The 53986-nt window shown below is 67.0% G+C and carries 57 protein-coding genes (2 of these 57 cut by a window edge); 29 read left to right on the top strand and 28 right to left on the bottom strand.

What is annotated here, in order from left to right; all coding sequences use genetic code 11:
• Nucleotides 1-939 carry the 5' portion of a UbiD family decarboxylase gene (locus KVT32_RS12970; RefSeq protein ID WP_217618326.1) on the bottom strand. The gene continues 606 nt to the left of window position 1, outside the view, so only the first 939 of its 1545 coding nucleotides appear in the window; it begins with the start codon at nucleotides 937-939; the stop codon falls past the left edge of the window.
• 81 nt (nucleotides 940-1020) lie between these two features.
• Here KVT32_RS12970 and KVT32_RS12965 point away from each other — a divergent pair, with 81 nt between their 5' ends.
• Nucleotides 1021-1839, top strand: coding sequence for a lytic transglycosylase domain-containing protein (locus KVT32_RS12965; protein WP_056326644.1), 819 nt, complete (start codon nucleotides 1021-1023; stop codon nucleotides 1837-1839).
• 58 nt (nucleotides 1840-1897) lie between these two features.
• Here KVT32_RS12965 and KVT32_RS12960 read toward each other — a convergent pair whose 3' ends face one another.
• Nucleotides 1898-3058 (bottom strand): pyridoxal phosphate-dependent aminotransferase, encoded by a 1161-nt coding sequence (locus KVT32_RS12960; RefSeq protein ID WP_217618325.1) that lies wholly within the window; start codon nucleotides 3056-3058, stop codon nucleotides 1898-1900.
• A gap of 43 nt (nucleotides 3059-3101) precedes the next feature.
• Here KVT32_RS12960 and KVT32_RS12955 point away from each other — a divergent pair, with 43 nt between their 5' ends.
• The 4 genes from KVT32_RS12955 (at nucleotide 3102) to KVT32_RS12940 (ending at nucleotide 8108) form a co-directional block, all read left to right on the top strand.
• A complete protein-coding gene (locus KVT32_RS12955; protein WP_217618324.1) occupies nucleotides 3102-4013 on the top strand; it encodes an FAD-binding protein in 912 nt (303 codons plus the stop codon).
• 132 nt (nucleotides 4014-4145) lie between these two features.
• Nucleotides 4146-6434, top strand: coding sequence for an NADP-dependent malic enzyme (locus KVT32_RS12950; protein WP_217618323.1), 2289 nt, complete (start codon nucleotides 4146-4148; stop codon nucleotides 6432-6434).
• On the top strand, nucleotides 6415-7644 hold the full coding sequence (locus KVT32_RS12945; protein WP_254636868.1) for a patatin-like phospholipase family protein: 1230 nt from the start codon (nucleotides 6415-6417) through the stop codon (nucleotides 7642-7644). The genes KVT32_RS12950 and KVT32_RS12945 overlap by 20 nt, the downstream gene beginning before the upstream one ends.
• Nucleotides 7641-8108, top strand: a complete 468-nt coding sequence (locus tag KVT32_RS12940; protein ID WP_056326651.1) for a barstar family protein — start codon at nucleotides 7641-7643, stop codon at nucleotides 8106-8108. The genes KVT32_RS12945 and KVT32_RS12940 overlap by 4 nt, the downstream gene beginning before the upstream one ends.
• A gap of 1 nt (nucleotide 8109) precedes the next feature.
• Here KVT32_RS12940 and KVT32_RS12935 read toward each other — a convergent pair whose 3' ends face one another.
• On the bottom strand, nucleotides 8110-8841 hold the full coding sequence (locus KVT32_RS12935) for a 16S rRNA (uracil(1498)-N(3))-methyltransferase (RefSeq protein ID WP_180098085.1): 732 nt from the start codon (nucleotides 8839-8841) through the stop codon (nucleotides 8110-8112).
• A 206-nt stretch (nucleotides 8842-9047) separates the two neighbouring features.
• On the opposite strand from KVT32_RS12935, the gene tkt reads away from it, so the two are divergent.
• From tkt to KVT32_RS12915, 4 genes are all read left to right on the top strand, one after another.
• Nucleotides 9048-11084 (top strand): transketolase, encoded by a 2037-nt coding sequence (gene tkt / locus KVT32_RS12930; protein WP_179689901.1) that lies wholly within the window; start codon nucleotides 9048-9050, stop codon nucleotides 11082-11084.
• A gap of 15 nt (nucleotides 11085-11099) precedes the next feature.
• Entirely contained in the window at nucleotides 11100-12110 is a 1011-nt protein-coding gene (gap, locus tag KVT32_RS12925; protein WP_056326654.1) for a type I glyceraldehyde-3-phosphate dehydrogenase, read from the top strand.
• A 93-nt stretch (nucleotides 12111-12203) separates the two neighbouring features.
• Nucleotides 12204-13400, top strand: a complete 1197-nt coding sequence (locus tag KVT32_RS12920; RefSeq protein WP_063953232.1) for a phosphoglycerate kinase — start codon at nucleotides 12204-12206, stop codon at nucleotides 13398-13400.
• Between the two features lie 147 nt (nucleotides 13401-13547).
• Nucleotides 13548-15236, top strand: coding sequence for a SulP family inorganic anion transporter (locus KVT32_RS12915; RefSeq protein ID WP_217618322.1), 1689 nt, complete (start codon nucleotides 13548-13550; stop codon nucleotides 15234-15236).
• A gap of 99 nt (nucleotides 15237-15335) precedes the next feature.
• Here KVT32_RS12915 and fabI read toward each other — a convergent pair whose 3' ends face one another.
• The 7 genes from fabI to KVT32_RS12880 all read right to left on the bottom strand — a co-directional run bounded on the left by fabI (nucleotide 15336) and on the right by KVT32_RS12880 (nucleotide 22658).
• Nucleotides 15336-16109 carry an enoyl-ACP reductase FabI gene (fabI, locus tag KVT32_RS12910; protein ID WP_056326656.1) on the bottom strand — a complete coding sequence of 258 codons (774 nt, stop codon included), beginning with the start codon at nucleotides 16107-16109 and terminating at the stop codon, nucleotides 15336-15338.
• Nucleotides 16106-17290, bottom strand: a complete 1185-nt coding sequence (locus tag KVT32_RS12905; protein ID WP_217618321.1) for an acetate/propionate family kinase — start codon at nucleotides 17288-17290, stop codon at nucleotides 16106-16108. The genes fabI and KVT32_RS12905 overlap by 4 nt, the downstream gene beginning before the upstream one ends.
• A 72-nt stretch (nucleotides 17291-17362) precedes the next feature.
• Nucleotides 17363-18307: a phosphate acetyltransferase gene (locus KVT32_RS12900; protein ID WP_142053806.1), complete on the bottom strand. Its 945-nt coding sequence runs from the start codon at nucleotides 18305-18307 to the stop codon at nucleotides 17363-17365.
• 5 nt (nucleotides 18308-18312) lie between these two features.
• Entirely contained in the window at nucleotides 18313-20868 is a 2556-nt protein-coding gene (locus KVT32_RS12895; protein WP_217618320.1) for a DUF3141 domain-containing protein, read from the bottom strand.
• A gap of 177 nt (nucleotides 20869-21045) precedes the next feature.
• Nucleotides 21046-21678 (bottom strand): glutathione transferase, encoded by a 633-nt coding sequence (yfcF, locus tag KVT32_RS12890; RefSeq protein WP_062838772.1) that lies wholly within the window; start codon nucleotides 21676-21678, stop codon nucleotides 21046-21048.
• 103 nt (nucleotides 21679-21781) lie between these two features.
• Entirely contained in the window at nucleotides 21782-22111 is a 330-nt protein-coding gene (locus KVT32_RS12885; protein ID WP_056326667.1) for a DHCW motif cupin fold protein, read from the bottom strand.
• Between the two features lie 61 nt (nucleotides 22112-22172).
• Nucleotides 22173-22658: a GNAT family N-acetyltransferase gene (locus KVT32_RS12880; protein ID WP_062838773.1), complete on the bottom strand. Its 486-nt coding sequence runs from the start codon at nucleotides 22656-22658 to the stop codon at nucleotides 22173-22175.
• A 162-nt stretch (nucleotides 22659-22820) separates the two neighbouring features.
• Between KVT32_RS12880 and KVT32_RS12875 the strand changes: the two genes are divergently transcribed.
• The 4 genes from KVT32_RS12875 to KVT32_RS12860 all read left to right on the top strand — a co-directional run bounded on the left by KVT32_RS12875 (nucleotide 22821) and on the right by KVT32_RS12860 (nucleotide 25226).
• Entirely contained in the window at nucleotides 22821-23762 is a 942-nt protein-coding gene (locus tag KVT32_RS12875) for a DnaJ C-terminal domain-containing protein (protein ID WP_152385315.1), read from the top strand.
• 2 nt (nucleotides 23763-23764) lie between these two features.
• Complete coding sequence (locus KVT32_RS12870) at nucleotides 23765-24079, top strand: chaperone modulator CbpM (RefSeq protein WP_056326673.1); 315 nt, start codon at nucleotides 23765-23767, stop codon at nucleotides 24077-24079.
• 80 nt (nucleotides 24080-24159) lie between these two features.
• Nucleotides 24160-24882, top strand: coding sequence for an AzlC family ABC transporter permease (locus KVT32_RS12865; protein ID WP_227741284.1), 723 nt, complete (start codon nucleotides 24160-24162; stop codon nucleotides 24880-24882).
• Nucleotides 24879-25226, top strand: a complete 348-nt coding sequence (locus KVT32_RS12860; protein ID WP_152382287.1) for an AzlD domain-containing protein — start codon at nucleotides 24879-24881, stop codon at nucleotides 25224-25226. Before KVT32_RS12865 ends, KVT32_RS12860 begins: the two co-directional genes overlap by 4 nt.
• 15 nt (nucleotides 25227-25241) lie before the next feature.
• On the opposite strand, the gene KVT32_RS12855 is transcribed toward KVT32_RS12860, so the two are convergent.
• The 4 genes from KVT32_RS12855 to KVT32_RS12845 all read right to left on the bottom strand — a co-directional run bounded on the left by KVT32_RS12855 (nucleotide 25242) and on the right by KVT32_RS12845 (nucleotide 28802).
• Nucleotides 25242-25898 (bottom strand): DsbA family protein, encoded by a 657-nt coding sequence (locus KVT32_RS12855; RefSeq protein ID WP_180098090.1) that lies wholly within the window; start codon nucleotides 25896-25898, stop codon nucleotides 25242-25244.
• A 98-nt stretch (nucleotides 25899-25996) separates the two neighbouring features.
• Nucleotides 25997-27472: an inorganic phosphate transporter gene (locus KVT32_RS12850; protein ID WP_152382285.1), complete on the bottom strand. Its 1476-nt coding sequence runs from the start codon at nucleotides 27470-27472 to the stop codon at nucleotides 25997-25999.
• A gap of 83 nt (nucleotides 27473-27555) precedes the next feature.
• Nucleotides 27556-27681, bottom strand: a complete 126-nt coding sequence (locus tag KVT32_RS32485) for a hypothetical protein (RefSeq protein ID WP_255357224.1) — start codon at nucleotides 27679-27681, stop codon at nucleotides 27556-27558.
• Complete coding sequence (locus KVT32_RS12845; RefSeq protein ID WP_056326679.1) at nucleotides 27678-28802, bottom strand: D-alanyl-lipoteichoic acid biosynthesis protein DltD; 1125 nt, start codon at nucleotides 28800-28802, stop codon at nucleotides 27678-27680. The genes KVT32_RS32485 and KVT32_RS12845 overlap by 4 nt, the downstream gene beginning before the upstream one ends.
• Before the next feature lie 263 nt (nucleotides 28803-29065).
• Between KVT32_RS12845 and mog the strand changes: the two genes are divergently transcribed.
• The 3 genes from mog to KVT32_RS12830 all read left to right on the top strand — a co-directional run bounded on the left by mog (nucleotide 29066) and on the right by KVT32_RS12830 (nucleotide 31009).
• Nucleotides 29066-29698 (top strand): molybdopterin adenylyltransferase, encoded by a 633-nt coding sequence (mog, locus tag KVT32_RS12840; protein ID WP_217618319.1) that lies wholly within the window; start codon nucleotides 29066-29068, stop codon nucleotides 29696-29698.
• 100 nt (nucleotides 29699-29798) lie between these two features.
• Nucleotides 29799-30137 (top strand): hypothetical protein, encoded by a 339-nt coding sequence (locus KVT32_RS12835; protein WP_056326686.1) that lies wholly within the window; start codon nucleotides 29799-29801, stop codon nucleotides 30135-30137.
• Nucleotides 30138-30142: 5 nt separating this feature from the next.
• Nucleotides 30143-31009: a peptidoglycan DD-metalloendopeptidase family protein gene (locus tag KVT32_RS12830; protein ID WP_217618318.1), complete on the top strand. Its 867-nt coding sequence runs from the start codon at nucleotides 30143-30145 to the stop codon at nucleotides 31007-31009.
• A 30-nt stretch (nucleotides 31010-31039) separates the two neighbouring features.
• On the opposite strand, the gene KVT32_RS12825 is transcribed toward KVT32_RS12830, so the two are convergent.
• The 7 genes from KVT32_RS12825 to KVT32_RS12795 form a co-directional block, all read right to left on the bottom strand.
• Complete coding sequence (locus KVT32_RS12825; RefSeq protein ID WP_056326690.1) at nucleotides 31040-31327, bottom strand: hypothetical protein; 288 nt, start codon at nucleotides 31325-31327, stop codon at nucleotides 31040-31042.
• Between the two features lie 160 nt (nucleotides 31328-31487).
• Nucleotides 31488-31751 carry a translation initiation factor IF-1 gene (gene infA, locus KVT32_RS12820; RefSeq protein ID WP_006221179.1) on the bottom strand — a complete coding sequence of 88 codons (264 nt, stop codon included), beginning with the start codon at nucleotides 31749-31751 and terminating at the stop codon, nucleotides 31488-31490.
• A 519-nt stretch (nucleotides 31752-32270) separates the two neighbouring features.
• Nucleotides 32271-32810 carry an SRPBCC family protein gene (locus KVT32_RS12815; RefSeq protein ID WP_217618317.1) on the bottom strand — a complete coding sequence of 180 codons (540 nt, stop codon included), beginning with the start codon at nucleotides 32808-32810 and terminating at the stop codon, nucleotides 32271-32273.
• 36 nt (nucleotides 32811-32846) lie between these two features.
• Nucleotides 32847-33299: a GFA family protein gene (locus KVT32_RS12810; RefSeq protein WP_056326694.1), complete on the bottom strand. Its 453-nt coding sequence runs from the start codon at nucleotides 33297-33299 to the stop codon at nucleotides 32847-32849.
• A 152-nt stretch (nucleotides 33300-33451) separates the two neighbouring features.
• Nucleotides 33452-33967: a GAF domain-containing protein gene (locus tag KVT32_RS12805; RefSeq protein ID WP_217618316.1), complete on the bottom strand. Its 516-nt coding sequence runs from the start codon at nucleotides 33965-33967 to the stop codon at nucleotides 33452-33454.
• The gene (locus KVT32_RS12800) at nucleotides 33964-34938 is read right to left on the bottom strand and encodes a tripartite tricarboxylate transporter substrate binding protein (protein WP_217618315.1); all 975 of its coding nucleotides are present in this window, start codon (nucleotides 34936-34938) and stop codon (nucleotides 33964-33966) included. The genes KVT32_RS12805 and KVT32_RS12800 overlap by 4 nt, the downstream gene beginning before the upstream one ends.
• A 58-nt stretch (nucleotides 34939-34996) precedes the next feature.
• On the bottom strand, nucleotides 34997-36832 hold the full coding sequence (locus KVT32_RS12795; RefSeq protein ID WP_217618314.1) for a gamma-glutamyltransferase family protein: 1836 nt from the start codon (nucleotides 36830-36832) through the stop codon (nucleotides 34997-34999).
• 111 nt (nucleotides 36833-36943) lie between these two features.
• Here KVT32_RS12795 and KVT32_RS12790 point away from each other — a divergent pair, with 111 nt between their 5' ends.
• Both KVT32_RS12790 and KVT32_RS12785 read left to right on the top strand, forming a co-directional pair.
• Nucleotides 36944-37903, top strand: coding sequence for a LysR family transcriptional regulator (locus KVT32_RS12790; protein WP_175155103.1), 960 nt, complete (start codon nucleotides 36944-36946; stop codon nucleotides 37901-37903).
• A 175-nt stretch (nucleotides 37904-38078) separates the two neighbouring features.
• A complete protein-coding gene (locus KVT32_RS12785) occupies nucleotides 38079-38513 on the top strand; it encodes a hypothetical protein (protein ID WP_056326704.1) in 435 nt (144 codons plus the stop codon).
• A gap of 37 nt (nucleotides 38514-38550) precedes the next feature.
• Here KVT32_RS12785 and KVT32_RS12780 read toward each other — a convergent pair whose 3' ends face one another.
• Both KVT32_RS12780 and KVT32_RS12775 read right to left on the bottom strand, forming a co-directional pair.
• On the bottom strand, nucleotides 38551-38934 hold the full coding sequence (locus KVT32_RS12780) for a hypothetical protein (RefSeq protein WP_056326706.1): 384 nt from the start codon (nucleotides 38932-38934) through the stop codon (nucleotides 38551-38553).
• A gap of 135 nt (nucleotides 38935-39069) precedes the next feature.
• On the bottom strand, nucleotides 39070-40398 hold the full coding sequence (locus KVT32_RS12775) for a dicarboxylate/amino acid:cation symporter (protein WP_180098098.1): 1329 nt from the start codon (nucleotides 40396-40398) through the stop codon (nucleotides 39070-39072).
• A 274-nt stretch (nucleotides 40399-40672) separates the two neighbouring features.
• Between KVT32_RS12775 and KVT32_RS12770 the strand changes: the two genes are divergently transcribed.
• Together KVT32_RS12770 and fba are read left to right on the top strand one after the other, a co-directional pair.
• Complete coding sequence (locus KVT32_RS12770) at nucleotides 40673-41572, top strand: SMP-30/gluconolactonase/LRE family protein (protein ID WP_217618313.1); 900 nt, start codon at nucleotides 40673-40675, stop codon at nucleotides 41570-41572.
• 230 nt (nucleotides 41573-41802) lie between these two features.
• Nucleotides 41803-42867, top strand: coding sequence for a class II fructose-bisphosphate aldolase (gene fba, locus KVT32_RS12765; RefSeq protein WP_056326713.1), 1065 nt, complete (start codon nucleotides 41803-41805; stop codon nucleotides 42865-42867).
• A gap of 101 nt (nucleotides 42868-42968) precedes the next feature.
• Here fba and KVT32_RS12760 read toward each other — a convergent pair whose 3' ends face one another.
• Nucleotides 42969-43421, bottom strand: coding sequence for a GFA family protein (locus tag KVT32_RS12760; protein ID WP_062841696.1), 453 nt, complete (start codon nucleotides 43419-43421; stop codon nucleotides 42969-42971).
• Between the two features lie 243 nt (nucleotides 43422-43664).
• On the opposite strand from KVT32_RS12760, the gene KVT32_RS12755 reads away from it, so the two are divergent.
• The 6 genes from KVT32_RS12755 to KVT32_RS12730 all read left to right on the top strand — a co-directional run bounded on the left by KVT32_RS12755 (nucleotide 43665) and on the right by KVT32_RS12730 (nucleotide 48361).
• Nucleotides 43665-44546, top strand: coding sequence for a phosphoribosylaminoimidazolesuccinocarboxamide synthase (locus tag KVT32_RS12755; RefSeq protein ID WP_056326717.1), 882 nt, complete (start codon nucleotides 43665-43667; stop codon nucleotides 44544-44546).
• Between the two features lie 189 nt (nucleotides 44547-44735).
• Nucleotides 44736-44894 carry a DUF5993 family protein gene (locus tag KVT32_RS12750; RefSeq protein ID WP_167427990.1) on the top strand — a complete coding sequence of 53 codons (159 nt, stop codon included), beginning with the start codon at nucleotides 44736-44738 and terminating at the stop codon, nucleotides 44892-44894.
• Between the two features lie 10 nt (nucleotides 44895-44904).
• Nucleotides 44905-45477 (top strand): disulfide bond formation protein B, encoded by a 573-nt coding sequence (locus KVT32_RS12745; RefSeq protein ID WP_217618312.1) that lies wholly within the window; start codon nucleotides 44905-44907, stop codon nucleotides 45475-45477.
• A 104-nt stretch (nucleotides 45478-45581) separates the two neighbouring features.
• Nucleotides 45582-46103, top strand: a complete 522-nt coding sequence (gene purE, locus KVT32_RS12740; RefSeq protein ID WP_217618311.1) for a 5-(carboxyamino)imidazole ribonucleotide mutase — start codon at nucleotides 45582-45584, stop codon at nucleotides 46101-46103.
• Between the two features lie 5 nt (nucleotides 46104-46108).
• Nucleotides 46109-47299, top strand: a complete 1191-nt coding sequence (locus KVT32_RS12735) for a 5-(carboxyamino)imidazole ribonucleotide synthase (protein ID WP_179689886.1) — start codon at nucleotides 46109-46111, stop codon at nucleotides 47297-47299.
• A 12-nt stretch (nucleotides 47300-47311) separates the two neighbouring features.
• A complete protein-coding gene (locus tag KVT32_RS12730; RefSeq protein WP_152385314.1) occupies nucleotides 47312-48361 on the top strand; it encodes an L-threonylcarbamoyladenylate synthase in 1050 nt (349 codons plus the stop codon).
• A 9-nt stretch (nucleotides 48362-48370) separates the two neighbouring features.
• Here the strand turns inward: KVT32_RS12730 and KVT32_RS12725 are convergent, their stop codons facing one another.
• Genes KVT32_RS12725 through KVT32_RS12710 form a run of 4 tightly spaced genes read right to left on the bottom strand, consistent with a single transcriptional unit; the run spans nucleotide 48371 to nucleotide 51606 of the window.
• A complete protein-coding gene (locus tag KVT32_RS12725) occupies nucleotides 48371-49198 on the bottom strand; it encodes an IclR family transcriptional regulator C-terminal domain-containing protein (RefSeq protein WP_056326726.1) in 828 nt (275 codons plus the stop codon).
• Entirely contained in the window at nucleotides 49198-49839 is a 642-nt protein-coding gene (locus KVT32_RS12720; protein WP_217618310.1) for a 3-oxoacid CoA-transferase subunit B, read from the bottom strand. Before KVT32_RS12720 ends, KVT32_RS12725 begins: the two co-directional genes overlap by 1 nt.
• A gap of 25 nt (nucleotides 49840-49864) precedes the next feature.
• A complete protein-coding gene (locus KVT32_RS12715) occupies nucleotides 49865-50545 on the bottom strand; it encodes a 3-oxoacid CoA-transferase subunit A (RefSeq protein WP_062841702.1) in 681 nt (226 codons plus the stop codon).
• A 41-nt stretch (nucleotides 50546-50586) separates the two neighbouring features.
• Nucleotides 50587-51606: a tripartite tricarboxylate transporter substrate binding protein gene (locus KVT32_RS12710; RefSeq protein WP_152385312.1), complete on the bottom strand. Its 1020-nt coding sequence runs from the start codon at nucleotides 51604-51606 to the stop codon at nucleotides 50587-50589.
• Nucleotides 51607-51962: 356 nt separating this feature from the next.
• Here KVT32_RS12710 and KVT32_RS12705 point away from each other — a divergent pair, with 356 nt between their 5' ends.
• The 3 genes from KVT32_RS12705 to KVT32_RS12695 form a co-directional block, all read left to right on the top strand.
• Nucleotides 51963-52985 carry an amino acid ABC transporter substrate-binding protein gene (locus KVT32_RS12705; RefSeq protein ID WP_056326734.1) on the top strand — a complete coding sequence of 341 codons (1023 nt, stop codon included), beginning with the start codon at nucleotides 51963-51965 and terminating at the stop codon, nucleotides 52983-52985.
• Between the two features lie 186 nt (nucleotides 52986-53171).
• Nucleotides 53172-53690: a sigma-70 family RNA polymerase sigma factor gene (locus KVT32_RS12700; RefSeq protein WP_175155097.1), complete on the top strand. Its 519-nt coding sequence runs from the start codon at nucleotides 53172-53174 to the stop codon at nucleotides 53688-53690.
• Nucleotides 53687-53986: the 5' end (the start) of a FecR domain-containing protein gene (locus KVT32_RS12695; RefSeq protein WP_217618309.1), read on the top strand. 663 nt of this gene lie beyond the right edge of the window; only the first 300 of its 963 coding nucleotides appear in the window; it begins with the start codon at nucleotides 53687-53689; its stop codon lies beyond the right edge, outside the window. The genes KVT32_RS12700 and KVT32_RS12695 overlap by 4 nt, the downstream gene beginning before the upstream one ends.

Here is a 53986-nt window from a genome sequence, read left to right as displayed (position 1 = left end):
GCCGTAAGGGCCTTCCAGCGCCATTTCGTAGCCGGTGTCGGGCGGCGGATTGACGCCATCGGGAACCACGGGCTTGATGGCGCGCGGGTCCGAGGAGGGCAGCAGATGGCCTTCCAGCACGATCTCGGCCCAGGCCGGCACGGACAGGTTGCTGCCCAGCGCCTGCGCGACTTCGGTGCGCGAGCCGCGCAGCAGGCCCGCGAACTGGTATTCGGACAGGCTGTCCGGCACCGGCGTGACGGCGCCCAGCGTGGTGGCCGGATCGGCGCCCAGCGCCACTGCGATGGGGAAGGGCGTGCCGGGGTTGGCGATCGCGTGGTCGCGGAAATCCAGCGCGCCGCCGCGATGCGACAGCCAGCGCATGATGAGCTTGTTCGGCCCCAGCAGCTGCTGGCGGTAGATGCCCAGGTTCTGGCGCTTGGCATTGGGGCCGCGCGTGATCACCAGGCCCCAGGTCAAGAGCGGCGCCACGTCGCCCGGCCAGCAGGTCTGGATGGGCAGGCGCGTCAAGTCCACGTCCTTGCCTTCCCAGACGATTTCCTGGCAGGCGGGGCTCTTGACGTTCTTGGGGCTCATGTCCCACAGCGCGGACTTCAGCATCGACACCTTGGCCAGCGCATCGCGCAGGCCCTTGGGCGCCTCGGGCTCGCGCAGCGAGGCCAGTAGCTCTCCGATGTCGCGCAGCGCGCTGACGTCGTCGGCGCCCATGCCGCGCGCCACGCGCGCGGGGGTGCCGAACAGATTGGCCAGCACCGGCATCTGCGCGGGCTGGCCGTTGTGGCGGGCGTTTTCGAACAGCAGGGCGGGGCCTTCGGCCCGCAGCACGCGGTCGGAAATCTCCGTCATTTCAAGCTGCGTCGACACCGGCGCGGCAATGCGTTTGAGCTCGCCCATGCGTTCAAGTTGGGCGATGAAGTCTCTAAGGTCGCGGTATTTCACTACAGATCCCAGCGATTTGGTTACATTTCAGGTTCAAAGAGAGGTTAACATTGACTCCCTCTTTTTTACGCAGGAGGTTTTATGCCCGATGCGTCAGTGGCCAGCCTGTTCAGGAACATGGCCCAAGGAGTGCACCAATATCTTGCCGAATCCCTGCGCATTTGCTCTGTCTATCTGGGCATTGCGGTCATTGTGACGGTAAGCATGGGATTCGCCCTGCCTGGTTTGCGCGACCAGGCATTGCAAGTGCACAAAGCCTTGTTGACCGCCCTCGCGCCTTCATCCATGCAGGCCAGCTCCGAATCCGAAGCCGGCTCCGAACTGGGTGCCGACACGTCGTCGGCAATTGCCATGGCCGTACCCGCCGCCCCTATCAGCAACGCCACCGGCATGCTGGGGCCGGCCCGACTCGCGCCGCCCGCGCCCAAGAAGACCGCTTCGGCGGCCACGGGGCCACAGGCGGAAGCACTGCGCAACTATATCTCGCGCAAATACAAGGTCGCGTATGACGCGACCGGCCCGCTGTTGAACACCGTGTACAAGGTCAGCCGCGAAAAGCAGCTTGACCCCTTGCTGGTCCTGGCCGTGATCGCCATCGAATCGCGCTACAACCCCCTGGCCGAAAGCCACGTGGGCGCGCAGGGCCTGATGCAGGTCATGACCAGCGTGCACCAGGACAAGTTCGATGCGGTCGGCAAGAACCCGCTGGACCCGGCCGCCAACATCGGCGTGGGCGCCACGATCCTGCGCGACTGCATCAACCGCCGCGGTTCCGTGGACGGCGGCTTGGCGTGTTACGTGGGGTCCACCGGTCCGGACGACAACGGCTATGGGGCGAAGGTGCAGGCGGAACGCCGCCGCCTGGCGCTCGCCTCGGGCATCGCGCTGGCACGCGACTGATCCTGCGTCCTGCTCCGGCACCAGGCGCGCCCGTTGGGGCGCGCTTTTTTTCGTCCGGTCAGCGTTGCAGCAGCACGCCCATCCGGGCCACCGCCTCTTCCAGGCGATCCAGGCCGGTGGCGTAGGAAAAACGCATGGTGTGGGCGGCGTGCGCCGGCCCGAAGTCCAGGCCCGGCACCGCGGCCACGCCGGCTTCCAGCAGCAAGCGTTGCGAGAACGCGGCGCTGTCCATGCCCAGGCTTCTGATATCCGCATAGATATAGAAGGCGCCGTCCGGCTTGACCGGCACGTCGATGCCCAGGCGTTCGAATTGCGGCAGCAGGTAGTCGCGGCGCTGCTTGAAGGCCTCGCGCCGGTGCTCGAAGATCTTCAGCGCGGCGGGAGTAAAGCAGGCGAGCGCGGCGTGTTGGGCCAGCGTGGGCGCGCAGATCGCCAGGCTGGAGGCAATCTTTTCCACCGGCGCGACCATGTCGTCCGGCACGATCATCCAGCCCAGGCGCCAGCCCGTCATGTGGAAGTACTTGGAAAAGCTGTTGATGACGATGACGTCGTCGTCCAGCGTCAGGGCCGAGCGCGGCTGGCCGTCGTAGGACAGACCCAGATAGATTTCGTCGACGATGGCAAAGCCGTCGCGGGCGCGCACCTGCGCCAGCAGCTCGGCCAGTTCGCCGGGGGCGATCGAGGTGCCGGTGGGATTGCTGGGCGAGGCCACCATCACGCCCTGCGTGGCCGGCGTCCAGTGGCGCGCGACGTCGTCGGCGGACAACTGGAAGCGCTTGTCGGCCGTGCTGGGAATCAGGCGGGGCACGCCGCCCGCAGCCAGCACGAAATTGCTGTTGGCGGGATAGGACGGATCGGGCATCAGCACTTCGCCGCCCGTGTTGACCAGCGCCGCGCAAGCCAGCGTCAGGGCGCCGGAGGCGCCCGCGGTGACGATAACGCGGCGTGGATCGATGGCGGCGCCGAACTGGTCGCGGTAGAACTGCGCGATGGCGTCGCGCAGCGGGGCGATCCCCGCGCCCGGGCTGTAGCCGCTCAGGCCTGCGCGCGCGGCACGGTCCAGCGCTTCCACGACCTGAGGGGGCGCGGTAAAGTCCGGTTCGCCGATGCCCAGGCTGATAATGTCTCTTCCGGCCGCCTGCAGCGCCTGCGCCTGCTTGAACAGTTCCATCACCTGGAACGTCAGGAAATCGTGAGTGCGGGTGGCAAGGCGGGGCATCGGAATCTCGAAAGCGTCATCTAGCAAAAAAGGAATTGTAGTCATGCAGCCATCCCGGCGCGCCTTCCTCCTGGGACGTCGGCCCGTCCAGACGCCATGGGCGGCCTTCGTGCAACGCCTGGCGCTGGTGTGCCAGGGCAAGGTCCGCGACCTGGGCGAGGGCGGCGCAGACGGCACGTGCGCCGTCTTGACGCCCGTCCGCGGCGCCGACGTCGTGCAGGCCCGCAAATTGTGCGCCGAATACCGGGTGGTCCTGGAACTGGAGGGCGCGGCGGGACCGTTCGCGCCCTCGGCCCGGCCTCGCCTGCGGGTCGATCCCGTGCTGCTGACCGGGTTGACGCGGCTGGCGGGCGGCACGCCCCGCTGGCACGCGCAGCCGGGCGTGACCTTGGCCGAGCTGGCCAGCGCCGGCCTGCGGCAATTTGCCGGGTTGCCGGGCGACATGACGCTGGCTCAATGGGTGGCGGCGCCGGCTGCCTGGCCGGCGGGCCATTGCGCGGCCTCGGGCCTTGCGGCGGCGGACGTGCTGCTGGCCGATGGCGTCGAGGAAACGCTGGGGGCGTTTGGCGAGGCCGATGTCCAGCCCCTGCGCTCGGCCACCGTCCAGCGCCTGGTGCCCGCGCTGTTCCAGCTGGCCTCCGGCGGCGACGCGTTCGCCACCAACGACGGCTATCACTGGCTGGGCCGCTACCGGCTGGATGCGCTCAAGCCCGAGGCGCCGGCCACCGTCAACCTGGCGCAATTGCTGTTGGGCCACGGCGGCACGCTCGCCTGGTTGCAGGCTGCGGAGTTGACCGACGTGCCGCCTGGCAACGACGTTCAGGCCGTGGACGAGCCGGCTTCCCGCCCCGGGCCAGCGGCCCCCGGGCTGGCCACCGTGCGGCTGGACGGACGGGTCAAGACGTTGTTCGACCCGGACGGCTGCTTCCCGGAATTCCAGTGGCCGGAAGTCTGAAAAACATTCAGCTTACTGTAAGATTTCGGCGCTCGACCTCAAGAAAGCGCGAGGCCCGCGTATCGCGCCGCCCGGCATGGGAATAGAATTCCTCCCTCTTTCGTGTCACACACTCTAGCCAGTAGCCGCCCTATGGATGCCAACCTTCGCAAAGCCGCCCTTGAATATCACGAGCACCGGCGCCCCGGCAAAATCTCGGTCACGCCGACCAAGCAACTGACGAACCAGCGCGATCTGGCGCTGGCGTATTCGCCCGGCGTCGCGGCGGCCTGTGAGGAAATCGTGGCCGACCCGGCCAACGTGTACCGCTACACCGCCCGCGGCAATCTGGTGGGCGTCATCACCAACGGCACCGCCGTGCTGGGCCTGGGCAACATCGGCGCGCTGGCGTCCAAGCCGGTCATGGAAGGCAAGGCCGTGCTGTTCAAGAAGTTCGCCGGCCTGGATGTCTTTGACATCGAAATCAACGAAACCGACCCGGACAAGCTGGTCGAGATCATCGCCGGCCTGGAAGCCACCTTTGGCGGCATCAACCTTGAAGACATCAAGGCGCCGGAATGTTTTACCGTCGAACGCAAGCTGCGCGAGCGCATGAACATTCCGGTCTTTCACGACGACCAGCACGGCACGGCGATCTGCGTGTCGGCGGCCTTCATCAACGGCCTGAAGGTCGTGGGCAAGGACATCAAGCAGGTGAAGGTCGTCACGTCCGGCGCGGGCGCTGCGGCGCTGGCGTGCCTGGACCTGATGGTGGACCTGGGCCTGCCGCTGGAAAACATCTGGGTCACCGATATCGAAGGCGTGGTCTATGAAGGCCGCACCACGCTGATGGACCCGGACAAGGCGCGCTTTGCGCAAAAGACCGACGCCCGCAAGCTGGCCGACGTGATCCAGGACGCCGACGTGTTCCTGGGCCTGTCGGCCGGCGGCGTACTCAAGCCGGAAATGGTGGCCGCCATGGGCCCGCGTCCGCTGATCCTGGCGCTGGCCAACCCCACGCCGGAAATCCTGCCGGAAGTGGCGCACGGCGTGCGCGACGACGTGGTGATGGCCACGGGTCGGTCGGACTACCCGAACCAGGTCAACAACGTGCTGTGCTTTCCGTACATCTTCCGCGGCGCGCTGGACGTGGGCGCCACGACCATCACGCGCGAGATGGAAATGGCGGCGGTGCATGCCATTGCCGACCTGGCCGAAGAAGAGCAGAACGAAGTCGTGGCCGCGGCCTACGGCACGTTCGACATTTCGTTCGGCCCCGAATACCTGATCCCCAAGCCGTTCGATCCGCGTCTCATCGTGCGCATCGCGCCCGCCGTGGCCAAGGCCGCGATGGAAGGCGGCGTCGCCACCCGTCCGCTGGCCGACCTGGAAGCCTACGAGGAACAGCTGCAGCAGTTCGTGTACCACTCCGGCGCGTTCATGAAGCCGCTGTTCTCGGCGGCCAAGCGCATCGTGCGCGAAGGCGGGCCCGCCCGCATCGTGTTCGCCGAAGGCGAAGACGAGCGCGTGCTGCGCGCCGTGCAGGTGGTGGTGGATGAGGGCCTGGCCCGTCCGATCCTGGTGGGCCGCCCTTCGGTGCTCTTGACCCGCATCGAAAAGCTGGGCCTGCGCCTGCGCCTGGGCGAGGACGTCGAAGTCACCAACCCCGAGTACGACGAGCGCTTCCACCAATACTGGACGACGTATTGGGAACGCATGTGCCGCCGCGGCATCACCAAGGAAATGGCGCGCGTGGAAATGCGCCGCCGCATGACACTGATCGGCGCGATGATGGTGCACCTGGGCGATGCCGACGGCATGGTCTGCGGCTCCGTCGGCGCGTATCACGATCACCTGCGTTTCGTGGACGAAGTGATCGGCCGCCGTCCCGGCCACAACGTGTACGCCGCCATGAACATCCTGCTGCTCAACGAGCGCACGGTGGTGCTGGTGGACACGCACGTGAACGACGAACCGACGGCCGAGCAGATCGCGGAATTCACCGTGGCGGCTGCGCGCGAGATGCGCCGCATGTACCTGGCGCCCAAGGCCGCGCTGCTGTCGCGCAGCAATTTCGGATCGGGCAGTTCGGCATCGGGCGCCAAGATGCGCCGCGCGCTGGAGCTGGTGCGCCAGATGGATCCCGACCTGGAAATCGACGGCGAAATGCACGGCGACTGCGCGCTGGACGAGGCGCTGCGCATGCGCATCCTGCCGTCCTCCACGCTCAAGGGCGAAGCCAACCTGCTGGTGTGCCCGAACGTGGACTCGGGCAACATCGCGTACAACCTGCTCAAGACGGCCGCAGGCGGCAACGTGGCGGTGGGGCCCTTCCTGCTGGGCGCCAACGCGCCCGTGCATATCCTGACGTCCAGTTCCACCGTGCGCCGCATCGTCAACATGACCGCGATGACGGTGGTCGATGTCAATACGCCGCGTTGAAGTCAAGCCGGCCGGCGGGTCGTGCCCGCGCACGCCCACCGGCCTGGTCCTGACGGGCGGCGGCGCACGCGCCGCGTACCAGGTGGGGGTGCTCAGCGCCATCATGGAGCTGCTGGACCCCGACTGGCACTCCCGTTTTCAGAACCCCTTCGACATCATCTGCGGCACCTCGGCCGGCGCGATCAACGCCGCCGCGCTGGCCTGCCGCGCCGACCGGCCGCATCTGGGTGTTCGGCGCATTCGCCGCCTGTGGTCGTCGCTGAACACCGACATGATCTACCGGGCCGACGCGCCGGGCCTCATCCGCACCGGCGTGCGATGGCTGGGCCTCTTGTCGCTGGGCTGGATGTATTCGGGCCTGACGCGCAAGCGTCCGCATTCGCTGCTGGACAATGCCCCCATGCAAGGGCTGCTGGAGCGGGTGCTCGACTTTCAGAACCTGCGCGCCAACCTGGAAGGCGGGTCGCTGTCCGCGCTGGCCATCACCGCGTCGGGCTACACCAGCGGCGAGCACCTGACGTTCTATCAGGCGCACACCCCCATCGAGCCCTGGCACCGCTACCTGCGGCTGGCGATCCCCACGCCCATCGGCATCGAGCACCTGATGGCGTCGTCGGCCATTCCCTTCGTCTTTCCGGCGCGTCAGGTGCAGGTTCACGGCAAGGGCGAATGGTGCGGCGACGGCTCGATGCGCCAGCTGGCGCCGATCAGTCCGGCGATCCACCTGGGCGCGCACCGCGTGCTGGTGATCGGCACCGGCTACCGCGACGACACCCATCCCGAAAATCGCGAGGATTCGCCCCCGTATCCGTCGCTGGCGCAGGTGGGCGGACATGCGTTGTCCAGCATCTTCCTTGACGGCCTGTCGGCGGATGTCGAGCGCCTGGAACGCATCAACTACCTGATGGACCACGCGGACCCGAAGGGCGTGCCGCCCGCCGTGCGCCGCATCGAGGTGCTGACCATCACTCCCAGCCAGTCGCTGGATCTGATGGCGCTTGAGCATTTGCACGACATGCCGGCACAGGCGCGTGCGCTTTTCCGCGTACTCGGTGTATCGTCCGATCCACACCGTCCGGGGGGAGGGGCGCTGATGTCCTACCTGCTGTTCGAAGCCGGCTACACCAAGCGATTGATCGAACTGGGTTATGCCGATACGATGCGACGTAACGACGAAGTGATCGCCTTTTTCAGGGAGGCTCAGGCATGACGCGCAATGGCCAATCGAGTTTGCAGCGGCAGCTGATGCGCGGCGGAGCGCTGGCTCACGACGGGCTGGACAAGAAGGCCGTGGTGGACGCCGCGCATGAGCTTGGCCTGTCCTTGTTTGTTGCCAATTGCGACCCCTGCCGCAGCCGCTCGGCGGTCTTGCGCGCCATCGTCAAGGCGGTGGATTTCCCAGAGTACTTCGGCGGCAACCTGGACGCCCTGTACGACTGCCTGTGCGACACGGTGCTGGACCACAAATCCGGCGTGGTGCTGTGGCTGTATCGGCTGCATTCCGGCGACCCGGCGTTGGCGGAAGACGCCGGCCGCATCGAAACCGTCTGCTCCGACGCGGCGGATTTCGCGCATGAAAACGGCCGCGTGTTTGCGTATGTGATCGAGCACGCCGGCAAGCATCCCGATCCCGAGCCCGGCGTGGCCGCGGCGCCCTACGGCGAAAACGACTGACCTACCAACCGCGCAGGGCGCTGACCGCCGACAGCAGCGCCAGGCCGGCCGTCTCGGTGCGCAGCACCCGGGGGCCAAAGCGCACGGCGCGCACGCCGGCCTTGCGGGCCGCTTCCAGTTCCTTGTCCGACCAGCCGCCTTCCGGGCCGACCAGCAGGGTGATGGACGTCTGATCCGATGCGCCTTGCAGCGCCGTGGCCAGGTCGTCGGTGGCTTCCGGGTGGCACAGCACGCGCAATCCGTCAGCGGGTTGGCCCAGCCAATCGTCCAGCGACTGCGGCGCATCCACGGCCATCAGGCGGTTGCGGCCGCATTGTTCGGCGGCCGATTGCGCGATGCGCTGCCAGTGCCCGACACGCTTTTCCAGCCTCGCGCCCGACAACTGCAGCACGCTGCGCTGCGCCGCGATCGGGCTGACCCGGGCCGCGCCCAGTTCCACGGCCTTTTCCACCACCCAATCCATCTTGTCGCCCGAGGGCAGGCCCTGGGCCAGCGTGATGCGTCCGCCCAGTTCGGCTTCGCGAGGGTTGAAGTCGCCCAGCTGGGCAAAGCCGGCCTTGCCCTCGACCTCCAGCACCGCGGGGTATTCGCCGCCCTGGCCATTGAACAGCGTGACGGTTTCGCCGGCGCGCAGGCGCAGCACGCGCAGCGCGTGATGGGCAAGCGCTTCCGGCAGGGCGATGCGGGCGCCGGCGGCCAGCGGGGCGTCGCAGTAGAAACGGGGGGCGGGCATGGGGAAGGGGACTCGAAATGACAGGGGACTGACGGAGTACGCGTAGCCTACCATTGCTTGCCGATCGCCCTGAAACCCGCGATTACATAGGGCATCCGGCCGATGGCCTCCGGGAAATCCCCTGATGCTAAAATCACTTGCTTCGCAACCTACTCAACTGGCCCTATTTCTTGTCGTAGACGCGCCAGTTTCAAAGAGCCTTCCGAATGAGCAATCCGACCGCCCCTAAACTTGCCTTGGCGGATGCCATCCGCGCCCTCGCGATGGATGCCGTGCAACAAGCGAACTCCGGGCATCCGGGTGCTCCCATGGGCATGGCGGAAATCGCCCAAGCCTTGTGGGCCGGCAACCTGCGCCACAATCCCAAGGATCCCGCCTGGGCCAACCGCGACCGCTTCGTGCTGTCCAACGGCCACGGTTCGATGCTGATCTACGCCCTGCTGCACCTGACGGGCTACGACCTGCCGATCGAAGAACTCAAGAATTTCCGCCAGTTGCATTCCAAGACGCCGGGTCACCCCGAAGTGGGCATCACCCCGGGCGTGGAAACGACCACCGGTCCGCTGGGCCAGGGTCTGGGCAACGCCGTGGGCATGGCGCTCGCTGAAGCGCTGCTCGCCGCCGAATTCAACAAGCCGGGCCACACGCTCGTCGATCACCACACCTACGCGTTCACCGGCGACGGCTGCCTGATGGAAGGCATCTCGCATGAAGTGTGCTCGCTGGCCGGCACGCTCAAGCTGGGCAAGCTGGTCGTGCTGTACGACGACAACGGCATTTCCATCGACGGCCATGTCGAACACTGGTTCGCCGACGACACCGCCAAGCGTTTCGAAGGCTACGGCTGGAACGTCATCCGCGGCGTGGACGGCCATGACGTCGCTGCCGTGGACGCCGCCATCAAGGCCGCACGTGCGCAGTCGGACAAGCCCACGCTGATCGTCTGCCGCACCGTGATCGGCAAGGGTTCGCCCAACATGGCCGGCACGCACAACGTGCACGGCGCGCCGCTGGGCAAGGACGAAATCGCCGCCACGCGCGCCGCGCTGGGCTGGTCGTCCGAACCCTTCCAGATTCCGCAAGACATCTACGACGGCTGGGACGGCCGCAAGCAGGGCGCCGAAGCCCAGGGCGAATGGCAGAAGCGCTTTGACGCCTACGCCGCCGAATTCCCCGCCGAAGCCGCCGAATTCACGCGCCGCATGAAGGGCGAGATGCCCGCGGGCTACGCAGACCAGTTCAAGGCCTTCCTGTCGGCCACGCTGGAAAAGGGCGAGACCGTCGCCACCCGCAAGGCCTCGCAATTCGCCATCGCCGCGCTGGCGCCGATGCTGCCGGAAATGCTGGGCGGCTCGGCCGACCTGACCGGCTCGAACTTCACCGACTGGAAGGGCGTTGGCGCCGTCCGCGCCGGCGACAAGGGCATCCAGTTCGGCCGCCACATCAACTACGGCGTGCGCGAATTCGGCATGGCCGCCATCATGAACGGCATCGCGCTGCACGGCGGCTACCTGCCGTTCGGCGGCACGTTCCTCACGTTCTCGGACTACTCGCGCAACGCCATCCGCATGGCCGCGCTGATGAAGCAGCGCGTCGTCCACGTGTTCACGCACGACTCCATCGGCCTGGGCGAAGACGGCCCGACCCACCAGTCGATCGAGCACGCGGCCAGCCTGCGCCTCATCCCCAACCTGTCGCTGTGGCGTCCTTGCGATACGGCCGAGACCGCCGTGGCCTGGAACGCCGCCGTGACGCGTCCGGCCAGCATCGGCATGGACGTGCATGACGGCGGCCCGACGGCCCTCTTGCTGTCGCGCCAGAACCTGCCCTTCGTGCAGCGCGACGCGGCCACCGTGGACGCCATTGCCCGCGGCGGCTACGTGCTGCGCGACGCCGAAGGCGCCCGCGCCGTCATCATCGCCACCGGCTCTGAAGTCGCCATCGCGCTGGACGCGCAGGCGCAGCTGGCCAAGGAAGGCATTGCCGTGCGCGTGGTCTCCATGCCCAGCACCGACGTCTTCGACAAGCAGGACGCCGCCTGGAAGCAATCCGTGCTGCCCAAGGGCCTGCCGCGCGTGGCCGTCGAGGCCGGCGTCACCGCCTTCTGGCACAAGTACGTGGGCCTGGAAGGCGCCGTGGTCGGCATCGACCGCTACGGCGAGTCCGCGCCGGCCGGCGCCCTGTTCAAGTTCTTCGGGCTGACCGCCGACAAGGTGGCCGAGACCGTCAAGCAAGTTTTGTAAAAAAGGAGCTTAGTCATGACCATTCGCGTCGCCATCAACGGTTACGGTCGCATCGGCCGCAACATCCTGCGTGCCCACTACGAAGGTGGCAAGAAGCACGATATCGAAATCGTCGCCATCAACGACCTGGGCGATCCCAAGACGAACGCGCACCTGACGCGCTACGACACCGCCCACGGCAAGTTCCCGGGCACCGTCGAAGTCGACGGCGAGTTCATGGTCGTCAACGGCGACAAGATCCGCGTGCTGGCCAACCGCAACCCGGCCGAACTGCCGTGGGGCGACCTGAAGGTCGACGTCGTGCTGGAATGCACGGGCTTTTTCACCACCAAGGAAAAGGCCGGCGCGCACATCAAGGGCGGCGCCAAGAAAGTCATCATCTCGGCCCCCGGCGGCAAGGATGTCGACGCCACCATCGTCTACGGCGTCAACCACGGCGTGCTGAAGTCGACCGACACCGTCATCTCCAACGCGTCGTGCACCACCAACTGCCTGGCCCCCCTGGTCAAGCCGCTGAACGACAAGCTGGGTCTGGAAAACGGCCTGATGACCACCGTTCACGCCTACACGAACGACCAGGTCCTGACCGACGTCTATCACGAAGACCTGCGCCGCGCCCGTTCGGCCACGATGAGCATGATCCCCACCAAGACCGGCGCCGCCGCCGCCGTGGGCCTGGTCCTGCCGGAACTGAACGGCAAGCTGGACGGCTACGCCATCCGCGTCCCGACCATCAACGTGTCGCTGGTCGACCTGTCGTTCGTGGCCAGCCGCGACACGACCGCCGAAGAAGTGAACGGCATCCTGAAGGCCGCCTCGGAAGGCGAGCTCAAGGGCATCCTGGACTACAACACCGAACCCCTGGTCTCGGTCGACTACAACCACAACCCGGCCTCCAGCACCGTTGACGCGTCGCTGACCAAGGTCTCGGGCCGTCTGGTCAAGGTCTCGTCCTGGTACGACAACGAGTGGGGCTTCTCGAACCGCATGCTCGACACTACCGTCGCGCTGATGTCGGCCAAGTAAGCACGCCGCCAGTCCATAAGGGGACGGATTTGTTTTCCGCCATTGCGGAAAATGGGTTCGTCCCCTTTGTTCGCCTACCGAAGGAATCCAACTATGTCCAAGGTCCAAACCCTGTCCGCGCTGGCCAAGGCCGGCGCCCTGTCCGGCAAGCGTGTGTTCATCCGCGCCGACCTGAACGTCCCGTTCGATGACGCCGGCCGCATCAGCGAAGACACCCGCATCCGCGCCTCGGTGCCCGGCATCCGCCTGGCGCTGGACGCCGGCGCCGCCGTGATGGTCACGTCCCACCTGGGCCGCCCCAAAGAAGGCGTCTTGACTGACGCCGATTCGCTTGCCAAGGTCGGCCAGCGCCTGTCCGAACTGCTGGGCATGCCCGTGCCGCTGGTGCGCGATTGGGTCGATGGCGTGAAGGTCGATCACGGCCAGGTCGTGCTGCTGGAAAACTGCCGCGTGAACGTCGGCGAAAAGAAGGACGACGAGGCGCTTGCCAAGAAGATGGCCGCGCTGTGCGACGTGTACGTCAACGACGCCTTCGGCACGGCGCATCGCGCTGAAGCCACCACGCACGGCATCGCGCGCTTTGCCCCCGTGGCCTGCGCCGGCCCGCTGCTGGAAGCCGAACTGGATGCCCTGGGCCGCGCGCTGCACGAACCGAAGCGTCCGCTGGTCGCGATCGTGGGCGGCTCCAAGGTGTCGACCAAGTTGTCGATCCTGCAATCGCTGGCCGACAAGGTTGACCAGTTGGTCGTGGGCGGTGGCATCGCCAACACGTTCATGCTGGCCGCCGGCCTGTCCATCGGCAAGTCGCTGGCCGAGCCCGACCAGGTCGAGCAGGCCCGCGCCGTCATCGACATCATGAAAAAGCGCGGCGCGGCCGTGCCGATTCCCGTTGACGTGGTGTGCGCCAAGTCGTTCGGCGCCGACGCCGAGGCCACCGTGAAGGCGGCCACCGACGTGGCCGACGACGACATGATCCTGGACATCGGCCCGCAGACCGCGGCGCAACTGGCCGAGATCCTCAAGAAGGCCGGCACCATTGTCTGGAACGGTCCGGTGGGCGTGTTCGAATTCGACCAGTTCGCCCATGGCACGGAAGTGGTCGCCCGCGCGATCGCCGACTCCGAAGGCTTCTCGATCGCTGGCGGCGGCGACACCCTGGCCGCCATCGCCAAGTACAAGATCGGCGAGCAGGTCGGCTACATCTCCACCGGCGGCGGCGCCTTCCTGGAATTCCTGGAAGGCAAGACCCTGCCCGCCGTGGCGGTGCTGCAAGCGCGCGCCGCGGGTTGATCCGGCGGTGTGACGGGTGTCTGACGGCAGGCAGGTGTCAGACACCCGGATTGATTTACCTTGCACCGCCCTGGAGTGAGTTGGTTTAGGCTTGGTGGTCGTCCCGCGTCGTGTGGGAGTCCTTTTTTCAGGTCGTCCTGCTGCACCATGAACCTTCGCGTCATTCCTGGCCTGGCCAACTTCCAGGGCATCACCCGCGACTCGGCCCGGCGCGACATCGCGGCGGGCTTTAGCGTGGCCGCGGTGGCGCTGCCGGTGGGGCTGGCCTATTCCGCCATGATGGGAGTGCCGCCCGTTGCCGGGCTGTGGGCCGCCATTGCGGGCATGCTTGCCTACGCGTTCTTCGGCTCGTCGCGCACCCTCATCGTCGGTCCCGACACCGCCACCTGCACCCTCATTGCCGCCACCTTGACCGGCATGGCGCTGACCACACCCGAGGCGCGGCTGCAGGCCGCCACCAGCATCGCGCTCACCGTTGGCGTGGGTTGCCTCATCGCCCGGGTCCTGCGGCTGGGCGTGCTTGCCAACCTGTTGTCGCGGCCGGTGCTGATCGGGTACATGGCCGGCGTGGCGATCACGCTGGCGACGTCGCAACTGAGCGGCCTGACGGGCGTGGGCCTGCGCAACAGCGGCCTGATCCACCCGTTCATGGAGCTGTCCCACCGGCTGTCCGAAATCCGGCTGCCGACGCTGTTCCTGGGGCTGGCCTCGTGCATCTTCCTGGTGGCGATCAAACGCTGGCGGCCTTCGTGGCCCGGCCCCATTTTGCTGGTGGTCGCGACCTGCCTGCTTTCCTGGCTGTTCAATTTCCCGGCGATGGGCATCGCGGTGGTGGGCGACGTGCCGGCCGGGCTGCCGGCATTCCATCTGCCGGTCAGCCTGGAAGGCTTGGACGGCATCCTGCTGGGCGCGGCAGGGGTGCTGGTCGTCAGTTTTTCCAGTGGCATCGTGACGGCGCGCAGCTTTGCGGCACGCACGGGCGACCACGTCGACCCGAACCGCGAACTGGTGGGGTTTGGCGCGGCCAATGTGGCCGCGGGCTTGTTCCAGGGCTACGTCGTGACGGGCGCCGATTCGCGCACGGCGGTCGGGCTGGTGGCCGGCGGGTCGTCGCCGCTCGTCAGCATCAGCGCGGCGGCCGCGCTGGCCGTCGTGGTGGGCTTGTTGAGCGAGCCGCTGTTTTGGCTGCCGCAGTTTGCGCTGTCGGCCATCCTGCTGCTCGCCGCGGCCAGCCTGTTCGACTGGCAAGCGTTCAAGCGGCTGGCGCGGATTTCGCGCATCGAACTGGCGTTCGGGGTGCTGGCGGCCGTGGGCGTGGTCGGGTTCGGCGTGCTGCAGGGCGTCGCGGTTTCCGTGGGCGCAACGCTGCTCTACGCCATGTATGTGTCCGGCAATCCCCGCGATGCGCTGCTGGGCCGCTTGCCCGGCGAGACGGTGCTGGGCAAGATGCACCTGAATCCGCAGGCCCAGCCCGTGCCGGGCGCCGTGATCTGGCTGTTCGAGTCCTCGGTCTGGTTCTTCAATGCGGACGCGTTCCGGCGCCGCGCGCGCGAAATCATCGAACAGGCGGGCGACGTGCGCTGGTTCGTGCTGGACGCCGAAGCCATGACCCAGGCCGACGCCGACGCCGTCGAGGCGTTGTATGAACTCAAACGCATCTTGGACGAACGCGGCATCTTATTGCTGGTCGCGGGCGGCCACGGCAAGTTCCGCGAGGCGCTGCAGCGCTCGGGGCTGGTCAAGAAGATCGGGCCGGACAGGATCTTCGTCAGTCCTGAACAGGCGGTGGAAGCCATCGAGCGCTGGCGCCAGGGCGGGCCGGCGACGCTGGGCTGACCTGCGAATGACCAGGGTGGCTGACACCCTGGAGAAATGACCTGCGCGCCTGAATGTCGCACGCAGGGTGTCTGACACCTTGCAAGCCAGCGACCCGCCTCAATCGATGATGTGATACCCGCCGTCGATGTACAGCGTCTGCCCCGTCATCAGCCGCGCCGCATCGGTGGCCAGCCAGGCGGTCGCTTCGCCAACGTCGTCAATCGACACCAGGCTGCGCGCGGGCGCCTTGGCCTGGGCGCGGTCCAGCATGGTGTCGAATTCCGCAATGCCGGACGCGGCGCGCGTTTTCAGCGGTCCCGGCGAAATCGCGTGCACGCGGATGCCCTGCGGGCCCAGTTCGGCGGCCAGGTAGCGCGTGGCCGATTCCAGCGCGGCCTTGACCGGACCCATCATGTTGTAGTGCTCGACCACCATCTGCGAGCCGTAATAGCTCATGCAGAAGAGGGCGCCGCCATTGCGCATCAGCGGCTCGGCCAGCTTGGCCATGCGGATGAAGGACCAGCATGACACGTCCATCGCCTGCAGAAAGCCCGCCCGCGAGCAGTCCGTGACACGGCCGTGCAGGTCCTCGCGCGGCGCGTAGGCCACCGAGTGCAGCACGAAATCCAGCGCGCCCCATTCGTCCGTGATGCGGGCAAAGACGGCCTCCAGCTCGCCGTCGTTCAAGAGGTTCAGCGGCATCAGCAAGGGCGCGTCCACCTGTTGCGCCAGCGGCGCCACGTGCGGCAGGGCCTTGTCGTTCAGGTAGGTCACCGCCAGTTCGGCGCCCATCGCGCGAAACGCCTTGGCGCAGCCCCACGCGATGGAGTCGGCGTTCGCGATGCCGGTCACCAGCCCGCGCTTGCCGGCCAGCGGCAGGTGCGCGCTCATTGCTGCCTCACGAGGGCAAGCGTGTGTTGGGCAATGATGAGCTCTTCGTTCGTGCGCACCACGTAGACGCCGATGCGGCTGTCGTCGGTGGAGATGCGCGGCCCGTGGCGGGCGTTGCGTTCGGGGTCCAGCTTGATGCCCAGCCAGCCCCAGTGCTCGCTGATGGCCTGGCGGATCTCGGCGGAGTTTTCGCCGACGCCGGCAGTGAAGACGATGCCATCGATGCCGTTCATCGCGCAGCCCAGGCCGATCATGCCTTCGGCCACGCGCCAGGCGAAGTACTTCAACGCCAGCTTGGCCGACGGCGCATTGCTGGCCAGGAGTTCGCGCATGTCGTTGCTGATACCCGACAGGCCCTTCATGCCGCAGTCGTGATACAGCAGGTGCTCGATCTCGTCGTGGCTCATGCCCTGTTCCATCATCCACAGCACCACGCCGGGGTCCAGGCGGCCCGGGCGCGTGCCCATCGGCAGGCCTTCCAGCGCCGTGAAACCCATGGTGCTGTCCACGCTCTTGCCCGCCTGCATGGCGCAGGCCGACACGCCTGATCCGAGGTGCGCGGTGACGATCTTGCCCATGGCGATGTCCGGCAGCGCCTGTTTCAGGCGCTGCGCGATGTACTCGTAGGACAGACCATGAAAACCGTAGCGGCGCACGCCTTCCAGGTACAGACGCTCGGGCAGCGCATAGCGGTCGGCCACGTCGCTATGGCTGCGGTGAAATGCCGTATCGAAGCACGCTACCTGCGGAATCCAGGGCCGGCGTTCGCGGATGACGCGGATCGGCGCCAGGTTGTTGGGCTGATGCAGCGGCGCCAGCGGCGTGAAGGTGTCCAGCTTGGCCAGGATGTCGTCATCGATCAGCACCGGCTCGGACAGGTCGGGCCCGCCGTGCACCACGCGGTGGCCCACGGCCAGTGGCGCGCCGCCCAGGTGGCCGCTCAACCACGTGCCCACGACCTCCTGCGCGTTGGGCACGTCGGGCGCGTGGCTAGGCGCAATGTCGCGCTCGACCAGCGTCTCGCCCGCCGCGTCGCGCACCCGCAGGCGCGGATGCGTGGTGCCGATGCCTTCGAGCTGGCCGCCCAGCCGGGGCGCGAGCTGGTGGCTGGCATCGATGTCATACAGGTAGAACTTGATGCTGGAACTGCCGGCGTTGATGACGAGGATGGTGTCGCTCATGGCGGTGTGCTTCCATGTTGGGACAAATCGCGCGAAAGCCCGCGGTGGCGGGCCGGGGGCAGGGAGCTGGCGTCAGGCCAGCGGTTTGGCCTGCTGCTGGGCAAGATGGTGGGCGTATATTGCCGCCACCGCGCACGAGGCAAGACGCGAGCGCGGGCTGTCGGCGCGGCTGGTCAGGATGATCGGCACGCGCGCCCCGAGCACGATGCCGGCGGCTTCGGCATTGGCGAGAAACGTCAGATTCTTGGCCAGCATGTTGCCGGCTTCCAGATCGGGCACCATCAGCACCTGCGCCACGCCCGCCACGGGCGAACGGATGCCCTTGATGCGCGCGGCTTCCGGGCTGATGGCGTTGTCCAGCGCCAGCGGGCCGTCCAGCACGCCGCCGGTGATCTGCCCGCGGTCGGCCATCTTGCACAGCGCAGCCGCCTCGATCGTGCTGGGGATGCTGGGCGTGACCTGTTCCACCGCCGACAGGATCGCCACGCGCGGTTCGCCCAGCCCCAGTCCCAGATGCAGGTCGATCACGTTGCGGATGATGTCGGCCTTGGTTTCCAGGTCCGGAAAGATGTTGATGGCCGCGTCCGTGATGAAAAGCGGCTCGGGATAGGTCGGTACCTCCATGATGAACACATGGCTGATGCGCCGGCCGCTGCGCAGGCCCGTCGTGCGCGCCACGACCTCATGCATCAGTTCGTCGGTGTGCAGGCTGCCCTTCATCAGCAGCGACGCCTCGCCGCTGCGCACCAGCGCGACCGCCTTTTCCGCGGCGGCATGGCTGTGCGGCGCGTCCACGATGCGGGCATCGCCCAGGTGCAGGTTGAACTGTGCGGCCGTGTCGCGGATCTTGCCTTCCGGCCCGACCAGGATGGGCCGCAAGAGGCCCAGGTCGCGCGCTTCCAGCGCCGCGGACAACGAGGGCTCGTCGCACGGGTGGGCGATGGCGCACGCGGCCGGTTCAAGCGTCTGCGCGCGTGCGATGAGTTTGTCGTAGTGCGTGGACGTCGGGAGGCTCATGGTTGTCAGGCCTTGGCGGGTTGACGGGCGGCAGCCGCGCGCTTGGCGGGCGACTTGGCGGCGTTGGACGCGGCTTTCGTGGCGGGAGCGGCCGGCTTGGTAGCCTGCTTGGCGGGCGTCCTGGCGGCTTGAGAGGCGGCCTTAGGGGCGGTTTTAGGGGCGGCCTTAGAGGCGGCTTTTGCAGCAGTCTTTGCGACGGCCTTGCCCGCTGCCTTGGGCGCGGACGCCGCATTCACGGCCTTGCGCGCGGCATCGGGATGCGGCCGGGCGGTCTTGCCGGGCACCTGCGCGGCCTTGTCGACCAGGTCGGTGACCGGATCATCCAGCTTCGCGTTTCCGGCGCCGCGCGAGGGCTCGGCTTTCTGGCCCTGTTCGCGGCGCTGCGCGCGGCGCTCGGCCGCTTCGAAGATGCGCACCATTTCGTTCAGGCTTTCGCGCGCCGCGTCGCTCAGCGGTTCGGCCGCTTCCAGCACGCCCTTCATGGCGTCCAGACCGGCGCGGATCTCGGCAGCCGACGAGCCGTCAAGCAAGTGCGGCATGGCCTGGATGGCAGCGGTCGAATCCAGCGTCATCATCAGCGCCTGCTCGCGGATGACGTCCTTGAATTCCTCCAGCGACAGGGCGTTGTCGGCCTCGGCGCGCATCTTGCGGATCAGCGCGAAGCTGCGCTCGTCCAGGCCGCCCTCGGCGCCCGACACGTACAGCAGCATCCGGATCGCCGCCACGCGCAGTCCGCCTTCCTGCAGCATCGAGCGCAGTTCCGCGGCGCGTTCTTCCATGAAGCGGCGATGCTCCGGCGAGACGCCCGGATGCTTGCGCGGCGGGCCGGACTTGGCGCCCAAGCCGGCCAGATCCTGCACCACGGGCGAACCGTAGACGCTCATGAAGGTCCGTTCGTCGGCCGAATCGCGCAGCTCCTGCCAGATGTTCAGGCTGGTCTCGATCATGTTCGAGAACATCTCCTGCGCGACCAGGAACGGATTCGTGGGCGAGGCCTGCTTGCGGTTCTCGCGCACCTGTTCGGCTACCTTGGCGATGGGCGCGACGACCGGGTTGCGGTCGGAGATCAGTTCGTAGGGCAGGCGCAGCGGGTGCATGCGCTGCATCCATTCGGCAGACTGCGGCGTGACCAGGGCGCGCAGCCAGGGCTGCACGAAGCTGCGGTACATGCCCAGGTTGATGTCGGAGATACGGGCCACCGCGGCAAAGCGCTGGTCGTCCTCTTCCTTGCGGTCGACGATGGCGCGCACGTCGTCCAGCTTGCGCTGTTCGAACGACAGCACGTAGTTGCCGTAAGCCAGGTCGGCGTTGGGCGTGTCCGGCGTCTTGTCGGCGATTTCGGCCTGGTAGATGCCGGGCGGCAGCACATCGATCATGTCGATGTTGGAGGTGAACTCCTGGTGCTCTTTGCGGGCCACGCTGCCGGACACGAAGATGCCCAGGTGGCCAATGCTTTCGTGGATGGCGTAGACGATGGTCTGGCCGTGGGCCAGGACTTCGGCCTCGTTCTGGTACAGGTCGGGAATCCAGCCCAGCGCCTGCGGCGGCGGGGTGATGTTGTCGCCCTTCGAGCAGAACACCACGATGGGCGAGCGGATGTTGCGCAGGTCGATGCGGATGCCGTCGGAGGTCACCAGACCCGCGGTCGCCAGGCGGTTGCCCACGAAGAGGTTGTCGACGATGTACTGGATCTCGGGGCCATTCAGGAACACGTGGCCGCCCCACCATTTCTCGAAGCTCAGGTAGCGGCTGGCCTCGGTGTCGACGTTGGCGTAGAGGTTGTACTGCTTGGACCACAGGGTGTTGGCCGGATTCAGGTTCTCGAAGTTCTGCACCAGCCAGGCGCCGTCGAACTTGCCGTTGCCCAGATCGCTGGTCATGGCCGTCAGCCAACTGCCGCCCAACAGGCCGCCGGCATAACGCATGGGATTCATGCCGCGCCAGCCCGCCCAGTACGACAAGGGCGCGCCCGCGACGATGATGGGGCCGAAGAGTTCAGGGCGCACCGCCGCGGTCATCATGATCTGCCAGCCCGCCTGGCAATTGGCCACGACGACGGGCTTGCCCTCGGCATCCGGGTGCAACGCGATGATCTCTTCCAGGAAGCGGGCCTCGGCCATCATCACGTCTTCGACGGTCTGCGTGGGCATGGGTTGCGGCAGGAAGGTCGCGAAGTAGCAGGGGTGCCCGGCACGCACGGCCACGCCGATCTCGCTTTCCGGCTTGAAACCGCCAATGCCCGGCCCGTGGCCGGCGCGCGGGTCCACCACCAGGAAGGGGCGTTTGATCGGGTCCGTTTCGACGCCGGCGGGCGGCTTGATCCGCAAGAGGCCGTAATTGACCGGCCGGGGCAGCTCGCGGCCATCGAGCACCAGTTCGAATTCCATGCTGAGCACGTTGGGCGCGCGCTTGGCCATGTGATCGTGGTACTGGTTGCCGCGCTGGCGCATCACATCGGCGTAAAGCACGCCGCGCTGCCAGGCATCGACGGCGTATTCATAGGCGGCCGTCCAGGGGTTCAAGGACGGGGCAAGCGTGTGATCGGTGCCGGATCCGGCCATGGCGATCTCCTGTAAATAGCTGCCGGCGGCAAATGGCCGCCAAGCCGGTCCCCAGTGGAACCGGCGGAATTGACCTCCCCATTACACCGCAATGGATGGTGCGGTGCAACATCGGAGCGTTTGCGGCAGGTCAATCGGGGCAGCAGGACGAAGCGCCGCCCTGGGGCAGGGATCAGTTCAACGCGCGGCGGCGTTGTGTTCCAGCCATTTCTGGACGGCGGGCCGCTGCCACTGCGCATCGGCGTAGGCGCGCAGCGTGTCGGGCAGATCGTCATGCGCAAGGCGCTTGAGCATGACCGCCAGATCGGTATCGGCGATGCACCACGCATCGAACAGCGTCGTCTGGTCAACGCCGATCAGGTGGTTGGCCACCTGGATCAGCTTGGCGGCGGCGGCATGGGCGGCGTCGGAAAGCGGCTGGCCTGTTTCGCCGTAGAACACGGTTTCGGTGGGGCGTTCCTGGCGCAGGGCGGCCAGGTCGCTGCGCAGCCAGGCCTGCAATTGGCGGGCGCGTGCGCGTTCGTGGATGCCGGACGGAAACAGGGCTGCGTGGCCGGGCGCGGGGAAGGCTTCGTCCAGGTATTCGGCGATGACGCTGGATTCGGTCAGGTTGAAGTCCGCATGCGTCAAGGCCGGCACCCGGGCCGTGAGCGCGCGGCACTGGAAGGGCTGCATGCGCTGTTCGCCGGCGCTCAGGTCGATGGGGCGCACTTCGAAAGGCAACTGCTTTTCGGTCAGCGCCACGTAGACCGACATGGCGTACGGGCTGAGAAACAGGGAATCGACGTATAGCGTAATCGGGGCGCCCAAAGCTTGTCTCCGGTCAGGCGGGGTAACGAATGGTCAGGCTGCGCGCGGCGTCTGGTTTGCAAAGCGTAACGCAAGTGCAATACAGGCGTGTCGCGCGGGCGCGTCAGTCGACGATGAAGAGCTTGGCGCCGGTTGCGGTGGACGAGCGGTGCGGTTCGGCCTGATCGGCGACCTGATAGCTCATGCCGGGCGTCAGGACGAACTGGCGGCCGTCTTCCAGTTCGGTGTGCAGTTCGCCTTCCAGGCAGAACAGAATGTGGCCCTTGGTGCACCAGTGGTCAGCCAGGTATCCGGGGGTGTATTCCACCATGCGCACGCGCAGGTCGCCGAAATGGCGGGTCCGCCAGTAAGCCATGCCGGTATCGCCGGCGTGTTCGGTGCGTTCCACTTCGGACCAGTCGGTGGTGCCGAAGGGGATGTTGCTCATCTTCATCGTGATTCCTGAAGGGTCGGTCCGCCCCCGAATCCGGGGCAAAAAACACATACTACGCCATTCAGGCGGCCAGCTTTTTCTGCCAGAACATGGCGCGGCCGGTCGCGTCGTCCAGCGCATAGCCCTCGAAGCCCAGCTTGCGGTAAAGGCCCTGGGCGACGGTGTTGCCCTCCAGCACTTCCAGCGTGATCTTGCAGCAATCCATCTGGCGGGCGCGATCCTCCAGCGCCGCAAGCAGCGCCTTGCCCACGCCCTGGCCCTGAAACCGCGGCGACACCGCCAGGTCGTGCAGGTTCAGCAGCGGGCGGCAGGCAAAGGTGGAGAAGCCTTCCACGTAGATTGCGACGCCGGCGGCCTGGCCGTCGATGCGCGCCAGCAACGCGCGCACGGTCGGGCGGCGGGCAAGCTCGGGGATCAGGTTGGCCTGCGCATGGGCCGGCAAGGGCGTATTGCCGCCCATGGGGCCGCTGGCGTATTCGTTCAGCATGGCCAGCACCTGGCGGCCGTGGTCAGGGTCGTTGAAGTCGGCGTCGATGATTTCCAGCACGATCGGTCCTTTGGGATAAGCCGCGCAAACCGACCATTATGCGCCTGGCCGCCAACTGCGCAATCGCATTGAAAAATCGGTCCATAACCCCTATCTTCTGGCTATTCAAGGCCGGATCCGGCTGTGCCGGACGCGGCCTCAACCCTCTACGTGAGCTGGAACATGGAGTTCAAGGACTACTACAGCATTCTCGGGGTGGAACAGGGCGCGTCCGACGACGACATCCGCAAGGCGTACCGCAAGCTCGCCCGCAAATATCACCCCGACGTCAGCAAGGAAAGCGACGCCGAAACCCGCATGCGCGACGTGAACGAAGCGTACGACGTGCTGCGCGACGCCGAAAAGCGCCAGGCCTACGACAATCTCGCGGCAGGCGTGTCGCCCGGCGGCGGCTTCCAGCCTCCGCCCGGCTGGGACGAAGGCTTCGAGTTCCACCGCGGCGCGGCGCCCGGCGACGAGGCGCAATTCAGCGAGTTCTTTTCGTCGCTCTTTGGTGGGCGGGGCGGCCGGCATGGCGCGCGGCAACAGGAGTTCCGCGCGCGCGGCGAGGACCACCACGCCGCGATCGAGGTCGACCTGGAAGACGCGATCAAGGGCGCCACGCGCGACATCAGCCTGCGTTCCATGCAGATGGACGACCAGGGCCGCGCGCACATGCAAAGCCGCACGCTCAGCGTCAAGATTCCGGCAGGCGTGCGCGAAGGCCAGTACATCCGGCTGGCGGGGCAGGGCATGCCGGGCTACGGCGGCGGCGACAACGGCGACCTGTATCTGGAGGTGCGCTTCAAGCCGCATCCGCGCTACCGCGCCGAAGGGCGCGATCTCTACATGACGCTGCCGGTCGCGCCCTGGGAAGCCGCGCTGGGCGCCAGCGTCAAGGCGCCCACGCCGGGCGGCACGGTCGAAGTGTCCGTCCCCCCCGGTTCCGGCACCGGCCGCAAGCTGCGGCTGCGCGGACGCGGCATTCCGGGCGATCCGCCGGGCGACCTGTACCTGGTCCTTGACCTGGTGCTGCCGCCCGCCGACAGCGACGCCGCCAAGGCCGCCTACCGCAAGCTGCAGCAGGACCTGCCCTTCAACCCGCGCCGCAACCTGGGGGTCTGAGCATGAAAAAGATAGTGATCACCAGCGCCACCGTCGTGGGCAAGTCGCAGCCGCTCAGCGCCGACGACCTGGCCCGCGCCTGCGGCGCCGAAGTGGAATGGGTGGCCCAGCTGGTCGAGGTCGGCATCGTCAACGCCAGCGGCAGCGGCCCCTCGGAATGGCGCTTCTACAGCGTGGACCTGCAGCGCGCCCTGCACGCGCGCCGGCTCGAGCACGACTTTGGCGCGGGCCTGGACGCCGTGGCCCTCATCCTGGACCTGAGCCAGGAGGTGCGCCGGCTGAAGTCGCAACTGCGGGCGTTGGGGGCGATGCCCTGAGCGCGCGGGCCACGCGGGCCACGCGATAGCGCGCGTGCGGCGATAGGTAAAATGGGCGCCTGCCGCACTACGTAGAAGCAATGAGCGCCTTGGAGACTCCCCCCGACGCCGCGCGCGCCCCGTCTGGCAGCGCGCGCATCGATGGACTGAAATCGTGTCTGCCGGTCATGATCGGCTACTTTCCGGTGGCCGTGACCTTCGGTATTGCCGGCGTCGCGGCCGGCCTGACGCCGCTGCAGGTCGTCCTGATTTCCGTGCTGGTCTACGCCGGCGCCAGCCAATTCCTGTTGCTGGCCTCCATCAAGGCGGGAACGCCCTGGCTCTGGGTGGTGGCGCTGTGCTCGCTGCTGAACGCGCGGCACCTGCTCTACGGCCCGCTGCTGTCCCGCTTCCTGCCCGCGGCGCTGCGCGATCGCCTGAAGGTCGCCTTCCTGCTGACCGACGAAGTCTTTGCCACCGCCTTCAACCGCCTGCAGGCCGTCGAACCCGGCCGCCGCCAGGGGTGGATGATTGCGCTGGGCCTGGGCGCATGGCTGACCTGGATCGCCGGCACGGCCGTGGGCGTGTACGCCGGCGATGGCCTGGAGAAACACTATCCGATGCTTTCGCAGGTCATGCGTTTTGCGCTGCCGGCGCTGTTCATGGCGCTGGTGTGCCAGAGCGCGCGGCGCGGCATGGGATGGCCCATCCTGGCCGCCGTGGGCGGGGCCGGGCTGATTGCCGCGCTGGGATACACCAGCCTTGCCATCCTGGCCGGCGCGGTTATCGGCTGCGCCGCCTATCGCATGAAGAGGCCCGCATGAACACCCATGGCTTGGAATTCTGGGGCGCCGTCATCGCGATGGCGGTCATCACGTACCTCACGCGCGCGCTGCCTTTCATGCTGTCCGAGCGCAGCCGGCTGCTGCGGCGGCTGTCCCGCGAAGGCTCGGCGTTGTCCGCGCTGGGTCCGTCGCTGCTCGCGGGCATCGCGGCCGCCGTCATCGTGCCCGATCTGCTGGGGGCGGCGGACGAGGCGGCCCGCATCGCGCCGTACGTGGGCGGGCTGGCAGTTACCGGCGTTGCCGCGCGCCTGGTCAGCAATACGGGCGTCGCGGTGCTGCTCGGCATGGGCGGGTACGGGGTATTGCTGGCCTTGGCGGCCTAGTAAGCGCGCGAGGCGTCAGGCGCCGCCCTGGATGCGCGTTTGCAGATGATCGCGCCATGCGTCGGGGCGGCCCAGATAGCGGCTGGGTTCGAGCAGCGTGAACACGCCTTCGCGCTCCAGCGCCAGCGTCGGAAAACCCGTGCCGCCCACCTGCGCCAGCAATCGGCGGCTGGCGGCAATATGCGCGGCCGTCTCGTCGCCCTCGGCCTTGGCGTAGGCGGCGTCGAAGGCGCCGGCGTCCAGGCCGATATCTGCAGCCAGCGCGCGCAGCACGGCGGGGTCGGCGATGCGCAGGCCTTGAACGTAATGCGCGCGTTGGAGGCGGCGCAGCAGGTCCAGGCCGCGGCCGGCCAAGGTTTGCGCGGCCAGGATGGCGGTGGTGGGCGGTTCCGAATCGAACACGGCGCCGGTGTCGCGTAGCAGACCGTCGAAGTAGTCCTTGCCGAACGGCTGGCCCGTCAGGCCGGCGATGCGTTCGTCGTGCGGCATGACATAACGGCGCAGGGCGTCGGTGACCGGCTGGCGGTTGCTGCCCGTCATCATGCCGCCGCCATGGGGCTCGATGTGAAGGCCCGCGATGCCGCGGGCGGCCTCCACCAGCGGCGCGGCGCCATAGCACCAGCCGCAAAGCGGATCGAAGATGTAATGCAGGGTGGGGGAGGCGGTAGTCATGGCGCCATCGTAGACGGCGCGGGGCGCGGGCGCATAGGCCTGCGCAGTACCCAGAGTGTTGCAGCGGCCGTGCAGATTGCCTGCACGGCCGGGTTTCATCAGCCGGTGAACTGCACGCCGATCCAGAAAAGGCCGGCGGCCAGCAGCATCGAGGCGGGCAGGGTCAGCACCCACGCCAGCAGAATGTTGCGCACGGTGTTGCCCTGCAGTCCGGACTTGTTGGCGATCATGGTGCCCGCCACGCCGGAGGACAGCACGTGGGTCGTCGACACCGGCAGGCTGAAGACGTTGGCCAGCCCGATGGCGCCCACGGCGGTCAGCTGCGCCGACATGCCTTGCGCGTACGTCATGCCTTGCTTGCCGATCTTTTCTCCCACGGTCAGCACCACGCGGCGCCAGCCGACCATGGTGCCCGCGCCGAGCGCCAGCGCCACGGCCACGATTACCCACAGGGGCGCGTACTCGGTGGTGGCGGTCAGGTCCGCGCGCAGCCGTTGCAGGTCGGCGGCCTCGCGGGCGGGCAGCCCTTCCAGGCGGGCCACCTTCTTGGCGGTGTCGTCCAGGCACAGCAGGTAACGGCGCACGTCGATGCGCTTCTGCGCGGACAGGTCGGCGTAGTTGGACACGCCGTGCAGGTCTTTTTGCAGCGCCATGATGGTCGGCACGGTCAGCGTGGGATCGCAGCGGAAGTTGGCCGGCAGTTCTTCCTGCATGTCGGCGCGGCGCAGCGACAGGTAGTCGCCCAGCAGCGCCTCGTTGCGCTGGTAGAACACCAGCAGGTGGTTGGCCGCGTCGCGCGTGCGTTCGATCTGGTAGGTGGTGCTGTGGGTGTCCAGCACGAAATTGGCGGGCACGATGCCGATCAGCACCAGCATGATGAGGCCGATGCCCTTCTGCCCGTCGTTCGAGCCGTGCACGAAGCTCACGCCCATGGCCGACAGGACCAGCACCAGGCGGTTCCAGAATGGCGGGTGCTTCTTGTTGTCGATGGCGCGGCGCTGTTCGGGCGTCTTGTGCATCTTGGACAGCGGCAGCCAGCGCTTGAGCGCCAGCAGCAGCAAGCCGGCCACGGCAAAGCCGGCGATGGGCGAGGCGACCAGCGACATGCCGATGTCGATGGCTTTGCCCCAGTTCACCCCTTCGCCCAGCGGCAGGTCGGTGATGAGCGCATTGGCCAGGCCCACGCCCAGGATCGAGCCGATCAGCGTGTGCGAGCTGGAGGCGGGAATGCCGAAGTACCAGGTGCCCAGGTTCCAGGCGATGGCCGCCGCCAGCATGGCGAACACCATCGCAAGCCCGCGGCCGGTATCGACATTGATCAGCAGTTCGACGGGCAGCAGATGGACGATGGCGTAGGCGACGCCCACGCCGCCCAGCAACACGCCCAGAAAGTTGAAGATGCCGGACAGGACCACCGCCAGGTGGGGCGGCATGGCCTTGGTGTAGATGACGGTTGCCACGGCGTTCGCCGTGTCATGAAAGCCGTTGATGAATTCGAAGGCCAGGACGAATGTCAGGGCCAGCACAAGACTGAGGCCAACCCAAAGGTCTAGGCCGTGGAAGAGGTCGAACATGGGGGAGGGGGCGAGGTTCCGGCGAGAATGCCCCGATTATTGCAGATTTATGACCTGTCCCTGAATGAAGCGGCCCCCAAATCTTAGAACTTCGAATATTGGAATTCGATCTCCATGGGTTTGCCCAGATTGGCGGAGGTATCCGCCTGGATGACCATCACGGCCAGGATGCCGAGATACAGCAGGCAGAGCCAGAGTGTCCGTTTCATGGGCGGAATACCTCGGCGATCTTCTGATTGACGCGGAGCCAGCCCAGCTCGCCCAGATGCTGCACGTCGCGCAGCGTGCCCACCTCGAAGGGCGCGTCATACATATCCATGCAGGTCATCGCGTAGGTCTGGCACAGGCCCGCGACCTGACGCTGGATCGGGTCGAACCGGTCCAGGTCCTTGAAGACCATGGGGTGCAGGGGCTGCATGACGAACAGCGCATTGACCTCGTGCTGGCGCAGCAGCGCCATCAGGGCGGCCAGTTCGCGCAGTTCGTCGCGCCCGGTCAGGGGTTGCGGCTGGTAGGCGGTCTTGCCGCCGGCGGGGATGGTGCGCAAATACTTGTTGAAAAATTCGTCACGCACGGCATAGCGGTTGTCCGTCATCAGCGCCTGTTCGGCGGCCTGGGCTTCGGCGGCCAGCGCGTCCCAATCCACGACGCGGGCCGCCATCGCCGGGCCCTCGCGCTCCGGTTCGGGGGCGGGCGCGGCATACGCCGGCGCCCACAGGCCCGCCAGGCGTTGGCGGAACACGTACGCCTGTTCGGCCGCCATCGACCAGTACACGCCCGCGTCCGCCTTGGCGTCCAGCCAGCGCATGACCTCGGTCCGGCCATCGGGCTGGCGCAGCAGGCGCGGCAACAACGGGTTGGCGTGTTCCTTGAATTCGTCCGGTCCCAGTCCGCCGTCGCCATCAAACCAGCCGGGCGACAACATCACCACCACGCGCGAGGCCGGCGACAGGTCGTCGGCCAGCGCCGCCAGCACGAACTGCATGCCCAGCGACTGAAAACCCGAATGACCGTATGCCAGTACGGGCATCTGCAGTTCATCGGCCAGGAAGCGGTATGGCACGAAGCGCAGGTCGTTGCTGGTGAGCTCCGACGAGCCCAGGATCACCAGCCGGTCGCCCGTGCGCAGTGCCTGGCTGAGCCGCGACAGGTTGCGCGTCTGCTCGTCCAGCGTATTGCCCAGGTTGGGAATGTAGAGGCCCGGCGCGGCGGCGGGCACCGGTTCGGTCTTCAAGGCCAGCGTGTGCAGGGCCGCCCAGCCGGCCACGGCCGCGGCGGACAGGGCCAGCGCCGCGGCAAGCGCGTGCTGCCGGAGAGTGCGTGTGAACATGGAAAACCTGAAAATGCGCCGCGCCGCGATATTGGGCCGGGATTGTTAGCGGATGTTATCCAGCGCCCATGACGCGAACAAGCGCGGGAAACCCTGGGCGGCGGGCGGTTTCCCCTTTTTGCGACACTTGGCGCCGCCGACCCCGCCGCATGCCGCCTTAGAGAATGCGATAGCATCGATGTCGCGCGGCCGTCCGGCAAGCCACGGCGGCCGCGCTGCCTGCCGCCGCCGCGGCGCTTCATTGCCGGATTCCCCGCTACGCCATGACCCACATTGCCCGCATCGCCCGCAGCCACTCCGACGAACTCATCGTGGGCCTGGTGTCCGTTTCCGACCGCGCCTCCACCGGCGCCTATCAGGACCAAGGACTGCCCGCGCTGCGCGAGTGGCTGGGCGGGGCGCTGGCCTCGCCGTGGCAGGCGGTCGACCGGCTGATTCCCGACGAGCCGGCCCGCATCTCCGAGACCCTGATCGAGCTGGTCGACGGCTGCGGCTGCGATCTCGTCCTGACGACCGGCGGCACCGGCCCGGCGCGGCGCGACGTCACGCCCGAGGCCACGCTGGCCGTCGGCACCAAGGAAATGCCTGGTTTTGGCGAACAGATGCGCCAGATCAGCCTGCGCTTCGTGCCCACGGCCATCCTGTCGCGGCAGGTGGCCGTCATCCGCGAAACGGACGGCCATGCCGCCCTGATCGTGAACCTTCCCGGCCAGCCCAAGTCCATCCGCGAGACGCTGGAAGGCTTGAAGGGCGATGACGGCGCCGTGCTGGTGCCCGGCATCTTCGCCTCCATCCCGTACTGCATCGACCTCATCGGCGGTCCCTACGCCGAGACGCGTCCCGAGGTCATCGCGGCCTTCCGCCCCAAGTCCGCCCGCCGCCCGCCGCAGGCGTGAAGCCGCCTCGGCCGGGCGTTGCCGGGCCAAGGCGCCAAAAGACCGTGCGGTATAGTTGGCCGCCCCGATCAATCCCTACCGACCGAGAGTTTCCATCGTCATGAAGGCTCGTATCATCCTGTCCCTTACCGTCCTGGCTGCCCTGACCGCCTGCGCCAACGTCAAAGACGTCCGCGACCGCGAGCCCGTCTTCTACGGTTCGACCGCGCGCACCGCCCAGGACTACACGCAATGCGTGGCGGACGCCTGGAAGGGGCTGGGCGTCAATTTCGAACAGAAGCCGGTGCGCAATGGTTACGAGCTCATTCTGCACGGCAGCCTGGGCGTCGAGGCCGTCATGACGACGACCCACTGGCAGGGCAAGACCGAGACCCGCCTGTCCACGCGCATCGCCCGCCGCGACCAGACCATCATCGAACCGGCCAACCTGTGCCTGTAAGCCCCATGTTCGAACGCCGCGATGTCCTGCGCGCCGGGCTGGCCGCGGCCAGCCTGTGCCTGGCCTGGCCCGCGCGGGCGCAGCAGGGCAGCTACATCGGCCGCAAGCTCGACGCCCGCGTGCCGGGCGGGGTGGCCGTCCTGACGCTGGGCGACGCGGCCAGCGCGCCCGAGGTCACATACCAGGACCGGCGCGTGCTGGTGGTGCGCGAACAGGGCAAGCAGTGGATCGCCGTGGTCGGCATCCCGCTCAGCGTGAAGCCGGGCCAGGAGCACGTCCAGGTCAAGGACGCCGCCGGCACGCGCCAGGTGGCCTTCTCGGTGGGGGCCAAGGATTACGTCGCCCAGCACATCACGCTCAAGAACCGGCGCCAGGTGGATCCGAACCCGGACGATCTCAAGCGCATCGAACGCGAGCTGGCCGAGCAGATCGAGGCCTACCGCGGCTTTCGTGCCGGCGTCACGCCCAGCAACCTGATCCTGGACCGGCCCGTCAACGGCGGACGCCTGTCCAGCCCGTTCGGCCTGCGCCGCTTCTTCAACGGCCAGGAACGCAATCCCCATTCAGGCCTGGATTTCGCTGTGCCGGCCGGAACGCCCATCAAGGCGCCGGCTGCCGGGGTGGTGGTGCTGGTGGGGGATTACTTCTTCAATGGCAAGACGGTGTTCCTGGACCATGGCCAGGGATTGATCAGCATGTTCTGCCACATGTCGGCCGTCGACGTGAAAGTCGGCGACGAGGTGCCGCGCGGCGGCGTGATGGGCAAGGTGGGTGCGACCGGGCGGGCGACGGGCCCGCACCTGCACTGGAACGTCAGCCTGAACGATGCGCGCATCGATCCGGCGATCTTCATTGGGGCGTTCAAGCCCTGACGAACGGCGGGGATCGGGGGCGGGCCGGGTTCAGGCCTGCTCTGCCGCCAGCGCGATGCGCTTGAGCACGTATTGGTGCATGCGCTCGGCGTATTCCATCTGCTGCTGCACGCTGCGTTGGCCGGCTTCCTGGTCGTCCAGGCAGTTGTCGTATTTGGTCTTGGCTTCGGCGTAGGTCAGGCCAGTGTTGCGCAGGCTGTTGATGAAGGCCTCGCGCGACTGGCGCAGCAGGCGCAGGCCTTCCTCGCCCTTCGCGAATCTTCTTCGCGCCAGGGCAAGCTGGTCTGCGGCGGCTTGCAATTCTTCTTTCAGGTCCATCGTGCTTCGTGCGTATCCGGCCTGGCGTTGCGCCAGGCGAGGGAGCGCCATTCTTTCATGAACGGGCGTTCCACGCATTACGGCAGGACGCGAATCGGGCTTTAGGATTCGCGAAAAGTGGGTGCCGGGCGCCGGCATGAAGCCGGCCCGGGCGGCCGGCTTAGCGGCGGTATTGCTGGGGACGATGCGGGGCGGGAGCGCGTTCGTCCTTGTGGCGGAAGTTGATCCGGCCCTTGGTCAGGTCGTACGGGGACATTTCCAGGGTGACGCGATCGCCCGCGAGGATGCGGATGCGGTGCTTGCGGATACGGCCGGATGCGTAGGCGCCGACTTCGATGCCGTTGTCCAGTTTGACGCGGTAGCGGCTATCGGGCAGCACTTCGTCAACGATGCCATCCAATTCGATGAGTTCTTCTTTAGCCATGCTCTACTCCTTGATCAAAACGCGCAGCCATGCCGGCGGCATGAGGCGCCGCGCAAGGCGGCAAGCGCGTCGGACTCGGATAAACCGGTCCAGCGGTTTGAACGCAAAAAAACGTTCGGGCAAGCGTGGGTATGGGCCACGGCATCCGAAGGGATGTCTGAAATGGCGGATACTCGCGCCCTGAGGTAAGTGCGCGCGGTGCGCGCCGGGGTCGCGGCGTGGGTGCTGCGGGCACCTGGCCGGAAGAAGCGGGGTTGCAGCGGTAGCGGCAACGCCTGGCGCCACGAGGACTGCAGCGGCGTGCTGGGCAGTGACGGGGGGCGCCCAATAAAAAACCGGATCTCGTTCGCGTCGCTGACGTTCATTCAGTAGCGCCCTTTGGTGGGCGCTACAGGTTGGCACGCAGGATGACCGAAGTCCGGTTTTTGCGGAAAAATCACGGTCTTATGTTACTGCAAAGCGGGCGGTTTAGCCAGCTTTTATGCCAGATCGGCCCGTGATAGTTGCGCTTGAACGACTCTAGCGCCGGGGGATGCGGCGCTGGTACTCGGCCTCCCAGGCGGCATTGGCCGACCAGAACGGGCCCGGATCGCGGCCGGCCAGCCGGGCCGCGAGTACGTTCAGATGCGTGTGCCAGCCGCCCGCCACGTCGACCATGTCGTCCCGGGTGGCAAGCTTGCGGTGGGTGAGGACGAGTAGGGCGGAATCTGCTTTTGGGGACAGTTCGAACATCACCTCGGATGGCGCGCCCGCCGATCCGCCCCAGGTGTAACTCAAGAGGTGCGGCGGTTCGCACCGGGTGATGAGGCCTTGCGTGGTGAGGCCTTCCTCGTAGGGCTTGTAGGCCTCGGGCGTCGGTTCGCGCACGGAGGACAGGTCGGCATGCAGGAACCGCAGCGTGACGCCGCCCCCCTCCATCAGGTCCATGTCGCCTGAAGCCAGCCACTGGCCGCGCTTGTCGGATTCGGTCAGCCAGGCCCACACCTCGTCCACGCTGGCCGGCAGCGTGCGCGTGAAACGCAGGGTGGCGGGGTCCAGTACGACGCCAAAGTCGCTCATATCAGTCTCCTGTGAAGTCCGGAGCCGGACGTGGGTTCATCTTCCGTGTGAAAAGGTCAGTGGCGGCACCTGCGGATCGTGCTCGGGCGCTTCATCCATGGCGCCGGGATGCTGGGGCAGCGCATCCGTGATGTCGTACCACGGCGCCTTGCTCGCGACATGGTAATGCGCCTCGGGTTTGACGCCCGGATCGTCGTCCAGCGGGCCCAGCGGCAGGCCGTAGACGTCGGGCGTCTGGTCAAAGCGGCTGAGCAGGGGCGTGCCGCAGGCCTCGCAGAAGCCCCGGTAGTTGCCGGGCGACGAGGCGTACCAGGTCACATGGTCTTCCCCCTGGGTCCAGGCAAAATCCTTGGACTGGACCGTTGCGCGGCTGCGGAAGGCCGCGCCATGCGTCTTGCGGCACATCACGCAATGGCAGTTCAGGGCGTCGGTGAGCGGACCGTTGATCTCGTAGGCGACACGGCCGCAGAGGCAGGAACCTTTGATCATGATGAGCGCCAGGCAGGTTGGGGAATAACCCCAATATACCCGCGGCGCCGGGCGTCGGCTCCCGCTTTTGAGCCGGATGTCTTTCAGATCGTTGCTGCGTCGGGGTTTCCGCCGGATGCCGGGCAACGCGCGGCATCCGGGCCGGGCAGCGGTCAGGCGGCGGGCTGTGCCGCCTGCAGCGCATGGAACGCGGGCAGGGCCAAGAGGGCCGCCAGCCGTGCCGCGTCAATGTCCGCCTGCGTCACCGCGGCGCGCGGCATCAGGAAGTTCACGGTGCCCAGGCACGCGCCGCCATAGACGACCGGCACGTTGATGACGGATTTCAAGCCCAGTTCGCGGATGGCGTCGTGGTCGTTGAAGAACTCGCGGATGGCGTCCTCTCCCTGGCCGACGAACACCTGCTGCTCGAGCAGGACGTGCCGGCCCCAGGCCGTGCCGGTCTTGTCCTTGCTCCCGCCCGGCGGGTAGGCCTGCGGGTTCGAGCTATACAGCCGCACCACGCGCATGGCGCTGGCGTCGTAACGATTCACGGTGCACAGCGTGTGCGCGAGGGCGAGCCCGGCGTAGGCATCGATGGCCTGAAAGGCCGCCTGCGCATTGCCCTGCGCGTACGCCTGGCCGATGGCTTGCACGCCCGTGGCGGCCGGGCTGAGGGCGTGGTCCGTCATTCCGCGGTGATGCCCAGTTCTTTGATCAACTTGCCGTACTTGTCGGCATCGCGCGCCAGGATCTGGCCGAACTGCTCGGGCGTGGTGTCGGTCAGCAGCACGCCCATGTCGCCCATCTTCTTGATGACATCGGGCCGCTTCAGAATCACGTTGATCTCGCGGTTCAGCCGGGCCGTCAGTTCGGGCGGCATGCCGGCCGGGCCAAACGCGCCGTACCAGACCGCCAATTCATAGCCGGGCAGCGTTTCGGCTACGGTGGGCACATCGGGCAGCAGCGGCGAGCGCTGTTCTTCCGTGACGGCCAGCAGCTTGAGCTTGCCCGACTGCACGTGCGGCAGCGTCTGCGTGCCAGCGCTGAACAGCACCTGCGTGCGCCCGGCCACGGTGTCCAGCACCGCAGGCGCGCCGCCGCGGTAGGGGATGTGCATCATCTTCACGCCGGCGGCCTTCTCGAACAGGACGGCGCTCAGGTGGTTGGTCGAGCCCTGTCCCGCCGAGGCATAGGCCACGTTGTCGGGATTGGCCTTCATGTAGGCGATGAATTCCTTCAGGTTCGAGGCCGGCACCGACGGATGCACCACCATCGTGTTGGTCACGAGGGCTAACTCGGCGATCGGCGTGAAATCCTTCACGCCGTCGAACGGCATGTTGGAATAGAGCGCTTGGTTCATCGTGTGGGTGCTCATCGAGCCCACCAGCAGCGTGTAGCCGTCCGGCTTGGCGCGCGCCACGAACGCCGTGCCGATGTTGCCGGACGCGCCCGAACGGTTTTCCACGATCACGGGCTGGCCCAGCGATTGCGTCAGGCCTTCGGACAACACGCGCGCCAGGATATCCGTGGAGCCGCCGGCCGCCCACGGCACGACCAGCGTGATGGGCTTTTCGGGCCACGCGGCCTGCGAAAGCGCGGGCGCGGCCATCGCCAGTCCCAGCGCGAACGTGCGCAGCAGTCGTTTGAGTTGCAGTGTCATGGTGTTTACCCCTTGCGTAGTGTCCGGCTTCTGAGAGCCGGTCGAAAGAAAAAGTGATTTAGCGGCCGACGGCGTATCCCTGCATGCCACGGGGATTGGCGGCGGCGCGCAGCAGCAGGCGTCCGCCCGCAGCGGGTTCGCGCGTGCAGGCGCTGATGCGGCCTTCGGACCAGTTCGGTCCTACCTTGACGTCGTGACCGGCCGCGCGCAGCGCGTCCAGCGTGGCCGCGGGCATGCGCGACTCCACCGTCAGCCGGTTCAGCGTCAGCGCGCGCGGCCAGAACGAGCCTGGAAAGTGATCGATATGCCAGGACGGCGCCTCGATCGCCGCCTGCAGGTTCATGCCCATGGCGTGCCGCAGGAAGAACGCGACGGTCCATTGGTCCTGCTGATCGCCGCCCGGCGTGCCGAACGCCATGTAAGGCTGGCCGTCGCGCAGCGCAAGGCCTGGCGACAGCGTGGTGCAGGGGCGCTTGCCCGGCTGCAGCTGGCCCGGCACGCCATCGTCCAGCCAGGTCATCTGCAGGCGCGTCGTCAGCGAAAAGCCCAGCGCGGGCACCACGGGACTTGACGACAGCCAGCCGCCCGACGGCGTGGCGGCCACCATGTTGCCGTCGCGGTCGATGACGTCGATCTGGCAGGTGTCGCCCACGAACAATTCGCGCGAGGCCCATTCGTCGACGGGCGGCAACGCCGCGAAGGTCGGTTCGCCCACGCCGTAGCGCGTGTCCGAGGCGGCCAGTGTGCGGATGGCGGCGTCCAGGTCGGGCAGGCGCGGCGGCAGGCCGCCCGGACTGCCGGGTTGCAGGGTGTGGCAGGCGCGGTCGCCGATGGTGGCGGCGCGCGCCCGCGCGTAGTCGTCGCTCAGCAGCGCCGCCAGCGGCACCTGCGCGTGATCGGGATCGCCATACCAGGCGGTGCGGTCGGCAAACGCCAGCTTGGCGGCTTCGGCCACGCGGTGCACGAATTGCGGCGACAGCGGGTCCAGCTTGTCCACGTCAAGGTGGCGCAGCAGCGCCAGCTGTTGCAGATGCACCGGGCCTTGCGACCAGACGCCGCATTTGGCGACCGTGTAGCGGCCATATTGCGTGGTCAGCGGTTCGTCGTAGGTGGCGCGCCAATCGGCCAGGTCGGCCTTGCGCAGCAGCCCGCGGTTGCGCTGGCCGGTGGTGTCCAGCGCGGCCTCGTTGGTGTAGAAACTGTCGATCGCATCGGCGACGAAACCCCGGTACCACACGTCCAGCGCCGCATCGATGCGGCCGCGCCGGTCGGTGCTGGCGGCGTGGGCTTCGTCCAGGATGCGGGTGTAGGTGGCCGCGATGGCCGGCGTGCGGAACAGCGCGTCGGGGGCGGGCACGCGGCCGCCGGGCAGCCAGACCTCGCCCGAGCTTTTCCATTCGTCGCGAAACAGCGCCTGCACGGCCAGGATCGCCTGCGAGATCCGCGGGACCAGCGGAAAGCCGTCGCGCGCATAGTCGATGGCTGGCCGCAGCACGTCCGCCAGCTCCCATGTGCCGTAATCGCGCAGCAGCGTCAGCCAGGCGCCGAACGCGCCCGGCACCGTGGCGGGCAGCAGGCCGATTCCGGGCACGAGGTCCACACCCAGCTCGCGGAAGTAGGCGGGGGTCGCCAGCGCGGGCGCCGGGCCTTGGCCGCACAGCGCGCGCATGCGCTGCTCGCGTTCGCTCCAGATCAGGATGGGGACTTCACCGCCCGGCCCGTTCAGGTGCGGCTCCACGATCTGCAGCATGAATCCGCCGGCCACGGCCGCGTCGTACGCGTTGCCCCCGCGCTCCAGCACGCTCATGGCCACTTGCGAGGCCAGCCAGTGCGTGGACGAAACCACGCCGTACGTGCCGCGTATTTCAGGTCGGGTGGTGAAGGACGGATTCATCGCGGGATACCGGGAGGGCAGGAAATGATGCGTGCAGTATAGGACTCAGAAATAACTGGTTTTATCTTTATGGGCATAATTGCATAACCAAATGGTTATCTGGAAAACGCCATGAGCCGCGACGCCGTCCGACTTGCCAACCGCCTGAAGCACCGGCACCTGATGCTGCTGGTCAATATCGACCGCCATAAATCGCTGACGCGGGTCGCCGCGCAGACGGGCATTAGCCAGCCCGCGGTCACCAAGTCCCTGGCCGAGCTGGAAGACATCTTTGGCGCGCCCCTGTTCCTGCGCACGGGCAGCGGCCTGCAGCCCACCCAGCTGGGCAATCTGGCGCTGGTGCGGGCGCGTCACATGCTCAGCGATCTGGATCTGTGGGAGCGCGAAGTCGAGGCCTTGCAGGCCGGGCGCTCCGCGCACCTGCACGTGGGCGTGGTGCCGTACGTGTCCAGCGCCTTGCTTACCGCCGCCATCAGCCAATTGCACCAGCGCCACGGCGTAACCCTTAGCCTGCACCGCGCCACGACCGATCATCTGGTGCCGATGCTGCGCCAGCACGAGCTGGACTGCATCATCAGCCGCGCCACGTCCACGGTGATGCACGAAGACCTGATTCATCGCGTGCTGTACCGCCAACGGCCCCGCCTGGTCGCGCACGGCCGGCTGGCCCAGCGGCTGGCGCGGCGCAAGCCCGACTGGGCCGCGGTGGCGGCGCTGGACTGGGTGCTGCCGGCGGCCAATACGCCCACGCGGCAACTGATCGTCGAACACTTCATCCGTGCCGGGCTGCAGCCGCCGTCGCCCGTGCTGGAGGCCTATTCGACGGATGTGATCGAGGGCATCCTGTCGCAGAACGAATCGTCGATTTCGGTGGTGCCCGAAGACATCGCGCGCGAACTTTGCCAGCGGGGCAGGCTGGGCATGGTGCCGTGGGAGTTTGGCTGGGAGCTGCCGCCGATCAACCTGATCCGGAGGAAGCGCGAACAGGCGTTGACGGCCGAGTCGCAGTTTTCCGACATCCTGCTGGACCTCTGCGCAAACGCGGCAGCACCCGTGCCCGCGCAAGCCTGACCTGCACGAGCGGCGTAAGCCTGTCTGGCAAGACATGCACATGTCCTAGGCGCAAAAACGTCGCTTCCCGCCACAGACGAAGTAGCCGGCATCTGGTTAAATGGCTGAAAGGCCACACGGCCCCGGGCAAGCCGCTGCCTTTTGCCGCTTGCCCTTCCAATTCACGGAGCCCCAGATGGCACGATTCAATTTCACCCAGGACCTCGAAGAACCCGATCTGTGGGCGGCGGAAAACGTCCCCGCCGGCGAGGGCCGGCCCCCCATCCACGTCATGATCCAGACTGACGGTGAAGAGCCCGATGCGGGCGCATCCAAGGTGGTCAAGGGCATCCTGGACAACCTGGACGACCAGATTCTGGCCGCGGCCGACTTCCTGCTCGACAACTATTCGTACGAGCACTGCAAAAAGCTGGGCATCGAAGACGACCAGCTCCTGGCCGAAGAAACGGCGGAAGCCATGGCGGAAAAAGCCGTGCTGCGCGCGCTGTGGCTGTTCGACGAAGACGGCGACGGCTACGAGCTCTGGTTCACGCTGCCCTGGGACCCGGTGCACACCTACGACGTCGAGTTCGAGGACGGCGCGCCCGTGTCCTGCTCGGTAAACGACTGACTAAACGACTGACGCCACCCGGCCAGCGGGGCCAAGGTCAGCGCGGCAGTTCGTACCGCGTCGCCAGGCTTTGCCCCAGCGATTCGTCGTACTTGTAGCGCACCTTCAACGGCTTGCCCCGCAAGATGGTGCGCGCCGGCACGTTCTCCAGCGCCACCTCCACCTCCTTGTCCACGAACTCGCCGCAGTCCGTGTCGGCCCTTTCGCCGTCGGGAATGTCGGCGGCTTTTACTTTCAGTTTGAACAGCACCTGCGTCAGCGCCGTGCCGTCGGTCCGGAACTGCCGGTAGGTGGTGGGAAAGGTGGAGACCGTGCCTGTCAGGTCGCAGGAAATGCGGGTCCAGGCATGCGCAGGGGGAATGCAGGCGAACAGGCCGGCGGCAAGCGCCGCCGCCGCGCGGGGCGAGAACAGAAGATTCATGGTGTGCGGGGCCGGGCGCGGCGCCCATGCGCGCCTCGCCGGTGCGTGACGAAAAGGGCTTTTATGTTGCGCCCGGCACTCGCGCCGGTCAAGCGGGCGCGCACCATTGAAAACGGGCCGTTACGGCCCGTTTTTTCATGCGTTCTGGCTGGCGGTCCGCGCCGGTTGCGGGGTCGCGTCCACGGTTCCGGAAACCGTCTCGCCGGCAATCTCGGCGTCCGTATCCGCGGGCAGATCCTCTTCATTGCCTTCCAGCTTGGCGATCACGGCCGTGGCCAGGCTGTTGCCGACCACGTTCGTGGCGGTGCGGCCCATGTCGAAGAACTGGTCGATGCCCATGATGAGCAGCAGGCCGGCTTCGGGCAGGTGGAACATCGGCAGCGTCGCGGCCACCACCACCAGCGAGGCGCGCGCCACGCCGGCCATGCCCTTACTCGTCACCATCAGCACCAGCAGCAGGGTGAGCTGCTGCGTGAAACTCATCTCGATGTTGTAGGCCTGGGCGATGAACAGCACCGCGAACGACTGGTACATCATCGAGCCGTCAAGGTTGAACGAGTAACCCAGCGGCAGCACGAATCCGGAAATGCGCTTGGACACGCCGAACCGCGCCAGCGCCTCGATCGTCTTGGGGTAGGCCGATTCGCTGCTCGCGGTCGAGAACGCCAGCAGGGTCGGCTCCTTGATGAGGCCGCCCAGACGGAACGTGGACTTGCCCAGGAACAGGTAACCGACGCCGAACAGAATCGCCCACAAAAGGGCCAGGCCCAGATAGAACTCACCGATCAGCTTGCCGTAGCTGATCAGTACGCCCAGGCCTTCGGTCGTGATGGCGGCGGCCATCGCGGCGAACACGCCCAGCGGCGCAAAACGCATCACGTAGTCGGTGACGCGGAACATGATCTTGGCCAGCTCGTCGATCATGTTGTAGATCGTGTTGTGGCCCTTGCCGCGGATGAACGACAGTGCGGCGCCGAAGAACAGCGAGAACACCAGGATCTGCAGGATCTCGTTGTTGGCCATCGCTTCGGCGATGCTCTTGGGAAAGACGTGCGCAATGAACGCCTTGAGCGTGAAATCGCCCGTCTTCAGGCCCGATGTCAGCCCCGCGTCTGGAATCGCCAGGTTCATGTGCGCGCCGGGCTGGAAGATGTTGACCAGCGCCAGGCCCAGCAACAGCGAGATCGCCGAGGCGGCGATGAACCAGATCATGGCGCGCATGCCGATGCGGCCCACCGCACTGGCGTCGCTCATGCTGGCCAGGCCGGTCACCAGGGTGGCGAACACGAGCGGCGCGATGATCATCTTGATCATGCGCAGGAAGATGTCGGTGACAAGGCTGAAGTACGAGGCGATGTGCGCCGCCTCTTGCTGGTTCTGCGCGAACTTGTTGCAGAAGTAGCCCACCACGATGCCCAGCACCATGGCGATGCCGATATAACGCGTCAGCTTCTTAGTGTTCATGTTGAATACGGGAAAACGGGAGCCGCCGCTTGGGCCGTGGGGCCAGGTCCGCCGGCATGAAGGCGGGGGCAGGCGGTCCGGTAACGGACATGCCAGGGCTCCGGGTGCTGCTCGGGTTAACCCTGGGGCGCGATGTTAACGCCGCCAACCTGACAGTCAGTTGTCAGTTTAGGGACGGATTAGCCATGCCAGAATGCCCCTTCCGGTCTCATCAAGACAGGCCGGGCGCCACCTGGGAACCCGCCCCGAGCGGGGCGACATGGGAGACAAAGCAATGCCGAATCGCGAATTGTCCGTACTGGCTTCCGGCTACACCTATCTGGAAGGACTGCGCTGGCACGAAAACCGGCTGTGGGCCTCGGACTTCTATACCGGGCAGGTCATCACGGTGACGCTGCAAGGCGCCGTGGACCGTGTCTGCCTGGTGCCCCAGCAGCCCTCCGGCCTGGGCTGGCTGCCCGATGGCCGCCTGCTGATCGCCTCCATGAAAGACCGCAAGCTGCTGCGCCGCGAGGCGGACGGCACGCTATCGGTCCACGCGGACCTCTCCGCGTTGACCGGCGGCCCCATCAACGACATGGTGGTGGACGCGCAGGGCAGGGCGTATGTGGGCAACTTCGGGTTCGACATCATGGCGGGCGAACCGGTCCGCACGACCACGCTGGTGCGCGTGGACCCGGACGGCGTGGCGCAGGTGGTGGCGGACGGGCTGTGCTTTCCCAACGGGTCGTTCATTACGCCCGACGGCAAGACGCTGATCGTCAACGAGACCTTCGCAAACCGCATTTCCGAATTCGACATCGAGCCCAATGGCGTGCTGGGCCCGCGCCGCGACTGGGCCAACTTCGGCGAGCTGCCGGCGAGCGACGACCTGACCACGCTGATCGCCGCGTCAAAGATCGCCCCGGACGGCGGCGCACTGGATGAAGAAGGCGCGCTGTGGGTGGGCGATGCCATCGGCAAGCGCATCGTGCGGGTCGAACGGGGCGGCAGGATCCTGGAACAGATCGACACGGGCGAGTTCGGCATCTTCGCGGCCGCGCTGGGTGGTCCCGACGGCAGGACGCTCTTCATGGCGGCGGCGCCGGATTTCGTCGAAGCCAATCGCCGGGCCAAACCCCAGGCCCGCATCCTGATGACCCAGGTGGACGTGCCGCACGCGGGCAGGCCGTAGGCCACAGCCCTAGGTCACAAGCGGGGCGGCAAAGGCCTGGCGTGCCGGACTTCTGGTCCGCATGGACGAGATCGCAAGGCGGGATATCAGCCGTCCCGCCCCTTGCGGTATCACCTGAATGGATAGGATACCGGCCGTTGCAAGACCTTTCTTCGATTCCCCCGTAAAATCACGCCATTCAGCAAGGCTTCAACCATCTCTCAATAGACAGTACCTAAGGAGGACCACTCATGGCCCTAGTCTCCATGCGCCAGTTGCTCGACCACGCCGCCGAGCACGGCTACGGCATTCCGGCTTTCAACGTCAACAACCTGGAACAGGTCCAGGCCATCATGGAAGCCGCGGCGGAGACCGACAGCCCGGTGATCATGCAGGCCTCGGCCGGCGCGCGCAAATACGCGGGCGAAGGCTTCCTCAAGTACCTGATCCAGGCCGCCGTTGAGTCCTACCCGCACATTCCCGTGGTCATGCACCAGGATCACGGCCAGTCGCCCAAGATCTGCCAGGGCGCGATCGACCTGGGCTTTTCCAGCGTCATGATGGACGGCTCGCTGAAGGAAGACGGCAAGACCATCGCCGACTACGACTACAACGTCGAAGTCACCAAGAAGGTTGTCGACATCGCGCACAAGCTGGGCGTGACCGTCGAAGGCGAACTGGGCTGCCTGGGCTCGCTGGAAACCATGGAAGGCGACAAGGAAGACGGCCACGGCGCCGACGGCAAGCTGACCATGGATCAGCTGCTGACCGACCCGGAACAAGCCGCCGACTTCGTGCGCCGCACGCAACTGGACGCCCTGGCGATTGCCATCGGCACCAGCCACGGCGCCTACAAGTTCACGCGCAAGCCCACTGGCGACATCCTGTCGATCTCCCGCATCAAGGAAATCCACGCCCGCCTGCCCAACACCCACCTGGTGATGCACGGCAGCTCCAGCGTGCCGCAGGAACTGCTGGCCGAAATCCGTGAATTCGGCGGCAACATGAAGGAAACCTACGGCGTGCCCGTCGAGGAAATCCAGGAAGCCATCAAGTACGGCGTGCGCAAGATCAATATCGACACCGATATCCGTCTGGCCATGACCGGCGCGATCCGCCGCTTCTTCGCCGAGAACCCCGAAAAATTCGACCCGCGCGAATACCTCAAGCCCGCCCGCGCCGCCGCCAAGGCAATCTGTGTCGCTCGCTACACGGAATTCGGCACCGCCGGCAACGCCAGCAAGATCAAGCCGCTGCCGCTGACCGAAATTGCCGCGCAATACGCGTCGGGCAAGCTGTCGCAAGTGGTGCAGTAAGGTCCCCGCCGGCGCCGCCTTCCCTGTGAAGGCGGCTCAGGCAAAAAAGGGCTGGTCCGCGAGGGCCAGCCCTTTTGTTTTGTGGACGTGTTGCGCGCCGCTTATGCCGGCGAATTGCGCCCAAAGCTCGGCACCGTCCGGTCCACGTGGTGCCACGATGGCGCCGAGTCCGTCCACAGGCTCACCTTGGAATGAAAGGCCTCGGGATCGTCCAGCGACCCCGCGCGGACCACCTCATAGCCCATGCCTTCCGAGCCGCCGAACAGCGGCGTCCCACAGGACGGGCAGAAGCTGCGCATGACGGTGTGGCCGGAGTCGCCCTGGTAGCGGTGCTCCTTGGGTTGGCCGCGCAGCAGCGTGACGGCGCCGGCGGGAAAGATCAGGGCGTGGGCTGGAGCGCCGCCGCTGGAATACTGGCAGTCCCGGCAATGGCAGGTCGCCGCGGTGATGGGCTCGTCCGTGAGGGCGTAGCGGATGGCGCCGCACTGGCAGCCGCCTGTCATGTGCACCTGCGCGTCGGCGTGGGGCATGCGCTTGGGGGAAGCATCCTGCATACGACTCTGTCTCCGGACGGGTTGCGCCGTGACGCCCGGGGGCGGCCGGCGCGAATTATGGATGGGGATCAAAGCCTAACCCGGGGTCTGGCCTGCGGCAAGGTGAACTTATTTGCAGTAATCTATGCGCTTTGCAGGAGCCGCCGCGCGGCGCCGCTCCTGCCCGGTATCCGATTTCGTTCCACTTCCCGCCCTGGCGCCCGCCCGTGGCGGGAATGTTCATTTTTGCCATAGGCCATTCCCGTGACTTCTGCTTTGCATGAATCCAGCATCAAGTCCCTGCCGCTGCTGGGACGCGGCAAGGTGCGCGATATGTACGCCGTCGGCGACGACAAGTTGCTGATCGTCGCGTCGGATCGCATTTCCGCCTTCGATGTGATCCTTGACGACCCCATTCCCGGCAAGGGACAGGTGCTGACCGAACTGACCGAATTCTGGTTGCAGAAGCTGGCGCACATCCTGCCCAACCACTCCACCGGCGTGAAACCCGAGGACGTGGTGGCGCCCGATGAGGTCGACCAGGTGCGTGGCCGCGCCGTGGTGGTCAAGCGTCTGAAGCCGATCCTGGTCGAAGCGGTGGCCCGCGGTTACCTGATCGGTTCCGGCTGGAAGGACTACCAGGCGACCGGCGCCGTGTGCGGCATCAAGCTGCCGGCGGGCTTGCAACAAGCGAGCAAGCTGCCCGAGCCCATCTTCACGCCCGCAGCCAAGGCCGAATTCGGCATGCACGACGAGAACGTGGACTTCGCGCACGTGGTCAAGGAAGTCGGCCAGGAAATGGCCGAGCGCATCCGCGACGTCACGCTCAAGCTGTACGCCGAGGCCGCCGCCTTTGCCGCGACCAAGGGCATCATCATCGCCGACACCAAGTTCGAATTCGGCCTGGACGACGATGGCACGCTGCACTTGATGGACGAAGTGCTGACGCCCGATTCGTCGCGCTTCTGGCCTGCCGACGGCTACCGCGTGGGCATCAGCCCGCCGTCCTTCGACAAGCAGTTCGTGCGCGACTGGCTTGAAACGCAAACGTGGGACAAGACGCCGCCCGCGCCGCGCCTGCCGCAGGACGTGCTGGAAAAGACCGCCGCCAAATACCGCGAAGCGCTTGACCGCCTGATCGCCTGATCGGCCTGCTTTCCAAAAAAACCGCTCCCTGCCGAGCGGTTTTTTTTTGCCCGCAGCGGTGCAACCGGCGCCTTGATACACATGCCGGGCACCCGGGCAAACCCGCAGTCTTCGCATGAAATTATTTCGGATTGTTACGCTATACTCGTGCGCTGCTTGGTTCGGGAATTCCGAGAAAAGGAGCGCTGCATGGTGATGATGCTGCCCTTTGTGACGGGGACGCTGGCAGTATGGTTTGGGCTCGTGGGCCGGCGCCGCCCCTGCGTGACGTTCTGGCTGCTGACCCTGGTCATCTTTGCCGCCTGGTGCAATTACCACATGACCAGTCCGCTGGCGTTGTCCCTGTGAAGCGCCGGCAATGATCTTTTCACGCAACCCGGCGCGCGGTTCACGCATCCTCAACGGTCTGGCCCTGCTCGGGGTCACCGCCATCCTCTGCATGGCCTTTGTCTGGCAATTCGCCTACGACGAACTGCCATGTCCGCTATGCCTGCTGCAGCGCGTCGCGCTGATGCTTGCGGGCGTGGGATTCCTCTTGAACATGCGGCTCGGCCCGTCGCCGATGCACTACGCGATGAGCATTGCGGGCGCGCTGGCCGGGATGCTTGCGTCGGGGCGTCAGGTGCTGCTGCATATTGCGCCGGGCGATGCGGGCTACGGTACGCCCTTTCTTGGCCTGCATTTCTATACGTGGGCGTTCGTCGCCTTCACGGCGATCATCGTGTTCTGCGTCGTGATGCTGTGTGTGGACCGCAAATGGGGCGACAGCATGCTCAAGAAGCCCGTGACGGCGCTGGGCATGGTGGTCATGGCCCTGTTTTTCATCGTCGCGCTGGCCAACGCCGGCAGCACCACGCTGCAGTGCGGCTTTGGCCCGTGCCCCGACGATCCGGTCAGCTACCTTTGGCTGCAAACGGCGGCCACGCCGTAGGGGCCGCCGCGCCGGGTAAAATAGCGGGCTTTCGCGGGCAGGTCCCGCGGTTTCCTGACATTTCGCGGCGCGTGCGCCGTGGTCTCAACTACTAGACACCGGTTATGACAGACCAGACTTCCGCAGCGGCGCAAGCCTCCCCCGTGGTGGGCGTGATTATGGGATCTTCCAGCGATTGGGAGGTCATGAAGCACGCGGTGACGATGCTGGAGGATTTTGGCGTTGCCTTCGAGGCGCGCGTGATCTCCGCGCACCGCATGCCGCAGGATATGGCCGAATACGGCGCCGCCGCGCACCAGCGCGGTCTGCGCGGCATCATCGCCGGCGCTGGCGGCGCGGCGCACCTGCCGGGCATGATGGCCGCCCTGACCGAGGTGCCGGTGTTCGGTGTGCCGGTCCCGTCCAAGTACCTGCGCGGCGAAGACTCGCTGCTGTCCATCGTGCAGATGCCCAAGGGCGTGCCGGTCGCCACCTTTGCCATCGGCGAAGCCGGCGCCGCCAACGCCGCGCTGCACGTGATCGCCACGCTGGCGGGCACCGACGCCGGCCTGCACGCAAAGCTGCTGGCGTTCCGCGCCCGCCAGACGCAGGCCGCGCGCGACATGAAAGTTCCGCCCGAGGCCTGACGCGTATGACTCAATCGACTTCTTTCATGATTGCGCCCGGCGGTTGGCTGGGCATGCTGGGCGGCGGGCAGTTGGGCCGCATGTTCTGTCACGCCGCGCAAAGCCTCGGCTACAAGGTGGCGGTGCTGGATCCGGCCGCCGAGTGCCCGGCCGGCATGGTCGCCGACCTGCACATCCAGGCCGCCTATGACGACGAGGCCGGCCTGGCCCGCCTGGCGCAGACCTGCCAGGCCGTCACCACCGAATTCGAAAACGTGCCCGCCGACAGCCTGCGCGCGCTGGCGACCCGTTGCCGCGTCAGCCCGGCGGGCGACGCCGTGGCGATCGTGCAGGACCGTATCGCGGAAAAGACCTTCATCGCCGCGCAAGGCATCCCGGTTGCGCCGCACGCCGCCATCCGCAGCGAGGCGGACTTGCACGCCGCGTCCGAAGCCTTGTTCCCCGGCATTCTCAAGGTTGCCCGCCTGGGTTACGACGGCAAGGGCCAGGCCCGCATCGACACCCGCGAAGAAGCCATCGCGGCCTTCGCCGAGTTCGGGGGCGTGGCCTGCGTGCTGGAAGCGCTGATGCCGCTGGATTACGAAATCTCGGTGGTGCTGGCGCGCGGCTTTGACGGCGCCAGCGTGGTGTTTCCCGTGGCGCGCAACGTGCACCGCGACGGCATCCTGGCGGTGTCCACCGCCGCGCCCGTGCAGCAGGACGCCGCCCACGCCGAACGCCAGGCGCGCGCCACCGAGGCCGCGCAAGCCATCGCGCAGGGCCTGGGCTACCACGGCGTGCTGTGCGTGGAATTCTTCGTGCTCAAGGACGGCAGCCTCATCGTCAACGAGATCGCGCCGCGCCCGCACAACAGCGGCCACTACACGATCGATGCCTGCGTCACCAGCCAGTTCGAGCAGCAGGCGCGCGCCATGGCCGGCCTGCCGCTGGGCGGCACCGACCTCCTGGCCCCGGCCGTCATGCTGAACATCCTGGGCGACATCTGGTACGCCAACGACACCGACACCGCGCAACGCGAGCCCGACTGGGCCGCGGCGCTGGCGGTGCCGTCCGCCAAGCTGCATCTGTACGGCAAGCACGAGGCGCGACGGGGCCGCAAGATGGGGCACGTCACCATCGTGGCGGCCACGCTGCAGCAGGCCCGTGACGATGCCGCCCGCGTGGCGGCCGCGCTGGGCATGCAGGCGCCCGAATAAAGCGGCGAACCGATGTCCTCCTCCACGCCCGCCACCGCCAGCGCCGCGCAAATCGCCCACGCCGCCCAGCGCATGCTGGACGGCGAACTGGCCGCCTTTCCGACCGAGACCGTCTACGGGTTGGGCGCGGACGCCGAAAATCCGCAGGCGGTTGCCAAGATCTACGCGGCCAAGGGCCGGCCGTCGAACCATCCCGTCATCGTGCATATCGCGCCCGACGGCGATGTGTCGTATTGGGCGGCGCACGTGCCGCCCGAGGCGCGTCTGCTGATCAACGCGTTCTGGCCGGGTCCGCTGACCCTGATCCTCAAGCGCGCGCCGCATATCGTGGACACGGTGAGCGGCGGCCAGGACAGCATCGGCATTCGCTGTCCCTCGCATCCGGTGGCGCAGGCGCTGCTGACGGCTTTTGCCGCCGGCAAGCCGAACGGGCAGGGCGGCGTGGCCGCCCCGTCCGCCAACAAGTTCGGGCAAGTGTCGCCCACGCGCGCCGAGCATGTGCGCAGCGAGTTCCCGGACGAAGTCGCGGCCGGCATGCCCGTGCTGGAAGGCGGCGCGTCGGAGGTGGGCATCGAGTCCACGATCCTGGATCTGTCGCGCCTGGACACGGGCGCGGGGCCCGTGCTGCTGCGGCCCGGCCACATCAGCGCCGCGCAGATCGAAGCCGTGCTGGGCGTGCAGGTCTTTGCGCCCGACGCCGCGGCGCCGCGCGCCTCGGGCACGCTGAAGGCGCATTACGCGCCGCGCACGCCGCTGGAACTGGCAAGCGACGCGCGCATGCAGGAAGTGGTGCTGGGACGCAACCTGCCAGAAGGGCGCGTCGTGCTGGTGGCCTACGGCCCGCAGCCCGCCGCCGTCGATGCGCGCGTGCAATGGCAAGCGGTGCCGGCGGACCCGGCCCGTTACGCGCAGGCGCTGTATGGCCTGCTGCGCGATCTGGACGGGCAGGGCTATGCGCGCATCATCGTGCAGGCGCCGCCCGCCACCGACGACTGGCACGCGGTCAACGACCGCATCGGCCGTGCCGCCGCCGCCTTCACGCTGGACACCACCGGCCTGTAGCCTGGCCGCTCAGGCGGCCAGGAATTCCCCGATCCGTTCAACAGCCTGCCGCAAGGGCGGCAGGAATTCTTCCTGCAAGCGCTCGAGCGGCACGCGCGCGGCCTTCACGCTGACGTTCACGGCGCCGCACGCCTTGCCGCTGGCCGAGCGCACGACCACCGAAATCGCGCGCACATTCAATTCCAGTTCCTGGTCGACCACCGCGTATCCCTGCTCGCGGATGCGCGCCAGTTCCGCACGCAGTTTTGCCTCGGTGGTCAACGTGAATTCGGTGTAGGGCTGCAGGTCGGTTGCCGCGAAATACCTTGCCAGCGCGGGCTCGGGCAACTCTGCCAGCAACACGCGCCCGATGGACGTGCAATACGCCGGCAAGCGGCTTCCCAGACCCATCGACGTGGCCAGCAGGCGGTTCACCTCCGAACGCGCCAGGTACAGCATCTCGTGGCCTTCCATGATGGCGAGCGCGCAGGTCTCGTTCACGGTGGCGCTCAGTTCCTCCAGCACGGGCTGCGCCAGCGAGACGAACGGCGTGGACGAAAAATACGCGTAGCCCAGCCCCAGGATGCGCGGCGTCAGCACGTACAGCCGGCCATGCTGTTCGGCCATGCCCAGCAGGATCAGCGTGTGCAGGCAGCGCTGCACCACCGCGCGCGGCAAGTTGGCGCGCCGGCTCAGTTCGGCGGCGGTCTGGGGATGGCGGCGGGTGCCGAACGCGCGTATGACGTGCAGGCCGCGCGCCAGCGTCAGCATGTAGTCCGGATCGCCGCGCAGCTGGTCGGGATGGTCTTCGGCCGCGGGCGGCGCGGCGTAGCCCGGAGGAGGCAGGTTCGGCAGCATCAGCCGGCACGCAGCGGCGCGCCGGTGCGCGCCTGCAATTCGGTCAGGGTCATGCCGTCGATCATATCCCGGACGACAAGCCCGTCCGGCGTCACGTCGATGACCGCGAGGTCGGTGTAGACGCGGTCCACCACGCCGGCGCCGGTAAGCGGATAGGTGCAGCGCTCGACGATCTTGGGATCGCCGTTCTTGCTGTTGTGCTCCATCATGATGAACACGCTGCGTGCGCCGACGGCCAGGTCCATCGCGCCGCCCACGGCCGGCGCTTCGTCCGGCTTGTTGAGCGACCAGTTGGCCAGGTCGCCGTTGGCGGCGACCTGCATGCCGCCCATGACACAGATGTCCAGGTGGCCGCCGCGCATCATCGCGAACGAGTCCGCATGATGGAAGTACGACCCGCCCGTCAAGAGCGTCACGGGCTGCTTGCCCGCGTTGATGAGGTCCAGGTTGATGTCGGCCTCGGCCGGGGGCGGGCCCATGCCAAGAATGCCGTTCTCGCTGTGCAGCACGATCTCGCGGCCTTCGGGCAGATGCGCGGCCACCAGCACCGGCATGCCGATGCCCAGGTTCACGTAGCTGCCGTCGGGGATGTCCAGGGCCAGGCGGCGCGCCATGGCTTCGCGGGTCAGGGGACGAAACATGCGGACTCCTGCTTGAAGGGTTGCGTCAGCTGGAAAAGGCGGCGTTGGGCACTTCGGTCACGCGCTTGACGAAGATGCCCGGCGTCACCACCGCCTCGGGCGGCAGTTCGCCCAGTTCGGCCTTGGCGCGCACCTGCACGATGGTCGTCCGGGCGGCCATGCACATGATGGGACCGAAGTTGCGCGCGCTCATGTTGTAGGTGAGGTTGCCCCAGCGGTCGCCACGGTCGGCCTTGACCAGCGCGAAGTCGCCGTGCAAGGGTTCTTCGAACACATGGCCGCGGCCGTTGATGATGCGGGTCTCCTTGCCGCGCGCAAGCTCGGTGCCGTACGCGGTGGGCGTGAAAAAGCCGCCCAGCCCGGCGCCGGCCGCACGCAGGCGTTCGGCGATGGTGCCTTGCGGCACGCATTCCAGTTCGATGCGGCCTTCGCGGTAGAGCGCGTCGAAGACCCAGGAGTGAGACGCCTTCGGAAACGAGCAGATGACCTTGCGCACGCGCCCGGCCTTGACCAGCGCGGCCAGGCCCGTTTCGTGGTTGCCGGCGTTGTTGCTGACCACGGTCAGGTCGCGCGCGCCCTGGTCGATGAGCGCATGGATCAGTTCGGTGGGCATGCCGGCGCCGCCGAACCCGCTGATCAGCACGGTGGCGCCATCGTGGATGTCCGCCACGGCGGCCGCGGGGGTGTCGATGAACTTGTCGATCATGGAGGGCTCCGATGGGGCGGGCGCCGCGGCGCCCGGCCCGCTCAGTTCACGGTGATGTTGGCCTGCTTGATGATCTCGGCGTAGCGCGCCGAGTCCTTCTTCATCAATTCGGCAAACTGCGCCGGCGTGCCGCCCACCGGCAAGAAGCCCGCATCCACGAACTTCTGCCGCACGTCGGGTTCCTTGACGATTTCGCTGATCTCACGCGCCATGCGTTCGATGATCGGCTTGGGCGTGTTGGCGGGCGCCATCAGTCCGGCCCACGAGCCGGTGACGAAACCCGGCATGCCGGCTTCTTCCATCGTGGGAATGTCAGGTTCCGTGGGCCAACGTTCCTTGCCCGTGAACGCCAGCGCCTTCAGGCGGTTCTGCTTGACGTACTGCATCGGCACCAGCACGGGATCGAACACCATGGACACGCGATTGCCCAGCAGGTCCGTCAGGATCGGCGCGCTGCCCTTGTAGGCCACGTGGGTCATCGTGATCTTGTTCTGCAGCGCGAAGTCGGCGCCGGTCAGATGCGCGCTGGAACCGTTGCCGCTGGACGCGTAGGTGAGCTTGTCGGGATTCTTGCGCGCATAGGCGACCAGTTCGGCCACGTTCTTGACCGGCAGCTCGTTCGCCACGAACAGAAACAGCGGCAGGTCCGCCATCTGCACGACCGGCGTCAGGTCCGCGGGCGTGTAACCCAGCTTGTAGAGGTGGAAGTTGATGATGTAGGCCGGCAGCATCGACAGGAACGTGTAGCCGTCGGGCTCGGCCTTGGCGGCAAGCGCCGATCCCAGGCTGCTGTTGGCGCCGGGACGGTTCTCGACGACGATGGTCTGGTTCAGCCGCGGCCCCAGTTTTTCCATCACGATGCGCGTCACGATGTCGGTGGATCCGCCCGGCGTGTACGGCACGATGATCTTGATGGGCTTGCTGGGCCAGTTGTCGGCCGCGAGGGCGGGGCCGGCGGCCAGACCGCTCGCGGCCAGCGCGGCGACGAGCAGGTTTCTGAGGGCCTGGCGGCGGTCAGTGGCCGCCGGGCGAAGGGGCTGCGACTTGCTTGCTTTTGCCATGGACTTGTCTCCTCCATGAATCGGCCGATTAGCGGTGCGCGTCCGGGTTTTTGTGTGACGCGACCGGCTTTTTTCAAAGGGCTGCGGCTTTGCTGACTATCGGACAAAGACGCAAAAAAAGTATGGCACGCGGGGATGTGCGGGGCGGCGGGGCGCCGCGGCAATAAAGTTCGATCACCGGACAGAGCGGCGTCGTTCGAGGACGACGCGCCTTACGGGTTTTCACTAGGGATTCGTGCGTTGTTCACGGTGTGGACATGCCTTAATCTGGCGGCCGGTCCAGTAAGGCGGGACCCGGTTTCAGCCGCTCCCGGTTACGAGCCCAGAGCGGCCATCTATCTCAGGAGAAGCAGAACATGAAGCGGAAATTGATGGTTGCGGCCGGCGCGATTGCCCTGGCCTGCGCGTCCCAGGCGGCGATGGCCGGTCCCACGCTGGACGCGGTGAAAAAGAAGGGATTCGTGCAGTGCGGCCTGACGGACGGCGTCTCCGGATTCTCCGCGACGAACAGCAAGGGCGAATGGGAAGGCATGGACGTGGACATCTGTCGTGCCGTGGCGGCGGCGGTGTTTGGCGATGCCTCCAAGTTCAAGGGCACCGCGCTGTCCACCCAGCAGCGCTTCACGGCGCTGCAGTCGGGCGAAGTCGATGTGCTGCTGCGCACCGTGACGCTGACGCAGACGCGCGACACGTCGCTCGGCCTGTCCGCCGTGGCCGCCAGCTTCTATGATGGCCAGGGCATCCTGGTCAGCAAGAAGCTGGGCGTCAAGAGCGCCAAGGAACTGAACGGCGCCACCGTCTGCGTGCAGCCCGGCACCACCACCGAACTGAACCTGGCCGACTGGTTCCGCGCCAATAACATCGAGTTCAAGCCGGTCGTGATCGACAAGGTGACCGAAGTCGTGCGCGCCTTTGAATCCGGCCGCTGCGACGCCTTCACGGACGACGCCTCGCAACTGGCCGCCGTGCGCGCCACGCAGGTCGCCAACCCCAACGACTACGAAATCCTGCCCGAGCGCTTTTCCAAGGAGCCGCTGGGTCCCATGGTCCGCCAGGGCGACGAAAACTGGCTGGGCATCGTGCGCTGGACGTTGTTCGCGCTGCTGGAAGCCGAGGAATACGGCATCACGCAAAAGAACGTGGATGAAATGCTCAAGAGCAAGAATCCCAACGTCCTGCGCATCCTGGGCGTGACGCCGGGCGCCGGCAAGAACATGGGCCTGGATGAAAAGTGGGCCTACAACGCCATCAAGGCGGTGGGCAACTACAGCGAAATCTTCGAGCGCAACGTGGGCAAGGACAGCAAGCTGGGCCTGCAGCGCGGCACGAACGCGCTGTGGAACCAGGGCGGCGCGATGTATCCGTGGCCGATCCGTTGAAGCGTGAACACGCATAGCGGACGGATTTACCGGTCCATTTGATCCGCGCAAGGCCTCCCTCGGGAGGCCTTGCCGTTTTTGGGCGCGCCCCGCGGGTGGATATTGCTCCTGCCGGAAAGGGGACGCCTCGGCACGTCTGCGATAGAATGCGAGCGATTCCCATTTGCAGATACCGCCCGCCGCGCCATGCTTCCGCCTTCCACGATTACCTCGGACCATCCTCTGCTGGCCCGGATCTACACCGAAGACAGGCCATGGCTGCTGGGCAGGCTCTACACCCGGCTGCGCAACCTCGAAGACGCCGAAGACGTCGCCGGCGACACGTTCGTCCAGCTCATCCAGACGCCGCGGCTCGACTCCGTGCGCGAGCCGCGCGCCCTCATCATCACCATCGCCAAACGCCTCGTCTGGAAACTGTGGCGCCGCCGCGAGCTGGAAGCCGCGTGGCTGGAAAGCCTGTTCCTCCAGGGCGAGCAGTTTGCCCCGTCGCCGCAGGAGCAGCTTGCGATCCTGCAGACCCTGCAGCAGGTGGACCAGATGCTCGACGGCCTGTCGGCGAAGGCGCGCGCCGCGTTTCTATACAGCCAACTCGATGGCCTGACCCACAAGGAGATCGCCGCCGCGCTGGGCGTGTCGGTCAGCATGGTGCGCCAGTACATCGCGCAGGCGCTGCAGCGCTGCTACGCGCTGGCGGACGCGCCATGAGTCGCGAGCAAACCGTGGCCGAGGCCGGGGACCGGGCGATCGGCTTCTGGGTCAAGCTGACCTCGGGCGAGGCGACGGATGCCGATCACGCCGCCTGTGCCGCCTGGCGCGCGGCCGATCCGGCCCATGAACATGCCTGGGCGCGGCTGCAGCAGGGCCTTAGCCAGTCCGTGGGGCGGCTGGAATCGGTCATGAAGAACGAGCGCCACGCGCTGCGTCGCACGCTGGTGCGCCCGGCGCGGCGTCGCGTGCTGCTTAACGCGGCCGCCTTGGCCGGCGCCGCGGCGGCGGGCGGC

Origin of the sequence: Achromobacter sp. GbtcB20, from assembly GCF_019091095.1 — a bacterium.
Classification (GTDB): Bacteria; Pseudomonadota; Gammaproteobacteria; order Burkholderiales; family Burkholderiaceae_B; genus Achromobacter; species Achromobacter mucicolens.
The sequence above is the reverse complement of the archived record's forward strand: the minus strand, read 5'-3'. Positions and strand labels throughout refer to the sequence as shown.

What these genes read in the sequence shown, in the direction of transcription:
- KVT32_RS12860 (WP_152382287.1), top strand. Translation starts at nt 24,879, where the DNA reads ATGAACACCCATGGCTTGGAATTCTGGGGCGCCGTCATCGCGATGGCG.
- KVT32_RS12940 (WP_056326651.1), top strand. Translation starts at nt 7,641, where the DNA reads ATGACGCGCAATGGCCAATCGAGTTTGCAGCGGCAGCTGATGCGCGGC.
- KVT32_RS12725 (WP_056326726.1), bottom strand. Translation starts at nt 49,198, where the DNA reads ATGCTGCCGAACCTGCCTCCTCCGGGCTACGCCGCGCCGCCCGCGGCC.
- KVT32_RS12800 (WP_217618315.1), bottom strand. Translation starts at nt 34,938, where the DNA reads ATGACACTGCAACTCAAACGACTGCTGCGCACGTTCGCGCTGGGACTG.
- KVT32_RS12920 (WP_063953232.1), top strand. Translation starts at nt 12,204, where the DNA reads ATGTCCAAGGTCCAAACCCTGTCCGCGCTGGCCAAGGCCGGCGCCCTG.
- infA (WP_006221179.1), bottom strand. Translation starts at nt 31,751, where the DNA reads ATGGCTAAAGAAGAACTCATCGAATTGGATGGCATCGTTGACGAAGTG.
- KVT32_RS12945 (WP_254636868.1), top strand. Translation starts at nt 6,415, where the DNA reads ATGTCAATACGCCGCGTTGAAGTCAAGCCGGCCGGCGGGTCGTGCCCG.
- KVT32_RS12845 (WP_056326679.1), bottom strand. Translation starts at nt 28,802, where the DNA reads ATGTTCACACGCACTCTCCGGCAGCACGCGCTTGCCGCGGCGCTGGCC.
- fabI (WP_056326656.1), bottom strand. Translation starts at nt 16,109, where the DNA reads ATGAGCGCGCACCTGCCGCTGGCCGGCAAGCGCGGGCTGGTGACCGGC.
- KVT32_RS12720 (WP_217618310.1), bottom strand. Translation starts at nt 49,839, where the DNA reads ATGTTTCGTCCCCTGACCCGCGAAGCCATGGCGCGCCGCCTGGCCCTG.
- KVT32_RS12775 (WP_180098098.1), bottom strand. Translation starts at nt 40,398, where the DNA reads ATGAACACTAAGAAGCTGACGCGTTATATCGGCATCGCCATGGTGCTG.
- KVT32_RS12950 (WP_217618323.1), top strand. Translation starts at nt 4,146, where the DNA reads ATGGATGCCAACCTTCGCAAAGCCGCCCTTGAATATCACGAGCACCGG.
- KVT32_RS12865 (WP_227741284.1), top strand. Translation starts at nt 24,160, where the DNA reads ATGAGCGCCTTGGAGACTCCCCCCGACGCCGCGCGCGCCCCGTCTGGC.
- KVT32_RS12730 (WP_152385314.1), top strand. Translation starts at nt 47,312, where the DNA reads ATGTCCTCCTCCACGCCCGCCACCGCCAGCGCCGCGCAAATCGCCCAC.
- KVT32_RS12735 (WP_179689886.1), top strand. Translation starts at nt 46,109, where the DNA reads ATGACTCAATCGACTTCTTTCATGATTGCGCCCGGCGGTTGGCTGGGC.
- fba (WP_056326713.1), top strand. Translation starts at nt 41,803, where the DNA reads ATGGCCCTAGTCTCCATGCGCCAGTTGCTCGACCACGCCGCCGAGCAC.
- KVT32_RS12795 (WP_217618314.1), bottom strand. Translation starts at nt 36,832, where the DNA reads ATGAATCCGTCCTTCACCACCCGACCTGAAATACGCGGCACGTACGGC.
- gap (WP_056326654.1), top strand. Translation starts at nt 11,100, where the DNA reads ATGACCATTCGCGTCGCCATCAACGGTTACGGTCGCATCGGCCGCAAC.
- KVT32_RS12955 (WP_217618324.1), top strand. Translation starts at nt 3,102, where the DNA reads ATGCAGCCATCCCGGCGCGCCTTCCTCCTGGGACGTCGGCCCGTCCAG.
- KVT32_RS12915 (WP_217618322.1), top strand. Translation starts at nt 13,548, where the DNA reads ATGAACCTTCGCGTCATTCCTGGCCTGGCCAACTTCCAGGGCATCACC.
- KVT32_RS12815 (WP_217618317.1), bottom strand. Translation starts at nt 32,810, where the DNA reads ATGAGCGACTTTGGCGTCGTACTGGACCCCGCCACCCTGCGTTTCACG.
- KVT32_RS12830 (WP_217618318.1), top strand. Translation starts at nt 30,143, where the DNA reads ATGTTCGAACGCCGCGATGTCCTGCGCGCCGGGCTGGCCGCGGCCAGC.
- KVT32_RS12810 (WP_056326694.1), bottom strand. Translation starts at nt 33,299, where the DNA reads ATGATCAAAGGTTCCTGCCTCTGCGGCCGTGTCGCCTACGAGATCAAC.
- KVT32_RS12710 (WP_152385312.1), bottom strand. Translation starts at nt 51,606, where the DNA reads ATGGCAAAAGCAAGCAAGTCGCAGCCCCTTCGCCCGGCGGCCACTGAC.
- KVT32_RS12855 (WP_180098090.1), bottom strand. Translation starts at nt 25,898, where the DNA reads ATGACTACCGCCTCCCCCACCCTGCATTACATCTTCGATCCGCTTTGC.
- KVT32_RS12885 (WP_056326667.1), bottom strand. Translation starts at nt 22,111, where the DNA reads ATGAAGATGAGCAACATCCCCTTCGGCACCACCGACTGGTCCGAAGTG.
- KVT32_RS12935 (WP_180098085.1), bottom strand. Translation starts at nt 8,841, where the DNA reads ATGCCCGCCCCCCGTTTCTACTGCGACGCCCCGCTGGCCGCCGGCGCC.
- KVT32_RS12905 (WP_217618321.1), bottom strand. Translation starts at nt 17,290, where the DNA reads ATGAGCGACACCATCCTCGTCATCAACGCCGGCAGTTCCAGCATCAAG.
- purE (WP_217618311.1), top strand. Translation starts at nt 45,582, where the DNA reads ATGACAGACCAGACTTCCGCAGCGGCGCAAGCCTCCCCCGTGGTGGGC.
- KVT32_RS12705 (WP_056326734.1), top strand. Translation starts at nt 51,963, where the DNA reads ATGAAGCGGAAATTGATGGTTGCGGCCGGCGCGATTGCCCTGGCCTGC.
- KVT32_RS12895 (WP_217618320.1), bottom strand. Translation starts at nt 20,868, where the DNA reads ATGGCCGGATCCGGCACCGATCACACGCTTGCCCCGTCCTTGAACCCC.
- KVT32_RS12750 (WP_167427990.1), top strand. Translation starts at nt 44,736, where the DNA reads ATGGTGATGATGCTGCCCTTTGTGACGGGGACGCTGGCAGTATGGTTT.
- KVT32_RS12965 (WP_056326644.1), top strand. Translation starts at nt 1,021, where the DNA reads ATGCCCGATGCGTCAGTGGCCAGCCTGTTCAGGAACATGGCCCAAGGA.
- KVT32_RS12780 (WP_056326706.1), bottom strand. Translation starts at nt 38,934, where the DNA reads ATGAATCTTCTGTTCTCGCCCCGCGCGGCGGCGGCGCTTGCCGCCGGC.
- KVT32_RS12960 (WP_217618325.1), bottom strand. Translation starts at nt 3,058, where the DNA reads ATGCCCCGCCTTGCCACCCGCACTCACGATTTCCTGACGTTCCAGGTG.
- KVT32_RS12700 (WP_175155097.1), top strand. Translation starts at nt 53,172, where the DNA reads ATGCTTCCGCCTTCCACGATTACCTCGGACCATCCTCTGCTGGCCCGG.
- KVT32_RS12760 (WP_062841696.1), bottom strand. Translation starts at nt 43,421, where the DNA reads ATGCAGGATGCTTCCCCCAAGCGCATGCCCCACGCCGACGCGCAGGTG.
- KVT32_RS32485 (WP_255357224.1), bottom strand. Translation starts at nt 27,681, where the DNA reads ATGAAACGGACACTCTGGCTCTGCCTGCTGTATCTCGGCATCCTGGCC.
- tkt (WP_179689901.1), top strand. Translation starts at nt 9,048, where the DNA reads ATGAGCAATCCGACCGCCCCTAAACTTGCCTTGGCGGATGCCATCCGC.
- KVT32_RS12790 (WP_175155103.1), top strand. Translation starts at nt 36,944, where the DNA reads ATGAGCCGCGACGCCGTCCGACTTGCCAACCGCCTGAAGCACCGGCAC.
- KVT32_RS12900 (WP_142053806.1), bottom strand. Translation starts at nt 18,307, where the DNA reads ATGAGCCTCCCGACGTCCACGCACTACGACAAACTCATCGCACGCGCG.
- KVT32_RS12875 (WP_152385315.1), top strand. Translation starts at nt 22,821, where the DNA reads ATGGAGTTCAAGGACTACTACAGCATTCTCGGGGTGGAACAGGGCGCG.
- KVT32_RS12835 (WP_056326686.1), top strand. Translation starts at nt 29,799, where the DNA reads ATGAAGGCTCGTATCATCCTGTCCCTTACCGTCCTGGCTGCCCTGACC.
- KVT32_RS12870 (WP_056326673.1), top strand. Translation starts at nt 23,765, where the DNA reads ATGAAAAAGATAGTGATCACCAGCGCCACCGTCGTGGGCAAGTCGCAG.
- KVT32_RS12770 (WP_217618313.1), top strand. Translation starts at nt 40,673, where the DNA reads ATGCCGAATCGCGAATTGTCCGTACTGGCTTCCGGCTACACCTATCTG.
- mog (WP_217618319.1), top strand. Translation starts at nt 29,066, where the DNA reads ATGACCCACATTGCCCGCATCGCCCGCAGCCACTCCGACGAACTCATC.
- KVT32_RS12745 (WP_217618312.1), top strand. Translation starts at nt 44,905, where the DNA reads ATGATCTTTTCACGCAACCCGGCGCGCGGTTCACGCATCCTCAACGGT.
- KVT32_RS12805 (WP_217618316.1), bottom strand. Translation starts at nt 33,967, where the DNA reads ATGACGGACCACGCCCTCAGCCCGGCCGCCACGGGCGTGCAAGCCATC.
- KVT32_RS12785 (WP_056326704.1), top strand. Translation starts at nt 38,079, where the DNA reads ATGGCACGATTCAATTTCACCCAGGACCTCGAAGAACCCGATCTGTGG.
- KVT32_RS12715 (WP_062841702.1), bottom strand. Translation starts at nt 50,545, where the DNA reads ATGATCGACAAGTTCATCGACACCCCCGCGGCCGCCGTGGCGGACATC.
- KVT32_RS12825 (WP_056326690.1), bottom strand. Translation starts at nt 31,327, where the DNA reads ATGGACCTGAAAGAAGAATTGCAAGCCGCCGCAGACCAGCTTGCCCTG.
- KVT32_RS12850 (WP_152382285.1), bottom strand. Translation starts at nt 27,472, where the DNA reads ATGTTCGACCTCTTCCACGGCCTAGACCTTTGGGTTGGCCTCAGTCTT.